The sequence below is a fragment of the Escherichia sp. WS1265 genome (assembly GCF_046487585.1).
GTDB classification, from domain to species: domain Bacteria; phylum Pseudomonadota; class Gammaproteobacteria; order Enterobacterales; family Enterobacteriaceae; genus Escherichia; species Escherichia coli.
In genome coordinates this window covers 56254-96867 of record NZ_JBJQJE010000021.1, presented here as the reverse complement: position 1 = coordinate 96867, position 40614 = coordinate 56254, and the positions used below count along the sequence as shown (strand labels likewise).

Below are 40614 nucleotides of genomic sequence, written 5' to 3'. Positions count from 1 at the left end.
ATCCGCCTGCCGGGTCAGCAGTATGATGAGGAGTCAGGCCTGTATTACAACCGCCACCGCTATTATGACCCGCTGCAGGGGCGGTATATCACTCAGGATCCGATTGGGCTGGAAGGCGGGTGGAATCAGTATGTATATGCTTCCATACATCCAACCTATTCTATTGATCCGCTGGGCTTAATTGATAAACCTGCTCCAGTATTCAATCGAGAACTAAATTCAGATGCGTATTATCTTGCCGTAAATAATTGCTATTCATATGCTCTAAATAGGTATGGAAATCCTGGGAGTAGGATTTTTGGCGGCGGAGGATTACAACCTGGAGAATTATCTGGAAAAGAGTTTTCTAAACTCACTTGTAGTAGTATTTTTGAAGCGTCAAAAAATGATGGTGCCAAGGATTTAGATAATGGGAGTTGTCCATCTGGTTACCATAAAGCTCAATTGTTTATTCGTCCTCACAATTTTATAGGAATGGGTGGGGATTATCACTGGTATCGTCAGGATGCAAATGGCGAATGGTCTGACAAACAAGGCGTGGGTGCAATTAGATTTAGAGGAAAAGATCCCCTCCCCCCAATAGATTATCCTGAAAAGTGTGGAACGATATGTTTACCAAACTAAGTATTGCCATTTTGTTAGCATTTTCTGCATATGTTCATGCGGAAACATCAGCTCCAATATTTTTTGAAGATGTTGGCAGTATAGACTCTTGGTTTTCAATTAAATACCAAAAATATGAAAACGTGAAGGATGAACAATACCCAGAAATTCTGATTTATTATGGTGTTAAAGGTTCAGGAATAAATAGAGTTGATGGGTGGTTTTTCTCATGTGCAAAGGCTGGGAGAACTTGTAGTCTAATTTTTATGGCTAACTTTGGTGAAAGCCGCTATTTTAAACCTGCAAAAATAGCTATGAATAAGAATAATTTGATTATAAGGACGAGTGATGTAGAAATAGCATTTAAGATAACGAAATAAATATTTGTTTTAACAGTGTTTATATTTTTTAAAAAGAGAAAATGGAGTGCGATTATTGGTTTGAAATACAATTAATAGTGAGGTAATTAAGCTTTGAGAATTGTTATTTTCTAAAAATAAAAAATGCAAAAAATGAATGCAGCTCGGAAAATAGTAGAATAATTCTCGCTCAGATGAAGTTGATAATATTTTTACCAACAAAATACTTCCCCGCAAAAACTCTGCCCCACAAAATTCATTTACCATCGTCTACACTTACTCCTGTAAACCGTTCAGGAGCAGTAATGAATCAGCAACGATTTGATGAAAGCACCCTAATCCGCATCTTCGCGATTTATGAGCTATATCGACTGAAAGAACATGGCTTAACGCGCGGGGCACTCAACGATTATCACAGCCGCTATAAACTCGTCTTTCTGGCCCATTCCCAGCCCGAGTACCGCAAACTTGGCCCGTTCGTGGCAGATATTCACCGGTGGCAAAATCTGGATGACTATTACAACCAGTACCGCCAACGCGTAATTGTTTTGCTTTCTCACCCTGCCAACCGGCGTGATCATACTAACGTTTTGATGCACGTTCAGGGATATTTTCGCCCACATATTGATTCCACAGAACGCCAGCAGCTGGCGGCGCTTATCGACAGTTATCGCCGTGGCGAGCAACAGCTTCTTGCGCCGCTGATGCGTATCAAACACTATATGGCGCTTTATCCTGACGCCTGGCTTTCAGGGCAGCGTTATTTCGAACTTTGGCCGCGTGTGATTAACTTGCGCCATTCAGGAGTTTTATGACTACTCATCTGGTCTGGTTTCGCCAGGATTTACGTCTGCACGATAATCTCGCGCTGGCTGCCGCCTGCCGCAATTCGTCTGCATGCGTGCTGGCGTTGTATATCGCTACACCACGCCAGTGGGCGGCGCATAATATGTCGCCGCGTCAGGCTGAATTTATCAATGCACAACTGAACGGGCTACAAATCGCGCTGGCGGAAAAAGGCATTCCTTTGCTGTTTCATGAAGTGGATGACTTTGCCGCCAGCGTCGAAATAGTTAAACAGGTGTGCGCGGAAAATCGTGTTACCCATCTGTTTTATAACTATCAGTATGAGGTGAATGAGCGGGCGCGGGATGTGCAGGTTGAGAGAACGCTGCGTAACGTGGTGTGTGAAGGATTTGACGACAGCGTGATCCTGCCGCCGGGGGCGGTGATGACTGGCAATCATGAGATGTACAAAGTCTTTACGCCGTTTAAAAACGCCTGGCTGAAACGGCTGCGAGAAGGGATGCCGGAGTGCGTCGCTGCGCCAAAAGTACGTAGTAGCGAATCGATAGATCCCGCGCCATCCATTACGCTGAATTATCCTCGTCAGCCTTTCGATACTGCGCATTTTCCGGTGGAAGAAAAAGCGGCGATTGCGCAATTACGCCAGTTTTGCCAGAACGGTGCCGGAGAGTATGAGCAACAACGAGATTTTCCGGCAGTTGAAGGTACCAGCCGTTTGTCCGCCAGCCTGGCAACGGGCGGGTTATCGCCTCGCCAGTGTCTGCATCGCCTGTTGGCGGAACAGCCGCAGGCGCTGGACGGTGGGGCCGGTAGTGTCTGGCTTAATGAGCTGATCTGGCGCGAGTTCTACCGCCATTTGATGACGTATTACCCCTCGTTGTGTAAACATCGTCCGTTTATTGTCTGGACGGATCGTGTGCAGTGGCAGCGCAATCCCGCCCATTTTAAAGCCTGGCAAGAAGGTAAAACGGGATACCCGATTGTTGATGCTGCCATGCGTCAGCTTAACAGCACTGGCTGGATGCATAACCGGCTACGGATGATTACAGCCAGTTTTTTGGTGAAAGATTTATTGATCGACTGGCGCGAAGGCGAGCGATATTTCATGTCGCAGCTGATTGATGGTGATTTGGCAGCCAATAACGGTGGCTGGCAGTGGGCCGCTTCAACCGGAACCGATGCAGCGCCGTATTTTCGTATTTTTAACCCGACAACCCAGGGCGAGAAATTTGACCGCGAAGGCGAGTTTATCCGCCGGTGGCTACCGGAACTGCGCGATGTACCAGGGAAAGCGGTGCATGAGCCGTGGAAGTGGGTGCAGAAAGCAGGTGTGACGCTGGATTATCCGCAACCGATAGTTGATCACAAAGAGGCAAGGCTGCGAACGCTGGCAGCGTACGAAGAAGCGAGGAAAGGAGCCTGATAAAACGCAGCGAGCGTTTTATCAGGTATGGTGCTGGCCTGTTAAGATTCCAGCGCCAGCGCGCGGTTTCTGAATTTCAGCGCCTGATACAGCCAAATCATCAACACCACTCCTACACACGCCAGTGCGCCCCAGGTAATTTGATCAAATACTTCAATATATGCATTGATGGAGTAGTTGATCGCCCCGGAAGCATCAAACGAAGCTTGCGATGTCTGATCGGCAATCACGCCAGCCAGATAGTTCGCAATCGCGCCGGAAAGCAGCATATAAATGCCAGTTAATACGCCAGTCACGCCAGGGATTTCAATGCGCGTAATCTGCGACATAGCAACCGGGTCGATAAACAGTTCCGCAAAGCCCATCACCGCCAGGCCTAACACCATTAGTGGCAGAGAAGAGTGACCATACATTGCGGACCAGCGGGCGCTTAAGGTCAGAATGCAGAATCCGGCGCTCATCAGGCCAAGGCCAAGAGCAAATTTTCCCCAGATGCGCACGGTACGATTACCCGCGACACTCTCTTTTACCACCCACGCCAGGAACACACCGCACAGCATAACTGCGAAGGCATTAATCGACTGGAACATAGCAGTCGGAACGGTATAACCAAACATATCGCGGTTAACGAAGCGGTCGATATAAAGGCTAATCGAGCTACCCCCCTGTTGTGCGAAGGCCCAGAACAACATACTGAAGAAGGTGAGCGTCACAATCAGCCCCAGCTCCTTACGCTGTTTCTGGTTTTCTGCTTTGCGATAAATTTTTGCCAATACACCCAGGCCAATAATAGTCGCGACAATTAAGGCGTATACCGACCACTCTTTCCAGAACAGTACGGTAATCAGCGCAGGCGTTGCCACCAGCAGAACCAGCAGCCATCCCCAGTTGGGCAGGAGAAAGTTTGTCGCACGCAGTACCTTTTTGTTAACGCCACGGGTATGTGTGAAATGACGATTGCCACATAAGAAGATAACCAGACCCGCGATCATGCCAACCGCCGCCAGACCAAAACCCATCGCCCAACTGTACTCTTCCTGGGCGTAGCCACAGGCGATAGGTGCGATAATAGACCCCACATTACCCGCCGCATACATCAGCGAGAAGCCGCCATCACGACGCGGATCGGTTGGCTCATACAGCTCGCCGAGCAGGCAACTGACGTTGGATTTAAACAGACCATAGCCACAAACGATAATCGCCAGGGACAGATAGAGGAATGACGGATGGATCTCACTGGCACCCAGCACCACATGACCGATCGCCATCAACAACGCCCCCAGCATCACCGCCATGCGATTACCGAGAACTTTATCCGCCAAAAAGCCACCGAGGATTGGCGTGACATACACCAGCGAACAGTAGGCGCTAAATAACTCGTAGGCGTGAGTATCGTTGTATTTTAGTTGATTGGTGAGATAGAGAATCAGCAGGGCACGCATGCCGTAAAAGCTAAAATATTCCCAGATTTGCAGCGCAACGACATAGTAAATAGCGCGCGGCTGTGATGCGTGTTTATTCATAATAATTCCACAATTGACTGCAACGTCACGTAATAGTTGCGCGGCGTGCTTGTGTTTCCTTAAAGTTAAAACTTTGATACAGATCTGATTATTTATGCAATATGCTGTCTGATTGCATAAATATACATTAGCTGAAGCGTGATGATATAAACAATTTGCGTCTTTTGGCGTCGGGTTTGTTTCTTAATATGTCAAAAGATTGGCTATCGACGAACAGGCGAGGTAACGCTATGTTAACGGTGTAGCTATCAGAATACGGAAGGCGCGAAGATGAAAAACACCGAACTGGAACAACTGATTAACGAAAAACTGAACAGCGCGGCGATTAGTGATTACGCGCCGAATGGTTTGCAGGTGGAAGGCAAAGAGACGGTGCAAAAAATTGTTACCGGTGTCACTGCCAGCCAGGCTTTGCTCGATGAGGCAGTGCGTCTGGGCGCGGATGCGGTCATTGTGCATCATGGCTACTTCTGGAAAGGCGAATCTCCGGTCATTCGCGGCATGAAGCGTAACCGTTTAAAAACGTTGCTGGCAAATGATATCAACCTGTATGGCTGGCATTTGCCGCTTGACGCACATCCTGAGCTGGGCAATAACGCACAGCTGGCGGCGTTACTGGGGATCACGGTCATGGGCGAAATTGAGCCGTTGGTGCCGTGGGGCGAACTGACCATGCCTGTGCCGGGACTGGAACTAGCCTCCTGGATTGAAGCGCGTCTGGGACGTAAGCCGTTATGGTGTGGCGATACCGGACCTGAGGTGGTCCAGCGCGTTGCCTGGTGCACGGGCGGCGGGCAAAGTTTTATCGATAGCGCCGCGCGTTTTGGCGTGGATGCTTTTATTACTGGCGAAGTTTCTGAACAGACCATTCATTCAGCCCGCGAGCAGGGATTGCATTTTTATGCTGCGGGTCACCATGCCACTGAACGTGGTGGTATTCGCGCGTTGAGCGAGTGGCTGAATGAAAATACCGATCTTGATGTGACCTTTATTGATATTCCTAATCCTGCATAACGAATAATCAGAGGGATCGAAAGTGCAACGAGCGCGTTGTTATCTGATAGGTGAAACGGCGGTAGTGCTGGAACTGGAACCGCCGGTGACGCTGGCTAGCCAGAGACGGATCTGGCGACTGGCACAGCGTCTGGTGGATATGCCGAATGTGGTTGAAGCCATTCCCGGCATGAACAATATCACGGTGATTTTGCGTAATCCTGAGTCGCTGGCGCTGGATGCCATAGAGCGTTTGCAACGCTGGTGGGAGGAGAGTGAGGCGCTGGAGCCGGAGTCTCGCTTTATTGAAATTCCGGTGGTTTACGGTGGTGCAGGCGGACCGGATTTAGCGGTGGTCGCGGCGCATTGTGGGTTGAGTGAGAAACAGGTTGTTGAATTGCACTCCTCCGTGGAATACGTGGTCTGGTTTTTAGGTTTTCAACCGGGCTTCCCGTATCTCGGGAGTTTGCCGGAACAACTACACACGCCACGGCGCGCTGAACCGCGCTTGCTCGTTCCGGCAGGTTCTGTCGGGATCGGCGGGCCGCAGACTGGTGTTTATCCGCTGGCAACGCCGGGTGGCTGGCAGTTGATTGGTCATACCTCACTCAGCCTGTTTGATCCGGCGCGTGACGAACCCATCTTATTACATCCGGGAGACAGCGTGCGCTTTGTACCGCAGAAGGAGGGAGTATGCTGAAGATTATTCGTGCGGGCATGTATACCACTGTGCAGGATGGCGGTCGTCACGGTTTTCGCCAGTCGGGTATCAGCCACTGCGGCGCACTGGATATGCCTGCGTTACGCATTGCTAACCTGCTGGTGGGTAATGACGCCAATGCCCCCGCGCTGGAGATAACGCTCGGTCAGTTAACGGTAGAGTTCGAAACTGATGGTTGGTTTGCCCTGACGGGGGCAGGTTGCGAAGCGCGGCTGGATGATAATGCCGTCTGGACTGGCTGGCGCTTGCCGATGAAAGCAGGCCAGCGTTTAACGCTTAAACGCCCGCAGCACGGGATGCGCAGTTATCTGGCGGTCGCGGGTGGTATTGATGTTCCGCCGGTAATGGGGTCATGCAGTACCGATCTCAAAGTGGGGATTGGTGGGCTGGAAGGCCGTTTACTGAAGGATGGTGACCGACTCCCGATGGGTAAATCGAAGCGTGATTTTATGGAAGCGCAGGGCGTTAAACAGTTGCTGTGGGGCAACCGCATTCGCGCCTTGCCGGGGCCGGAATATCATGAGTTCGATCGCGCCTCGCAGGATGCATTCTGGCGTTCGCCCTGGCAGCTTAGTCCGCAAAGTAACCGCATGGGCTATCGCTTACAGGGGCAAATTTTAAAACGCACCACCGATCGCGAACTGTTATCTCACGGTTTGTTGCCGGGTGTGGTGCAAGTGCCGCATAACGGTCAGCCGATTGTATTGATGAACGACGCACAGACCACCGGTGGTTATCCGCGTATTGCCTGTATCATTGAGGCTGATATGTACCATCTGGCGCAAATTCCGCTCGGTCAGCCGATTCATTTTGTCCAGTGTTCACTGGAAGAGGCACTGAAAGCGCGGCAAGATCAACAACGTTATTTCGAACAATTAGCGTGGCGGCTGCACAATGAAAATTGACCTTAACGCCGATCTGGGCGAAGGCTGTGCCAGCGACGCAGAGCTATTAACGCTGGTTTCATCTGCCAATATTGCCTGTGGATTTCATGCAGGCGATGCGCAAATCATGCAGGCTTGCGTGCGTGAAGCAATAAAAAATGGTGTCGCGATTGGCGCTCACCCGAGTTTTCCCGACCGGGAAAATTTTGGTCGCAGTGCCATGCAGCTGCCGCCAGAAACCGTTTACGCCCAGACGCTGTATCAAATTGGCGCGCTGGCAGCGATTACCCGTGCGCAAGGGGGCGTAATGCGTCATGTCAAACCGCACGGCATGTTATACAACCAGGCGGCGAAAGAGGCACAACTGGCAGACGCCATCGCCAGAGCGGTATACGCTTGCGATCCGTCATTGATTCTCGTCGGGCTGGCGGGAAGCGAGCTGATTCGTGCAGGCAAGCGATATGGTCTGATAACGCGCGAGGAAGTGTTTGCCGATCGCGGTTATCAGGCTGACGGCTCGCTGGTGCCGCGAAGCCAGCCAGGCGCGTTGATTGAAAACGAAGAACAGGCGCTGGCGCAAACGTTGGAGATGGTGCAACACGGCAGAGTCAAAAGTATCAACGGCGAATGGGCAACGGTCACGGCGCAAACGGTCTGCCTGCATGGCGATGGAGAACACGCACTGGCATTCGCCCGCCGACTACGCTTTACATTTGCCGAAAAGGGGATTGTTGTCGCAGCATAACCCCGCTTAATAAAGAATGAAAAAAGGATATCACCATGCCTGAAGGCCCGGAGATCCGCCGTGCAGCGGATAACCTGGAGGCGGCGATCAAAGGCAAACCACTAACTGATGTCTGGTTTGCCTTCCCGCAGTTAAAATCTTATCAATCACAACTTATCGGTCAACACGTTACCCATGTGGAAACGCGTGGTAAGGCGTTGTTAACTCATTTTTCCAACGAATTAACGCTCTACAGCCATAATCAGCTTTACGGCGTCTGGCGCGTGGTTGATACCGGCGAAGAGCCGCAGACTACGCGAGTATTGCGGGTAAAACTGCAAACGGTTGACAAAACCATTCTGCTTTATAGCGCCTCGGATATTGAGATGTTGAGGCCGGAACAACTGACCACGCATCCGTTTTTACAACGCGTTGGTCCCGATGTGCTGGATCCGAATCTGACGCCGGAGGTGGTAAAGGAACGGTTATTGTCGCCGCGCTTTCGTAACCGTCAGTTTGCTGGATTACTGCTCGATCAGGCGTTTCTGGCTGGGCTTGGCAATTATTTGCGGGTGGAGATCCTCTGGCAGGTTGGGTTGACTGGAAATCATAAAGCGAAAGATCTCAATGCGGCGCAACTGGATGCACTCGCACACGCGTTACTGGATATTCCTCGATTTTCCTACGCTACGCGGGGGCAGGTGGATGAGAATAAACATCATGGGGCGCTGTTTCGCTTTAAGGTTTTTCATCGTGATGGCGAACTGTGCGAACGCTGTGGCGGCATCATTGAGAAAACCACGCTGTCATCTCGCCCGTTTTACTGGTGCCCTGGCTGTCAGCACTAGGCCGACCGTTTCGGCGCATAGGTTGAAATAAACCGCGCAATGGCAGGTCCCGTCAGCAAAATACTGAACAGGCGCAGGGTTTGCATCGCCATAATGAGCGCCATATCGGCATTGCTCCCTGCGGCGATGACCGCCACGGTATCAAGCCCGCCGGGGCTGGTGGCGAGGTAGGCAGTCATAAAATCAATGTGCATAAACCGGGTCAGTCCCCACGCCATACCTGCACAAATAGCTAGCAGAGCAAAAATCGACAGCAAGATTTGTGGCAGCGGGCGCAATGCCCGCAGTAAGATTTGCTTATCGAAACCAAGACCAATCCGCCAGCCAATTGCCATATACGCCATCGCCAGCAGCCATTCTGGTAGTTCGATGGTGATGAGCTGACCAGACTGGAGCACTGCGCCCGCCAGCATCGGGATGAGCATCGTGCCGGAAGGAAGACGTAGCAAGCATCCCACCGTACCGGCAACGACCGCGAGCAAAATCGTAAGCAGGAGATTAATGCTCACTGGCGGGAACCAGACGATCTGCTGGTTAACCGCTTCAGCGTTATCGCCCAGCATCATGCGGGTGACCAGAACAGCGGCCCCCGCGACGAACAGCACTCGCAGATATTGCATAAACGCCACCAGGCGAATATCTGCGCCGTAATCTTGCGCCATAGCGACCATTGCCGCCGCGCCGCCAGGAGAAGAACCCCAGGCACCGGTATTTCCAGGCAGTGAGCTATAGCGCACCAATAACCAACCCACGATGGTGCTGGAAAGTAACGTCACCAGTAAAATAGCTAACACAATCGGCCAGTTCACCGCCAGCGTGGTCAGGATCGAACCGGTCAGGTTTTGCGCAATCATGCAGCCAAGAATGGCCTGCGCGGCGAGAAAAGCGGAGCGGGGGAGTTGCAGGGTAACCCCGCGCATACTGAAGATGATCCCGGCGATCATCGGCCCAAGTAATAGCGCCGCCGGGAGATGTAATCCGAGGAAGCCAATAGAAAGGAGAAATGAGAGCACACATAACATTCCCCACTGCAAAACTGGCATCCTTCGCTCCCTCATTATTTTTTCTTTGGTGTATCGATACAGCATAAAGAAAGCCGGGCCAGGAAAAAATAACAGCAATCAAGGAAAAGGGGAAAATCAGCAATTTTCTGAAAGAGAGGCCCTTTACTGACTGCAAAGGGCATCATGATAAATTAGTTATAGTTAATCTTAAAAAGCACCACTGTATCGAAGGGACCCGCTTCGATGGGGGTGCCGGGAATGGACGAAAGTTCAGCCGTATAGGTTTTTTCGTAGATCAACATATCGCTGGTGAAATCAGCATATTCGCTGTATTTGTTGAAAGTATAGGGTGAAGAATTTTCATCCAGCAAACGGAGCTTCAGTCCATTACCAATCAGCAGTGCTTTATCCTCTTCAATCAATGTTTCTTCGGTATAAAACGAAGAGCTGACCTTAAATCCGTCGGTGCACTGGTCATTTTGTGATTTTGTCGTCTTAATACTGAATGTTTTCGACATTGTGTGGCGGCGAATATCCAGCAGGTTAAATTTACCAAAATCAATCACCTGTGTTTCTGGTGAAATAGAAAAATTGACGCTGCAATCCAGTACACGAATGTTTTCCAGACCAGTAATATGGTATTTCAGGTTTTGGGCGGTAGGGTCTTCGTTAACGCTACCGGCACCATCAAATTGCACGACGATATAGTCGCTAAGCGTACTTTGATAATCATGCGGAGGCATTTCTCGTATTTTGACGTATAACCGCATGCGAGCGAGAAAGGTACGCGACATATGAATATTAGCGGGATCGCCCGAGCAAATTTTGTTCTGCCATCCCATCGCGATGATCTGCTCAGGGGTATAAATGTCAATGTTCTTACTGTCGATACACTGGTTAGTGTCGACGCGGCTTTTTCCCTGGTTGGCGTCATAATCAACGCCATTGTAAGTTACGCCGAGTTGATAATAGCGATCCTGCACCCCCGGGTAGGGGTTTACCCATGCGTAGACATGTTCGCTTTCAAAGTTGCCGTTGGTATTGTTGTCACAATAGACGGGAATTTTAATATCGTCAGATTCCCAGATCTTATCGCCGGGTTTGGCATTACCTGGCACAGCAAAGGGTTGAATCGCTTCCGATTTTTCTACCGTTCCGCCGGAAGTACCAAAATAGCAGTTCAGCGCTAGCGCAGACTTCAATGGCAGAAATAACAGACAGATGACGAGCAACAATCCTTTGCCAGTACTCATTTCTTCGCCTCCACTGCTTGTAAACGGCAATGTCCGTTGCAATTGAGCGTCGTCATGCGTAACGCGCCGTAATCATCCATATAACCGAGATAAAACTGACTGCCGCTATAACTTCCGGTGTTTGTAATTACTGTACTAAAAGGCGCAACTATCACGGTTTTGAAGCCCGGGAGAACACCTTGCTCATTTCGTCCCAGGTAGGCGATTGTCAGGTAATAGCCGGTCGGGTTTTTTAAGTTAAGTTGATTGCCCTGCTGGCTGACTTGTAACTGTAGCTCGACTTTTTCTCCTGCTTTCTTGCGTAACGCGGACGGTCTCCAGAACACCTTGATACGACTCTGGATAGCGACCTGCAGAACGGCATGGCCGCTGTTTTTTTCTGGGGAGGGAGGAATTTCACGCATATTGTAGAAAAATAGCGTTTCGCGATCGCCAGGTAATTTCGCGGTCGAGGCTTGCTTGACTATCCGCACCTGCGTTGTTGCTTTCGGTTCCAGACGTTGTATCGGTGGCAGGGCGACCAGAAGATCGTCGCTTTTCTCCCCTTTTTCATTTTCGAGCCAGGAATAAGCGAGGTAGGGGAGTTTATCGCTACGATTATCCACTCGCAGGCTGGTGGCTTTATCATTAGCGTTAAACACAATGCGAGTGCGATCGGGTTGTAGCGCAGCGTAGCTGCACAGACTGGCAATCAACAACAAAAGGGGAAGTCCTTTCATAAATGTCATTTTTCATTTCCTTAATTAATGACAAGGTAAAATCAGGCGATTTGCGGTGTCTTCCATATGTTCAGGAAGATGGATCGAGCAACGCTGGCTATCACCCCAGATCACGGTAAATTGTTGATTTTCAGCGACTCCACTTAACCAGGCGTGTCCTTCCTCGCCAACCATTCCCACGCTAATGCCGCTATCCTCCTGGCGGATATCCGCACCGAGGGGAGGGAACTGACCGCTGGCGTTGCGAATGATGACGTTAACGTCTTTACCGGAACGGGAAGCCAGCGATTTGTAACCTATCGCGCCTTCAATCCACGTTTCTTTGATAACGTTATCTGCCACTGTTACGCCGTCGGGTAAATCATTCATGTTCACCGCCACGGTGGAAGGCTGATAACTGGAAATCAACGGCACCACCGCAATGCCAAAATGGTTGGTGTAGTCGAGATTGCCCTGAACCGGAATATCTGCCACGCCATCGGTACTGACCATCAGACGTGGTTCATTGGTGGAGCTGCGACGATGGAACGCCGCACCATATTGAGTTGCCGTGAAAGAACCGCTCCAGCTGCTGCTGACGGAACTGTAATCATTGGCGGCATAGGTACCAGAAATATCCCACTCACCCGCTGAACTCAGGTGCTGATAGTTACCGCTCACCTGGGCTCCATTATCCGGACGGTCGGATTGCAGTCCGGTAGACATGCCCCAGCTATTACGTTCATCTAACGTATCATTCCACGACATGCGGTGCGTGGTGCTGTGACTACTGTTTTGCATGTCATAACCGACCCGCCCCCCGTTACCGAAGGGGAGCGAAATCGACAGGTAAATCTGATTGTCGCGATCTTTATCTTCGTAATGGGTTGTATTGAATGACGTCGAGATCGAGATATCTCTCCAGTTACCAATATCAACATTAAAACCCGCCGTGATGTTGGCGGTCGTGGAGGCGTCTGCATTCCACCAGGTTTGATGCAGCAGGTTGGCGTACAGATTGAGGTTCAGTGGGGTAATCGGTTGCCCCACAGATAAGCTGATCGTCTGTTTTTCGTCCTGCGCATCGTTGTCGTTGTATTTGTGATCCAGATAGTTGGCGTAGCTGTGAAAATGACGATCTGAGAAGCGATAAGCGGCGAGCGAAATCGTGCTGTTAGTGGCATCCACTTGTTTGCTGTAATTAAAGCGGTAACTTAAGCCCCGCTCGTCCTGCTGAGTATCAAACTGACTACTGGCCCAGGTGACATCAAACGACAATGCACCAAGCCAGAGCATATTTTGCCCGATACCCATTGCGGCAGAATGGTAGTCGTCACCCGAAATCAGCAGGCCGCCGTGCAGCGAGGTATTTGACAGCATCCCCCAGGAAACTTCATTGCTAAAAAAGGTTTCATTTTCAGTTTGATGTGACATGGAGGGCCGTGGCTGACCCGCGGTCAATTTATAGCGAACCTGTCCCTGGCGAGTCAGGAAGGGCGTCGATGCTGCCGAAACCTGGAAATTGTTCACCCGACCATCTTCTTCCGTCACTTTGACATCCAGCGTGCCCTGAACAGACTGATTGAGGTCATCAATAATAAACGGACCTGGTAGGACTTTTTTCTGGTAAATAACTCGCCCTGAGTGACTCACGGTGACGGTGGCGTTGGTTTGTGCAATGCCGCTGATTTGTGGGGCGTAGCCGCGTAGCTCCCACGGTAACATCCGATCGTCACTTGCCAGTGCCGCGCCGGTATAAGAAAAGCCGTCGAAAATATTGGAACTGAAATCCGTTTCACCAAGGGTTAATTTTGAACCTAATTGCGGTAATGGACGAAAAAGATAGGTGCGCGATATTCCGCCTGACTGGTCATGGTTATCTTCGCTATCGGTCTTATTAAGCTGGTAATCACTGCGTAAGCGCCATGCCCCGGCGTTAATTCCAGCGGTACCGTAGGCGTTCAGGTTAGTGCTGTTGCTACCATCCTGTGGGCGGTAGCTGCTAGCAAACAGGTTGTAGTCCATCAGGACGCCGGCGACACCTTCTTTCCATGTTGAGGGGGGAGTCCAGTTATCTGAGTGCCACGCCAGCCAGGCTTGTGGAATAGTGATATTCAGTTGCTGGCTAGCCTGATCAAAAATGAAGAGAATTTCAGGCCGGGAGCTAAAATCGACGCACTGGTTTAACCGTGGTAACGACTGACGAACTTCAGGTTTTAAACCAAATTTATCTACCAGTAAATCATTAATACACGGAATGGTTTGGTCACCGTTCTTTTTCCAGTCAATTTTTTGTCCGTTACTGATTTGGTTGTTATTTACTGCAACGCTAACAAAATATTCACCGGGAGCAATGCCCCCTTTTTCCTTTAATAATGAAATATCAATGCGATCTCGCATCGATTTATCGAGGACATTCAGGTTGAATTCGACCGCCAATGCGGAAGGTATCGCCATGACCAGGCAGGATATAAAAGAGAGTCGATAAATATTCACGGTGTCCATACCTGATAAATATTTGAAGAAAGGCGGCGATGACGCCGCCAAAGTGATACTTATTTATAATCCAGTACGTAGGTCGCATTCGCCGTAACTGCGCCTGGTGTTACGGGCGTAGCCTGATCAATTTGTTCCATCCACGCAAAGAAATTTAACGTTTGTTCGCTGGAGGTTGGTGCCAGGTCGATATCTGGAGTAGCGGTGCCTAAAACGATATTGCTTTGATCTTTATTCATTAAACGCACGCCGACACCGGTCGCTTCACCCGTGCTGGTGTTGTTGAGAATCGGATCTGCGCCGGTGGTTTTCGCTGAGCTGTCAAAGGTGACTGCAACTTTAGAAATCTTGCCGCCGGAACCGTTGTTGGAGTTTTCCAGATCGCAGTTGACTAAGCGCAGGTCGACAGCAACGGCATCGCTGTGATGCGACTGATTAATGTGGCTGGTGGTCACCTGACCGAGTTCAACCTCTTTATCAATATCATCCTGATGTATTTCACACGGTGCTTCAATAACTTCACCTTTAAAGTGAATTTCACCGGATCCTTCATCAGCCGCATAAACAGGTGCTGTGAATAGCAGAGATATGGCCAGTGCGGCCAATGTTTTTTGTCCTTTAAACATAGCTGAGTCCTTTAAATAATGAGATAGAGTGTTGCGAGGCAAGAATATATTAACTGACAGTTGAATGTATTTGGTTTTATTTAACAATATTAAAAATCTTGTTATATAAAGAATGGAATAATTGAGTGTATAAATTTATTGTTTAATGAGATGAAAGATGGGGTGGGATGGATATGCATAATTTTCATTGGGTTAACAATGCTACCGGCAGGAAAGTATAAAAATAAACTTATCATTCTGCTCAGTATGTGACTTGTCACATTTTTTCACCTTATTAATGGGTATTTGCATCTGGTTTAATTTTTACAATTTATTATGTTCAGCCATATAAAAAAGAACCCGCTCTATTAAAGGCGGGTCCGGAAAGTAAACGGCTTAGCAATCAACCATTAACGCTTGATATCGCTTTTAAAGTCGCGTTTTTCATATCCTGTATACAGTTGACGCGGACGGGCAATCTTCATACCGTCACTGTGCATTTCGCTCCAGTGGGCGATCCAGCCAACGGTACGTGCCATAGCGAAGATCACGGTGAACATAGAAGACGGAATACCCATCGCTTTCAGGATGATACCAGAGTAGAAATCGACGTTCGGGTAGAGTTTCTTCTCGATAAAGTACGGGTCGTTCAGCGCGATGTTTTCCAGCTCCATAGCCACTTCCAGCAGGTCATCTTTGGTACCCAGCTCTTTCAGCACTTCATGGCAGGTTTCACGCATTACGGTGGCGCGCGGGTCGTAATTTTTGTACACGCGGTGGCCGAAGCCCATCAGGCGGAAAGAGTCATTTTTGTCTTTCGCACGACGAACAAATTCCGGAATGTGTTTAACGGAGCTGATTTCTTCCAGCATTTTCAGCGCCGCTTCGTTAGCACCACCGTGCGCAGGTCCCCACAGTGAAGCAATACCTGCTGCGATACAGGCAAACGGGTTCGCCCCCGAAGAGCCAGCGGTACGCACGGTGGAGGTGGAGGCGTTCTGTTCATGGTCAGCGTGCAGGATCAAAATACGGTCCATAGCACGTTCCAGAATCGGATTAACTTCATACGGTTCGCACGGCGTGGAGAACATCATATTCAGGAAGTTACCTGCATAGGAGAGATCGTTGCGCGGGTAAACAAATGGCTGACCAATGGAATACTTGTAACACATCGCGGCCATGGTCGGCATTTTCGACAGCAGGCGGAACGCGGCAATTTCACGATGACGAGGATTGTTAACATCCAGCGAGTCGTGATAGAACGCCGCCAGCGCGCCGGTAATACCACACATGACTGCCATTGGATGCGAGTCGCGACGGAAAGCATGGAACAGACGGGTAATCTGCTCGTGGATCATGGTATGACGGGTCACCGTAGTTTTAAATTCGTCATACTGTTCCTGCGTCGGTTTTTCACCATTCAGCAGGATGTAACAAACTTCCAGGTAGTTAGAATCGGTCGCCAGCTGATCGATCGGGAAACCGCGGTGCAGCAAAATACCTTCATCACCATCAATAAAAGTAATTTTAGATTCGCAGGATGCGGTTGAAGTGAAGCCTGGGTCAAAGGTGAATACACCTTTTGAACCGAGAGTACGGATATCAATAACATCTTGACCCAGCGTGCCTTTCAGCACATCCAGTTCAACAGCTGTATCCCCGTTGAGGGTGAGTTTTGCTTTTGTATCAGCCATTTAAGGTCTCCTTAGCGCCTTATTGCGTAAGACTGCCGGAACTTAAATTTGCCTTCGCACATCAACCTGGCTTTACCCGTTTGTTATTTGGCTCGCCGCTCTGCGAAAGAGGGGAAAACCTGGGTACAGAGCTCTGGGCGCTTGCAGGTAAAGGATCCATTGATGACGAATAAATGGCGAATCAAGTACTTAGCAATCCGAATTATTAAACTTGTCTACCACTAATAACTGTCCCGAATGAATTGGTCAATACTTCCACACTGTTACATAAGTTAATCTTAGGTGAAATACCGACTTCATAACTTTTACGCATTATATGCTTTTCCTGGTAATGTTTGTAACAACTTTGTTGAATGATTGTCAAATTAGATGGTTAAAAATTAAATAAATGTTGTTATCGTGACCTGGATCACTGTTCAGGATAAAACCCGACAAACTATATGTAGGTTAATTGTAATGATTTTGTGAACGGCCTATACTGCCGCCAGGTCTCCGGAACACCCTGCAATCCCGAGCCACCCAGCGTTGTAACGTGTCGTTTTCGCATCTGGAAGCAGTGTTTTGCATGACGCGCAGTTATAGAAAGGACGCTGTCTGACCCGCAAGCAGACCGGAGGAAGGAAATCCCGACGTCTCCAGGTAACAGAAAGTTAACCTCTGTGCCCGTAGTCCCCAGGGAATAATAAGAACAGCATGTGGGCGTTATTCATGATAAGAAATGTGAAAAAACAAAGACCTGTTAATCTGGACCTACAGACCATCCGGTTCCCCATCACGGCGATAGCGTCCATTCTCCATCGCGTTTCCGGTGTGATCACCTTTGTTGCAGTGGGCATCCTGCTGTGGCTTCTGGGTACCAGCCTCTCTTCCCCTGAAGGTTTCGAGCAAGCTTCCGCGATTATGGGCAGCTTCTTCGTCAAATTTATCATGTGGGGCATCCTTACCGCTCTGGCGTATCACGTCGTCGTAGGTATTCGCCACATGATGATGGATTTTGGCTATCTGGAAGAAACATTCGAAGCGGGTAAACGCTCCGCCAAAATCTCCTTTGTTATTACTGTCGTGCTTTCACTTCTCGCAGGAGTCCTCGTATGGTAAGCAACGCCTCCGCATTAGGACGCAATGGCGTACATGATTTCATCCTCGTTCGCGCTACCGCTATCGTCCTGACGCTCTACATCATTTATATGGTCGGTTTTTTCGCTACCAGTGGCGAACTGACATATGAAGTCTGGATCGGTTTCTTCGCCTCTGCGTTCACCAAAGTGTTCACCCTGCTGGCGCTGTTTTCTATCTTGATCCATGCCTGGATCGGCATGTGGCAGGTGTTGACCGACTACGTTAAACCGCTGGCCTTGCGCCTGATGCTGCAACTGGTGATTGTCGTTGCTCTGGTGGTTTACGTGATTTATGGATTCGTTGTGGTGTGGGGTGTGTGATGAAATTGCCAGTCAGAGAATTTGATGCAGTTGTGATTGGTGCCGGCGGCGCAGGTATGCGCGCGGCGCTGCAAATTTCCCAGAGCGGTCAGACCTGTGCGCTGCTCTCTAAAGTCTTCCCGACCCGTTCCCATACCGTTTCTGCGCAAGGCGGCATTACCGTTGCGCTGGGTAATACCCATGAAGATAACTGGGAATGGCATATGTACGACACCGTAAAAGGTTCGGACTATATCGGTGACCAGGACGCGATTGAATATATGTGTAAAACCGGGCCGGAAGCGATTCTGGAACTGGAACATATGGGCCTGCCGTTCTCGCGTCTTGATGATGGTCGTATCTATCAACGTCCGTTTGGCGGTCAGTCGAAAAACTTCGGCGGCGAGCAGGCGGCACGTACTGCGGCGGCAGCTGACCGTACCGGTCACGCACTGTTGCACACCCTTTATCAGCAGAACCTGAAAAACCACACCACCATTTTCTCCGAGTGGTATGCGCTGGATCTGGTGAAAAACCAGGATGGCGCGGTGGTCGGTTGTACCGCACTGTGCATCGAAACTGGTGAAGTGGTTTACTTCAAAGCTCGCGCTACCGTGCTGGCGACTGGCGGGGCAGGGCGTATTTATCAGTCCACTACCAACGCCCACATTAACACTGGCGACGGCGTCGGCATGGCTATCCGTGCAGGCGTACCAGTGCAGGATATGGAAATGTGGCAGTTCCACCCGACTGGTATTGCCGGTGCGGGCGTACTGGTCACCGAAGGGTGCCGTGGTGAAGGCGGTTATCTGCTGAACAAACATGGCGAACGCTTTATGGAGCGTTATGCGCCGAACGCCAAAGACCTGGCGGGCCGTGACGTGGTGGCGCGTTCCATCATGATCGAAATCCGTGAAGGTCGCGGCTGTGATGGTCCGTGGGGGCCACACGCAAAACTGAAACTTGACCACCTGGGTAAAGAAGTTCTCGAATCCCGTCTGCCGGGTATTCTGGAACTCTCCCGTACCTTCGCTCACGTTGATCCGGTGAAAGAGCCGATTCCGGTTATCCCAACCTGTCACTACATGATGGGCGGTATTCCGACCAAAGTGACCGGTCAGGCGCTGACGGTGAACGAGAAAGGCGAAGATGTGGTTGTTCCGGGGCTGTTTGCCGTTGGTGAAATCGCTTGTGTATCGGTACACGGTGCTAACCGTCTGGGCGGCAACTCGCTGCTGGACCTGGTAGTATTTGGTCGTGCGGCAGGTCTGCATCTGCAAGAGTCTATCGCCGAGCAGGGCGCACTGCGCGATGCCAGCGAGTCTGATGTTGAAGCGTCTCTGGATCGCCTGAACCGCTGGAACAACAACCGTAACGGTGAAGATCCGGTGGCGATCCGTAAAGCACTGCAAGAATGTATGCAGCATAACTTCTCGGTCTTCCGTGAAGGTGATGCGATGGCGAAAGGGCTTGAGCAGTTGAAAGTTATCCGCGAGCGTCTGAAAAATGCCCGTCTGGATGATACTTCCAGCGAGTTCAACACCCAGCGCGTTGAGTGCCTGGAACTGGATAACCTGATGGAAACAGCGTATGCAACGGCTGTTTCTGCTAACTTCCGTACCGAAAGCCGTGGCGCGCATAGCCGCTTCGATTTCCCGGATCGTGATGATGAAAACTGGCTGTGCCACTCCCTGTATCTGCCAGAGTCGGAATCCATGACGCGCCGAAGCGTCAACATGGAACCGAAACTGCGCCCGGCATTCCCGCCGAAGATTCGTACTTACTAATGCGGAGACAGGAAAATGAGACTCGAGTTTTCAATTTATCGCTATAACCCGGATGTTGATGATGCTCCGCGTATGCAGGATTACACCCTGGAAGCGGATGAAGGTCGCGACATGATGCTGCTGGATGCGCTTATCCAGCTGAAAGAGAAAGATCCCAGCCTGTCGTTCCGCCGCTCCTGCCGTGAAGGTGTGTGCGGTTCCGACGGTCTGAACATGAACGGCAAGAATGGTCTGGCCTGTATTACCCCGATTTCGGCACTCAACCAGCCGGGCAAGAAGATTGTGATTCGCCCGCTGCCAGGTTTACCGGTGATCCGCGATTTGGTGGTAGACATGGGACAATTCTATGCGCAATATGAGAAAATTAAGCCTTACCTGTTGAATAATGGACAAAATCCGCCAGCTCGCGAGCATTTACAGATGCCAGAGCAGCGCGAAAAACTCGACGGGCTGTATGAATGTATTCTCTGCGCATGTTGTTCAACCTCTTGTCCGTCTTTCTGGTGGAATCCCGATAAGTTTATCGGCCCGGCAGGCTTGTTAGCGGCATATCGTTTCCTGATCGATAGCCGTGATACCGAGACTGACAGCCGCCTCGACGGTTTGAGCGATGCATTCAGTGTATTCCGCTGTCACAGCATCATGAACTGCGTCAGTGTATGTCCGAAGGGGCTGAACCCGACGCGCGCCATCGGCCATATCAAGTCGATGTTGTTGCAACGTAATGCGTAATTAAATGTTGATGCCGGGGTAATCCCCCGGCTATTCAGGAAATCTTTAAAAACTGCCCCTGACACTAAGACAGTTTTTAAAGGTTCCTTCGCGAGCCACTACGTAGACAAGAGCTCGCAAGTGAACCCCGGCACGCACATCACTGTGCGTGGTAGTATCCACGGCGAAGTAAGCATAAAAAAGATGCTTAAGGGATCACGATGCAGAACAGCGCTTTGAAAGCCTGGTTGGACTCTTCTTACCTCTCTGGCGCAAACCAGAGCTGGATAGAACAGCTCTATGAAGACTTCTTAACCGATCCTGACTCGGTTGACGCTAACTGGCGTTCGACGTTCCAGCAGTTACCTGGTACGGGAGTCAAACCGGATCAATTCCACTCTCAAACGCGTGAATATTTCCGCCGCCTGGCGAAAGACGCTTCACGTTACTCTTCAACGATCTCCGACCCTGACACCAATGTGAAGCAGGTTAAAGTCCTGCAGCTCATTAACGCATACCGCTTCCGTGGTCACCAGCATGCGAATCTCGATCCGCTGGGACTGTGGCAGCAAGATAAAGTGGCCGATCTGGATCCGTCTTTCCACGATCTGACCGAAGCAGACTTCCAGGAGACCTTCAACGTCGGTTCATTTGCCAGCGGCAAAGAAACCATGAAACTCGGCGAGCTGCTGGAAGCCCTCAAGCAAACCTACTGCGGCCCGATTGGTGCCGAGTATATGCACATCACCAGCACCGAAGAAAAACGCTGGATCCAACAGCGTATCGAGTCTGGTCGCGCGACTTTCAATAGCGAAGAGAAAAAACGCTTCTTAAGCGAACTGACCGCCGCTGAAGGCCTTGAACGTTACCTCGGCGCAAAATTCCCTGGCGCAAAACGCTTCTCGCTGGAAGGCGGTGACGCGTTAATCCCGATGCTTAAAGAGATGATCCGCCACGCTGGCAACAGCGGCACCCGCGAAGTGGTTCTCGGGATGGCGCACCGTGGTCGTCTGAACGTGCTGGTGAACGTGCTGGGTAAAAAACCGCAAGACTTGTTCGACGAGTTTGCCGGTAAACATAAAGAACACCTCGGCACGGGCGACGTGAAATACCACATGGGCTTCTCGTCTGACTTCCAGACCGATGGCGGCCTGGTGCACCTGGCGCTGGCGTTTAACCCGTCTCACCTTGAGATTGTCAGCCCGGTCGTTATCGGTTCTGTTCGTGCCCGTCTGGACAGACTCGATGAGCCGAGCAGCAACAAAGTGCTGCCAATCACCATCCACGGTGACGCCGCAGTGACCGGGCAGGGCGTGGTTCAGGAAACCCTGAACATGTCGAAAGCGCGTGGTTATGAAGTTGGCGGTACGGTACGTATCGTTATCAACAACCAGGTTGGCTTCACCACCTCTAACCCGCTGGATGCCCGTTCGACGCCGTACTGTACTGATATCGGTAAGATGGTTCAGGCACCGATTTTCCACGTTAACGCGGATGATCCTGAAGCCGTTGCCTTTGTGACCCGTCTGGCGCTCGATTTCCGTAACACCTTTAAACGTGATGTCTTCATCGACCTAGTGTGCTACCGCCGTCATGGCCATAACGAAGCCGACGAGCCGAGCGCAACCCAGCCGCTGATGTATCAGAAAATCAAAAAACATCCGACGCCGCGCAAAATCTACGCTGACAAGCTGGAGCAGGAAAAAGTCGCGACGCTGGAAGATGCCACCGAGATGGTTAACCTGTACCGCGATGCGCTGGATGCTGGCGATTGCGTGGTAGCAGAGTGGCGTCCGATGAACATGCACTCTTTCACCTGGTCACCGTACCTCAACCACGAATGGGACGAAGAGTACCCGAACAAAGTTGAGATGAAGCGCCTGCAGGAACTGGCTAAACGCATCAGCACGGTGCCGGAAGCAGTTGAAATGCAGTCTCGCGTTGCCAAGATTTATGGCGATCGCCAGGCGATGGCTGCCGGTGAGAAACTGTTCGACTGGGGCGGCGCGGAAAACCTCGCTTACGCCACGCTGGTTGATGAAGGCATTCCGGTTCGCCTGTCGGGTGAAGACTCCGGTCGCGGTACCTTCTTCCACCGCCACGCGGTGATCCACAACCAGTCTAACGGTTCCACTTACACGCCGCTGCAACACATCCATAACGGCCAGGGCGCGTTCCGTGTCTGGGACTCCGTACTGTCTGAAGAAGCAGTGCTGGCGTTTGAATACGGTTATGCCACCGCAGAACCACGCACTCTGACTATCTGGGAAGCACAGTTCGGTGACTTCGCTAACGGTGCTCAGGTGGTTATCGACCAGTTCATCTCCTCTGGCGAGCAGAAATGGGGCCGGATGTGTGGTCTGGTGATGTTGCTGCCGCACGGTTACGAAGGGCAGGGACCGGAGCACTCCTCCGCGCGTCTGGAACGTTATCTGCAACTTTGCGCTGAGCAAAACATGCAGGTGTGCGTACCGTCTACCCCGGCACAGGTTTACCACATGCTGCGTCGTCAGGCGCTGCGCGGGATGCGTCGTCCGCTGGTCGTGATGTCGCCGAAATCCCTGCTGCGTCATCCGCTGGCGGTTTCCAGCCTCGAAGAACTGGCGAACGGCACCTTCCTGCCAGCCATCGGTGAAATCGACGAGCTTGATCCGAAGGGCGTTAAGCGTGTAGTGATGTGTTCTGGTAAGGTTTATTACGACCTGCTGGAACAACGTCGTAAGAACAATCAACACGATGTCGCCATTGTGCGTATCGAGCAACTCTACCCGTTCCCGCATAAAGCGATGCAGGAAGTGTTGCAGCAGTTTGCTCACGTCAAGGATTTTGTCTGGTGCCAGGAAGAGCCGCTCAACCAGGGCGCATGGTACTGCAGCCAGCATCATTTCCGTGAAGTGATTCCGTTTGGGGCTTCTCTGCGTTATGCAGGCCGCCCGGCCTCCGCCTCTCCGGCGGTAGGGTATATGTCCGTTCACCAGAAACAGCAACAAGATCTGGTTAATGACGCGCTGAACGTCGAATAAATAAAGGATACACAATGAGTAGCGTAGATATTCTGGTCCCTGACCTGCCTGAATCCGTAGCCGATGCCACCGTCGCAACCTGGCATAAAAAACCCGGCGACGCAGTCGTACGTGATGAAGTGCTGGTAGAAATCGAAACTGACAAAGTGGTACTGGAAGTACCGGCATCAGCAGACGGCATTCTGGATGCGGTTCTGGAAGATGAAGGTACAACGGTAACGTCTCGTCAGATCCTTGGTCGCCTGCGTGAAGGCAACAGCGCGGGTAAAGAAACCAGCGCCAAATCTGAAGAGAAAGCGTCCACTCCGGCGCAACGCCAGCAGGCGTCTCTGGAAGAGCAAAACAACGATGCGTTAAGCCCGGCGATCCGCCGACTCTTGGCTGAACACAACCTCGACGCCAGCGCCATTAAAGGCACCGGTGTGGGTGGTCGTCTGACTCGTGAAGATGTGGAAAAACATCTGGCGAAAGCCCCGGCGAAAGAGTCTGCTCCGGCAGCGGCTGCTCCGGCGGCGCAACCGGCTCTGGCTGCACGTAGCGAAAAACGTGTCCCGATGACTCGCCTGCGTAAGCGTGTGGCAGAGCGTCTGCTGGAAGCGAAAAACTCCACCGCCATGCTGACCACGTTCAACGAAGTCAATATGAAGCCGATTATGGATCTGCGTAAGCAGTACGGTGAAGCGTTTGAAAAACGCCACGGCATCCGTCTGGGCTTTATGTCCTTCTACGTGAAAGCGGTGGTTGAAGCCCTGAAACGTTACCCGGAAGTGAATGCTTCTATCGACGGCGATGATGTGGTTTACCACAACTATTTCGACGTCAGCATGGCGGTTTCTACGCCGCGCGGCCTGGTGACGCCGGTACTGCGTGATGTCGATACCCTAGGCATGGCAGACATCGAGAAGAAAATCAAAGAGCTGGCAGTTAAAGGCCGTGACGGCAAGCTGACGGTTGAAGATCTGACCGGTGGTAACTTCACCATCACCAATGGTGGTGTGTTCGGTTCCCTGATGTCTACGCCGATCATCAACCCGCCGCAGAGCGCAATTCTGGGTATGCACGCTATCAAAGATCGTCCGATGGCGGTGAATGGTCAGGTTGAGATCCTGCCGATGATGTACCTGGCGCTGTCCTACGATCACCGTCTGATCGATGGTCGCGAATCCGTGGGCTTCCTGGTAACGATCAAAGAGTTGCTGGAAGATCCGACTCGTCTGCTGCTGGACGTGTAGTAGTTTAAGCTTCACCTGCACTGTAGACCGACGTGGATAGGGTGTCGGTCTACGGTTTAAAAGATAACGATTACTGAAGGATGGACAGAACACATGAACTTACATGAATATCAGGCAAAACAACTTTTTGCCCGCTATGGCTTACCAGCACCGGTGGGTTATGCCTGTACTACTCCGCGCGAAGCAGAAGAAGCCGCTTCAAAAATCGGTGCCGGTCCGTGGGTAGTGAAATGTCAGGTTCACGCTGGTGGCCGCGGTAAAGCGGGCGGTGTGAAAGTGGTAAACAGCAAAGAAGACATCCGTGCTTTTGCAGAAAACTGGCTGGGCAAGCGTCTGGTAACGTATCAAACAGATGCCAATGGCCAACCGGTTAACCAGATTCTGGTTGAAGCAGCGACCGATATCGCTAAAGAGCTGTATCTCGGTGCCGTTGTTGACCGTAGTTCCCGTCGTGTGGTCTTTATGGCCTCCACCGAAGGCGGCGTGGAAATCGAAAAAGTGGCGGAAGAAACTCCGCACCTGATCCATAAAGTTGCGCTTGATCCGCTGACTGGCCCGATGCCGTATCAGGGACGCGAGCTGGCGTTCAAACTGGGTCTGGAAGGTAAACTGGTTCAGCAGTTCACCAAAATCTTCATGGGCCTGGCGACCATTTTCCTGGAGCGCGACCTGGCGCTGATCGAAATCAACCCGCTGGTCATCACCAAACAGGGCGATCTGATTTGCCTCGACGGCAAACTGGGCGCTGATGGCAACGCACTGTTCCGCCAGCCTGATCTGCGCGAAATGCGTGACCAGTCGCAGGAAGATCCGCGTGAAGCACAGGCTGCACAGTGGGAACTGAACTACGTTGCGCTGGACGGTAACATCGGTTGTATGGTTAACGGCGCAGGTCTGGCGATGGGTACGATGGACATCGTTAAACTGCACGGCGGCGAACCAGCTAACTTCCTGGACGTTGGCGGCGGCGCAACCAAAGAACGTGTAACCGAAGCGTTCAAAATCATCCTCTCTGACGACAAAGTGAAAGCCGTTCTGGTTAACATCTTCGGCGGTATCGTTCGTTGCGACCTGATAGCTGACGGTATCATCGGCGCGGTAGCGGAAGTGGGTGTTAACGTACCGGTCGTGGTACGTCTGGAAGGTAACAACGCCGAACTCGGCGCGAAGAAACTGGCTGACAGCGGCCTGAATATTATTGCAGCAAAAGGTCTGACGGATGCAGCTCAGCAGGTTGTTGCCGCAGTGGAGGGGAAATAATGTCCATTTTAATTGATAAAAACACCAAGGTTATCTGCCAGGGCTTTACCGGTAGCCAGGGGACTTTCCACTCTGAACAAGCCATTGCATACGGCACTAAAATGGTTGGCGGTGTAACCCCAGGTAAAGGCGGCACCACCCACCTCGGCCTGCCGGTGTTCAACACCGTGCGTGAAGCTGTTGCTGCTACTGGCGCTACCGCTTCTGTTATCTACGTACCAGCACCGTTCTGCAAAGACTCCATTCTGGAAGCCATCGATGCAGGCATCAAACTGATTATCACCATCACTGAAGGCATCCCGACGCTGGATATGCTGACTGTGAAAGTGAAACTGGACGAAGCTGGCGTTCGTATGATCGGCCCGAACTGCCCAGGCGTTATCACTCCGGGTGAATGCAAAATCGGTATCCAGCCGGGTCACATTCACAAACCGGGTAAAGTGGGTATCGTTTCCCGTTCCGGTACACTGACCTATGAAGCGGTGAAACAGACCACGGATTACGGTTTCGGTCAGTCGACCTGTGTCGGTATCGGCGGTGACCCGATCCCTGGCTCTAACTTTATCGACATCCTCGAAATGTTCGAAAAAGATCCGCAGACCGAAGCGATCGTGATGATCGGTGAGATCGGCGGTAGCGCTGAAGAAGAAGCGGCTGCGTACATCAAAGAGCACGTTACCAAGCCTGTTGTGGGTTACATCGCTGGTGTGACTGCGCCGAAAGGCAAACGTATGGGCCACGCGGGTGCCATCATTGCCGGTGGGAAAGGGACTGCGGATGAGAAATTCGCTGCTCTGGAAGCCGCAGGCGTGAAAACCGTTCGCAGCCTGGCGGATATCGGTGAAGCACTGAAAACTGTTCTGAAATAAATATCTGTAATAAGAAATAGCCCTCGCCGCTTCCCTCTACAGGAATGGCGAAGGGTTGTCGGTTTCGACATGGTTGGCCATCGTATGATGGCCTTTTTTATGCCTTAAATGTTAACCACGGTCGAAATCTGACCGCTGGCTTGACTGCATGACCACAGCCACTGTGGATTGCCGCAACCGACCGCAAGCCACGAATAAGAACGACGACGAATTTCGAATCGTTACCTGATGCACTGGCTTCCCAGCGTTTGACCGTAGCGTTAAGTAAATCAACAAAAGCGATGTTCACCGCTTATCGTCAAGTCGTGCCATTTGTCAGCCAGGATCGGGTCTTTACCCCGGATATTGCAGCATCGCAAAAATTCTTAGAGGGATATGCTATAAATCAAAAATAAAATCTTTGTTGATTGTTTATCATAATATCCACAGATATGATAAATGATATCAATTTAATAATTTTCACTTAATGTGATTCCGGATAATTCGAAAGGCGCTGTGCTTTTCGGATTATTATTATCTGATTAAGATATTTGTCACGCCAGGCTTACTGGGTTATAAATGTCAATCATGATTCTTATAAATTATTTATTGCTGCTTTGGTTACCATTACTTCGTAATAAGTAATGTATTTTTGATGGTTTAAACTATTTTTAAGGGACGGCATTATGCGAGGAAAAATACCTAAAACGGAGCTGCTGGTGACTTTTGAGGTCGTCGCACGTCATGAAAGTTATACCAGAGCGGCAGAGGAGTTAGCGTTAACCCAAAGTGCAGTATTCAGACAAGTGAGTGCGCTGGAGGAATTTTTACATACTCCGTTATTTTCACACTCTAAAAAACGTATTTTTCTTAATGATGCAGGGAAGTATTACCTGGGGATAGTAAAAGAAACATTAAATAAGCTGGAACGCGATACCAATACCATTATGACCTGGCAGCCTACGGTTCAGGTTATTGAACTTGCCGTGAATCCTACGTTTAGTACCCACTGGTTAATCCCAAATTTACATGAATTCACAAAGTTACATCCCGATATTATTGTTAATATTCATTCTTTAGCTAATAACGGCGATTTTCTTAATCGGGAGTACGATGCTGTCATTATGCGCGAAAATTTTTGCGCGCCCTGGGCGGAAGTAGAATATCTCTTTGAAGAGGAGATTTTGCCGGTATGCAGCGGCAGTTTGCTTGCAATGTCCGATCAAAAACTGTCAGTGGCAGAACTGCTTACAGAGTTACCACTTCTGCATCAAAGTACCCGTATTACTGGCTGGGAAGAGTGGTTTGCCTTATCTGGCGTTAGCAGTCCGCTGGTCAACAACGGACCACGTTTCGATTTGCTTTCAATGCTGATTGCCGCCGTGCGCTCGAATCTCGGCGTGGCGCTGTTACCTCGTTTCGCTATTCAACATGATTTGGATAGTGGCGATATGGTGATCCCCTGTGATGTGCCTATTCGTACCGGTAATCGTTTTATTATGACGTGGCAGGAAGAGAAGTCTGACTCACCGCACTTGCAGCAATTTCGTGAATGGTTGCTGGCGAAATCGGTCGTACCGCAGGAGATGTAAAACCTGCGCCTGGCGGGATGCCAGACGCAGTTATTACCAGTCGATACCCGGCTGGGCCTGAATGCCGTTATCAAAAGCATGTTTGACGGGGCGGATTTCGCTTACCGTATCCGCCATTTTTAATATCTGACTGTGGCAACCGCGTCCGGTGACAATGACACTTTGTTGTGCCGGGCGGTTTTGCAGAGAAGCGATCACTTCTTCGGTGTCCAGATAATGGTAAGCCAGCATATAGGTCAGCTCATCAAGCACCACTAAGTCGTAACGCTTGTCAGCCAGCATCCGTTTGCTTTCCGACCAGACCTCTTTCGCCGCGTCGATATCCGCTTGCCGGTTCTGTGTCTCCCAGGTAAAACCGGTTCCCATAATATGAAACTCAACCCCCAGCGGCTGGAGAAGGTTGTATTCACCGTTGTCCCATTGCCCCTTGATGTACTGCGCAACCCCCACCGTTTTGCCATGACCCACCGCGCGCGTCACAGTACCAAACGCGGCAGTGGATTTCCCTTTGCCGTTGCCGGTGAAAACAATCAAGATCCCTTTTTTCTCTATCGCCGCCGCGACGCGCGTATCGACCTGTTCCTTCAATTTCTGCTGGCGCTGCACATGCCGTTCAGTTGAAATTCGCGCTTCCATTCATTTTCCTTAATGTCCCGCAGGGCAACTGGCGCAGCGGTGTTGCTGCTCAAACTGACTAAAGAAATTATTGCCTTTATCATCTACCAGGATGAATGCGGGTAAATTTTCCACTTCCATCATCCACACCGCTTCCATACCCAGCTCCGGGTATTCCAGGCAACGCAGACTTTTGACATATTCTTGCGCCAGTAACGCAGCTGCACCGCCAATACTTCCCAGATTGAAGCCGCCATGTTTGTGACAGGCATCGGTGACCTGCTGGCTGCGGTTACCTTTCGATAACATCACCAGACTGCCGCCAGCCGCCTGGAAGGTATCGACATAACCGTCCATTCGTCCACCCGTGGTTGGACCCAGTGAACCGCAGGCCATGTTCTCCGGTGTTTTCGCCGGGCCAGCGTAATAGACAATATGATGCTTCAGGTAATCCGGCATCGATTCGCCGCTATCCAGCCGCGCTTTTATTTTGGCATGGGCGATATCGCGCGCCACTACGATGGGACCACTTAACGACACGCGGGTGCCTACCGGTAATCTGGCGAGATCCTGCATCACGTCACGCAACGGACGGTTTAGATCCAGCTGTACATGTTGCGCGTGATTTTCTTCCCGCAGTGAGGCTGGAATATATTGCCCCGGATTGTGTTCGAGTTTTTCCAGCCAGATACCGTGTTTGTTAATTTTTGCTTTGATATTGCGATCGGCAGAACAGGAGAGCGCCATAGCTATCGGGCAAGAGCCACCGTGACGCGGCAGACGAATGACGCGAATATCATGAGCGAAATATTTACCCCCAAATTGCGCACCAATACCAAATTGCTGACTGGCGTTGAGCAACGCTTTTTCCAACTCAATATCACGGAATGCTTGTCCCTGCTCGTTTCCGCTGGTGGGCAAATTGTCGTAATATTTCGTTGAGGCCAGCTTGGCAACTTTTAAGGTTTGATCGGCTGAAAGCCCTCCGACGACAAAGGCGATGTGATAAGGCGGGCAGGCAGCGGTGCCCAGCGATTTCATTTTTTCGATTAAAAATGCGGTCAGTTTTTCTGGTTGCAATAGGGATTTTGTTTCCTGATAAAGCGCGGCTTTATTGGCAGAGCCCCCCCCTTTATTAATACAGAGAAAATGGTACTCATCACCAGCGACGGCGCTGATATCAATCTGCGCCGGTAGATTGGTTTGCGTATTGACTTCGGTATACATATCCAGTGGCGCATTTTGTGAAAAGCGCAGATTATTTTCCTGAAAAGTGGTGTAAATGCCTTTGCTTAAGGCTTCGGCGTCGTTACCTCCGGTCCATATCTGTTGCCCTTTACTGGCAACAATAGTTGCGGTGCCGGTATCCTGACAGTTGGGTAATACCCCTTTTGCTGAGACTTCAGCATTACGTAATAACTGCAACGCAACGTATTTATCATTACTGCTGGCCTGCGGATCGTTAAGAATGCTGGCGACCTGTTGCAAATGAGCGGAACGTAAGAAAAAAGAGGCTTCATAAAATGCCTGCCGGGCAAGCAGCGTTAATGCTTCAGGAGCGATTTTTATCACTTCTTCGCCGTCTAATTCCGTTACTGTAATATGTTGATCGCTAATTAATGTATATTCTGTACCGTCTTTATTTTGTAGATACGGTTCTTGCCAGATAAATGGTTTGGACATATTTCACTTTTCACCTTAAACGTTAGTGTTACTTAATTGCCGTCTAACTTCATGATCCGGCTTATAAAAATGCGTAGTCATTGGCTTCTGATTGCTTAAGATCCCCCTCAGGGCAGAGCAACGTTCGATTCATTGGGTTTTAATGCTTTACCCCGACAACCCTCGCCGAAATGTTCGCCTTCCCACCGACTCACCATCGCAGCGCCCATTGCGTTGCTCATGACGTTTGTCGCGGAACGCCCCATATCAAGGAACGGATCAACGCCCATCAGCAAGATCAGCCCCGCTTCCGGAATATTGAACTGGTTGAGCGTGGCGGCGATAACCACCATTGAGGCGCGTGGTACGCCAGCCATTCCTTTCGAGGTCAACATCAGGATCAACAGCATGGTGATTTGCTCACCGATGGATAAATGGATATTGCAGGCCTGGGCGATGAAAACTGTGGCGAAGGAGCAGTAGGCCATTGATCCAACGAGATTAAATGAGTAGCCAATGGGTAAGACAAAGCTGGCAATTTTGGGGGAAACGCCAAATTGCTCCAGTTTTTCAAGCGTTCCCGGAAAAGCAGCTTCAGAACTGGATGTGGTAAATGCCAGCAGGGCGGGTTCCGAAAGGGCACGGGTCAGGCGTCTGATGCAGGGGCCGACATAAACGATGGCCAGACCGATAAGCAGCACCCAAAGTAACAACATGGTGAAATAAAATTCACCCATAAAGATCCCGGCGCTCACCATAACTGCCAGTCCTCGTTCAGCAATCAATGCTGAAATAGCGGCGAATACGGTCAGGGGAGCGAAGAGCATGACGTAGCCAGTGAGCTTTAACATGGCATGTGCCAGCGAATCTAAGGCGTGAACGATGGCGCTGCCTTTCTCACCAATCGCCGTCAGGCTACAGCCGAGGAAAATTGAGAACACCACGATTTGCAAAATTTCATTGTGCGCCATGGCATCGACAATGCTGGTGGGGAAAGCATGCGAAATAAATACTTTTAGCGTAAAGGGTTCTGACGCGACCACTCCGGTGGTTTCGGCACCGTGTGCAACAAAATTAATTCCTGTGCCTGGCATGAAGAAATTTACCGTTATCAAGCCTAAGGCAATTGACAGCAATGAGGCGCAAATAAATAAAAAGAGTGTTTTAGAAAAAATACGACCAAGGGCTTTGGCATCGCCCATTTTAGCAATACCTACCACCAGGGTAGAGACCACTAACGGAGCGATAATCATTTTTATCAGTCGTAAGAAAATCGTCGTGAATATCGATATTTCTTGCGCATAGAGTTTTGCTGTTTCCGGTGAAGCAGTGTTATTGATCACTACGCCGATAATCATTCCAAGTACCAGCGCCAAAAGAATCATCGTGGTTAAACTTATTTTCTTCATTTTTTCCTCCATCAGGTGCACGGCGATAAATCAGAATCAGGAGAAGTAGATGCCCGAATAAAAATTCAGGCATCTACCTGCTATTACAACCTTACAAATAGCTGAAGTGTTGAACTGCAATAAGTGACGGGATGTCAGTTGGCTAAAAGTGTTCGGATTTTTACAAATCGAAACTCATATTTAATAAAGGTGCATGTTGCTGTGCACCATAGACATCATTGTCACCTACATTCCCGGAGATAATATCTCGTGGCATGACGATTTTTACTGCGTTAGAAGGATCAAACCAGACAATACGATGAATAAAGTCAGGTTCAACATGATATAAGCGCGCGATCAGTTCTGGGGTTAATTGCCCTGATGATTTAACTCGCTCATAGTTTTCTTTGGTTTTAAATAAAATATCTAAAACCAGTTCGTAAGGTCCGGCATTTTTCGAACGAATGACTTGCGCCAGTGAGACAATTGACTGTTTCATGCCTGAACTCCTTCTGGCGTCACCTGTTCAATATGGAAATCAAAACGCAGAGCGTCGTTGGCTTCAATCAGGTGATATATGGAAAATTCGTATACCGGCCCGCCCTGAATATCAGAAGGGGAGAACGGGAATGCCAGGTTGCCTGCGGTAGCGATGCGGTTTTCATAGCCGTAGTGCAGCATAGTAGAGCGCACCAGCGAGCAAACGCTATTGGCAATATCCTGGGTCGGTGCAACTACATCAAGGACAATCCCCAGCTCATGCCCGGCAGTTTGCATCGGTTCATGGTCGCCCATCACCCCGTTTTTGCCGTACAGGTGGAAATTGATGCGAATGCTGTCATCGTCGAGCGACAGGTTACGCGAAACGCTGGTTTTGACTTCATCGATGATTTTATCGATCCCGGCGATCATGATCGGGTCGCGCGTTCCGGCGATGGTCAGACAGCGGAAGCCCACCCGTCGCGCACCTTCCAGTTTCAGGGCATACGGCGTTTCTTCATGCTTAGAACCGCTGACGTACACTTCGCCGTCATTGACCGCTTTAAATGTGCAGCCTTTCAGGTTCAACACGCCGCCAGGTCCTGGCAGGAAGTAGGGATCGGATTTCTCATACAGTGTGTGTGCAGCTGCTGACGTTTCGGTAAATTTACGCTTCGGATTAAATGTCTTCAGCGTAAAGCCGTTGTCATCAATGATGCCCATCGCACAGTCAGAGCCTGAGCCGGGCGTTGCGGCGATTGCCGCGCATTCAAGGATTTTCCCACAATGCAGCGCCAGACCTTCATCAAAGCCTTGCATGATCGGTAGCGCAGCAAAGCAGGCCGGGTCGTAAGCGCGCCCGCCCAGTACCACTTGCGCGCCTTCTTTCAGCGCCTGCTGGAAGGGTTCGATGCCCATTTGCGCGACGATATACGTACTTTCGTCAATCGCGTCGTGGGTTAACGGCGGGACAAAATCCAGCGCCGTGATTTTGCCGTTATCCAGCGCCTGGTGGACGATGGCTTTGTCAACGTCTGCCGGGATCAGCGCCATCGAGAACGAGAGGTGCTCTTCCCGGGCAATCTCATGAATTATTTCTCGGCACCACTCCAGGTGTGGAGCGGCACCAGAACCGCCGGCCGTTCCGATCACCACCGGTATATTATTTTGCACGCCTGCGGTGATCATATAGCGCAGATCGCGCTTGACCCCTGCGCGATCGGTAAACGGTTTGCCCGCCCCGAGGTAGTGGGGGCCAGGATCGGAAGAGCCAGCATCAACGGCGATCAGATCGGGCGATTCTGCCATCGCTTTGCGGAAGCTCTCCTCCGGGAATCCATACCCGAGGATTGCCGTAGGCGATAAGACTTTAAAAGAACGAGCCATTTGTTAATCCTTAGCCTGCAACAGCGCGATAGTACGATTCATTTCGTTGAAGACGATATCGAGGCCTTCGTCAAAGCCCATCCCTGGCTTTACCAGCATACGCATAGGGCGAGCGGCAAGGGCGATGTGGACACAGGTGCGGGCACTGACATCAGTTTCATTGCAGGTGCCGCCCTGGTACGCTTCCATGCTGTGGCTATTGCAGTAAAGAACCGCATCGACGATGTTGTGAATACTGCCCAGATCCGGGGTTTTGATTTGCACCATGTGACAACTGGCGGCATCAGTAAAATCAACAATATCCTGGTAGGTGTTACACCATTCATCGGCCACAATTTTCACGCCGGAACCGAGGCGCGTCAGCTCTTTGGTAATCGCGGTCAGCAGGCGAATTTGATCGGGCTTGTTATCGGCATCGACCGGACCTTCAATGTAGAGCGGCAGGCCTTGCGCTTCTTTTTCCAGGCTGGCGATGTATTGCGCACAGCGAAGCGGATCCATATCGAAGATCAGACCGATAGTGCCGTATACATCGATGTGCAGGGTAGGGTGGTAGCGTGCGCTGGTGCGCTTGCTCAGAATACGATCCGACAGCCAGCGGACATATTCGCGCAGTTTTTCACCTTTAAAGCCCAGTTTCTCTTCGACGTTATTAATCAGTGCATGGGGCAGCACGTCGATGCCCTTAAGGATCATCTTATCGACGGCGATATATCGATCGTCGCCGCTCTGACCAAATAATGGAATGGATTCCGCCACGCGTGGCAACTGCCATTCATCACAGACCACTTCAGTTTTCAGACGGCCGGTTGCCAGCGCGGTAGCATCAAGCAGCGCCTGTGATAATCCGTAGCGCACGGCGGTATGCAGCAAGTTGCCGTCAATACGCAATTTGTCGAAGAAACGGGCATTCGGCAGGAAAGCATCTACATCGCGGCCTACCAGTAATGGCTTGATATGGTCGTTGAGGAACGGAATAAAGTGCTCTGCGAGGAACAGTGGATCGCGACCACCTGCCCCGGAATACTGTACGGCAGCACAGTCACCTACGGCGACCGCGCCGTTTTCCAGAATCAACTGTACCGATACGCACTCCCCGGCCTGACGTACGGCGTTAAACCCCTGTGTTACTGGCTCCCCGGTATAAAAAAAGCCGTCGTGACCCGCTCCGTTTTTTATCGCCTGCTGGTCATCGAAATAGAATGAGGAGTAGCCAGCGGTGAACAGGGCCTGTTTTATTTTCATTATGGTCTTCCTATTAATTTACTGTGGGATACAGCATTGATGTCATCTACAACCATCTGGAATGTCGGTTGGCGTCCTTCAAAGCGTGCGCGTTCCGCAACGTAATCGTGGTGGAGGTCGAGAATATCTTTTGGCAATGGAACGGCTCCGGCTTCCAGTACGCGTATCGCGCCGGTGTTGTCACGGACCGGAAGAATTTTGCCCGCGTTGCAGGCGGCTGGCGCAAACGGCACATCCAGTACGCCCGCTTCAAATGCCAGCACCGTACCGCGCGCAATATCACCATTACCCAGTTCGAACACTTTATTCAGTACCGCGCGAACCTCGCTCTTAATCAGTTCAATTTCCAGTTCAACCGCAGGGCACGGCGGGAATTTCTGCTCGTTGACCATGTTGAGCATCTGGCGGGAGGCTTTCAGCCCCTGAATGTTGGCAGCGGCAGTCGGGATGCCCCAGGCTTCGTGCGGACTTTTGGTGATGACTTTGGTGGCACCAGACATCCCCGCGACGGCTGCACCCCAGGAGATAATGGCGAACGCTTTCGATTCGTCTTCCGGAAAGCCGCCCATCCACTGGTGAAACACGGTACTTAATTCATAGTCGGTATAGCCATAGCTCTGAAAGTATTCGTGTGCAAGTTCACGCAGAGACTGGATCGCCGCGACATCCTGCGTCAGGCTGCCGACCTGTCCATAACCAACGGTGATAGATTTCACACCCTGTTCCAGCGCCAGTAATCCTTCGATTATCGCGATAGAGTGCGAGATAAACGGCGGGATCAGCGTACCCGTTAGTGGGCCAAACGGTTCGCGGTTGATGCGGATCCCGTGTTCTTCATACATCCCCATTAAACGATCGCAGTACTGCCAGTCGCGGATCGATTTTTCCAGCGTTACGCGCTTGGCATACGGAATATTGTAGGAAATGCCGCCGCCTTCATAACTGGTAAAGCCGCTGGCCATCGAGATTTCAGCCAGCAGACGCGCATCTGGCGTGCCGTGGCGGATCTGTAGCGGTTTTTGCAAAGTTTCGGTGAGGCGACGGCAAGCTGCGACGCCGTGGTTAACTACCGGTAAACCGTTCAGTTTAGAGGTTCCGGCTTCGATGGATTTTTTAATCCCTACAGCCGCTTCTTCGTACCGATTCAGACGGGTATATGCATCGATGGTGCTCGGCAGCAGATCGCACTCTTCTTGTAGTGTTTTCAGTAGTTCGATGTGTTCGTCCATCAGCGCCACGCCTGCGCGCGGTTGGCTAAGAGTTTTACCTTCCTTGTCTGCTTTCAGCAGGGCAAGAGAGAAGCGTTTATGCTCAGGAATGGTTTGTTGGTATTTAACGCCATCTTCAAAGTTTTCAACATCCTTGCCGGTTTCCCAGGTTTTCAGTACCTGTTGCCGCTCGGTCATGAATTCGTCATGGGTTAATTTCTTATTTCGAAGTTCCATTGATTGCAGCCTTAATTGTTATAGGGTTAAGCATTGAATACTGGTGCGCGCGGCGGCCAGTGGATCGACTCTGGCGACGTTTGCCAGCAGTGGTAATAGCCCCCGGGAATCGCGGTAATATTCAAATTCGGTCGGTAAGAGAATGCGTTTACCGTCGTCGTTTAACTCGCGGTATTTCAACCAGTGATGCATATCGAACTGACTGGCACGCGAGAGCCATCCGCCGGAACCAACGACTTTACGCACGGTTGTCAGGTCACGTCCCATCTGTAAATCGACATTGCCGACGCAGGTGCAGACCTCTTTTTTGGTGCCCGCATGTCTTTCGGTGGCATAACCCACACACAGTCCGGCCAGGACGGTATCGAAATATTTTTCTTCTGCATTCGCGGGTAAGTAGTCGGGATGAGCGACTAGATGGCGGAGGTAATGATAAAAAGCGTCCAGCTGTGCGGGTTGCTGAGCAAAATTCACATTGACTAACTCTTTCGCACTTTCACCAACCACCATTGCCGAGACGCGCATTCCCAGATCGCCTTCCACCGTCCGTTTCACGAAGGGTTCCGGTACGCCGTGTAAAACGGTGTCGGGCGAGAGCGTGTTGGCACAGGCGGAATAGACATCGGTGGTTGCGCCACCCATGTCGATCAGCATGAACTCTTTCCAGCTGTGATCGACGTTACTGATTGCCTTAACCAGTTCAAAGACCGTCCATGGTGTCGGCATTGGTTCTTCGCCTGTTTTATCAACAATGACATCCAACCCTTTCCCTTTAACGATGCGTTTAAGGAATATGTCGCAGATAGCCTGGCGTGCAGCTAAAGGGTTCGGATGGTCAAGATCGGGCAGAACGTTGTCGACGATGGTCAGGTCTTTATGCCCGAGGATCTCCTGCACCTCGTCCTGAATATCCCGGTTTCCGGCATAAATAATGGCGCAGTCGAGTTTGGATTCTGCCAACACACGGGCGTTATTCAGTCCGTAGCTTTCTTCTCCGCCATCGGTGCCGCCGGTGAACAAGAGAATATCGGGCTGCGTTTCTTCCAGTGCCTGGATATCACGGCGGTTCAGCTTGTAGGCGTAATATTGCGCAATTTTAGCACCCGCAGAGTGAGCGGTTACTTTCGCGGTTTCCAGGGTGATAGAAGGCACCAATCCCATTGCGGCAACCGCCAGCCCACCTTTGGCAGAGGAGGAATACTTCAATGCAACCTCACCACTGTTTAACAGGGGGAGGGCATTATCTACGTTTAACACCTGGTCCAGGCTGGAGAAAAACCCCTTCGCCAGATGATGGGTGGTGGTTGGGGTCAGAACGTGGTTAACCAACGTTAACGCGTCCCCCTCCCGGGTGAAGAGGGCTGCTTTGGTCCACGTCGAACCAATATCGACAGAGACGATTTGCATCAGATTGCCTCTTCAAGAATGCGAGTATCAACGTCATGACGTTGGTTGATATCGTGGGCCATCAGCTGACAAACATCTTCTAAGTCATGACTTGGGGAAAAGACGCGATCAAATCCCATCTCTTTGAACTTGGTTTCCACGTCAGCGAAGTCATGTTTTCCGACCACCAGGTTACCGCCCACATAGAGCAGGATGTTACCCAGCCCACGCTCGATGCAGCGTTCGCGCATGCCCAGACAATCGATATCGCCATGCCCATAGATAGAGGAGACGACAATCGCGTCAGCACCAGTTTCAATGGCAGCATCAATATATTCGTCCTGGCTGACCATTACGCCCAGATTAATAACTCTGAAGTCATGGTTGCTAAAAACGCGGTCCAGAACTTTATTGCCTACTGCATGGCAGTCCGCGCCAATAACGCCAATCACAAGTGTTGCTTTCTTCATGGGTAATCCTTTGTAAGACAGAGAGTAAAATAAGTTACACACGTCGTATTTATGGCCGCTCATAACGGCACAGGTTTAATATCACAGGAGTGTCTTTATCTGACCGTAATGTTGCAATTGATCTATTTTCAAAATGTCTTTCGGGAAATGATTGTTTAAAGTGTGTTTTCAAATTCTCATTTTAATTCAGTGTGTTATGTCAACTAATGTCATGAATGTTAAATTTTTAAAATTAACTTGATTTGATGTATTGAGATAATTGTGATCAACTTCTAATTTGCATTTTTGTGACGTGGCTTTAGCCATGAGTAAATACATTTCATAAAAGTTAAGTCGAATTTCACTGCAATTCATCTCTGCTTAATGTAAAAATAATGTTGAAAATAACAAATAATTAATGATTCATGCGAATTATGACCTTTGTTAGCTCTTTTGATTTTTCGTAAAAAAGAAAAGTACATGAAGGTGCTACCAGTACGAGTAACGTTAATCAAAAGTTTTATTACGTCTGGCAATAACGCAGGCCATTTTTCGCGACAGGAGGGATTTAATCAGTATAATCCTCATACAATAGGTCAGGATTTACTGAACCGTTAACGGGGATTTGGTGTTGAAATTTAGAAATGGCGGAGTCAATTAATGAAGACAATATCGGAAAAATGACAGTGTCAGAATTAATTTCAATTAATCCTTCTCGTTGTTGACCAAAAAAGATATTTATCTTGATTTCATTTGTACTACGGCAATCAATATGCAGTAATTTTTGATCGCTGAGATTTTCTGTTTCATAAATGTTTTTGGCGATAGTCGGATGTATTGATGCCAGACATCTGCTCAGATAAGCCAGATCCTTTAGGGAACACCCCGCTGAGTAGAGGATGTCAGAGAATTTTTGTGTGTCAACTGTTGTCTCTGAAGCGTATGTTGCATTGACAGGAAGGGTGTTGAAAGAGATTTGAGATGGGATCATTATTTAAATCTTTCCGTGAGTAATAAAAATTAATCCCCGGGCATTGTTTAGCAATATTTGCCACAGGGAATATATAAAAATTAAAGTATTTGATTGGCATCGGTTAACTGATCAATAACCAGTGCCAGATTGGTAAACATTTTGAAAAAGCGATACTGGCTCGGAATATCTCTTTCAAAGACGAAACATTCAATGTCATTGTTTGAAAAATAAAGGACTAGTGTTGCTGATTCGTCAGGAAAAATATGGAAATATATCTGGTTACCAGAAGGAGGATAGTCCAGATGAAGGGTATCTTTGCCCGTCACATACCTGTTGTGGTCGTGGATGCTGCGCTCACACTTCATCAGAGGTGTCATGATACTCATGTATTCATCTGATGTTAATATATTAAAATCACCATCCATTTTAAAGAAACGATAAAGTAACAGTACATCCTCTTGCGTAACCGGTTCGTTTGTTTTTAGAGGGAAATAAGTGGGAACCAGAAGATGAGGTTCTAATCTATTTTGTTGAGCGCTATAACTAAATTTGAACATAAATTCCGGATCGCTCATTAATTGAGCGACATAATTATGCCTGGCTTCAAAAATTTTAACTTTTATCAGGTTAAATAAGTCTGTTTCGTCATCCTGTATTAAAAGACATTGGCCATAGCAGCCAGGCTTTTTTTCATTATAAGCAGAAACGGTTATTCTGTCAGGAGTGTCAACGTTATATCCAAAAGCCAGATAGTGACCTTCCTCATCGAGATTTGTTTCCAGGTTATTTAAATTCATCACATGAAGTGTTTGCAATGCTGATTCAATGAGCTGTTGACTCTCTGAGGTAAATGTTTCGCGCTGCGTTGTATAAAGTGTATCGATTCCAACGACTATCCGATGTGGGTCAAGGATGGCGGCAATCATCTTTATTACCTGCACAGTCATGGGTGATGTCATTGATTCTTTATCTGTTTTTAGAGGATCATTAGATGGCCAACCTGAGAAGCGATTGACAGCAGAACTGATATTATCAGGACTCATAGCAGCAACCTCATTGTAATCAAGCGAGGCGCTGAG

The 40614-nt window shown here is 50.1% G+C and carries 37 protein-coding genes; 18 read left to right on the top strand and 19 right to left on the bottom strand.

Features of this window, described 5'->3' with window-relative positions:
- The 4 genes from ACJHX3_RS19500 to phrB form a co-directional block, all read left to right on the top strand.
- Positions 1 to 624: RHS repeat-associated core domain-containing protein (locus tag ACJHX3_RS19500; protein ID WP_175098455.1), on the top strand; the 624-nt coding region annotated here is incomplete at its 5' end.
- Positions 609 to 983 carry a hypothetical protein gene (locus tag ACJHX3_RS19495; protein WP_000494465.1) on the top strand — a complete coding sequence of 125 codons (375 nt, stop codon included), beginning with the start codon at positions 609 to 611 and terminating at the stop codon, positions 981 to 983. The genes ACJHX3_RS19500 and ACJHX3_RS19495, both read left to right, overlap by 16 nt.
- Before the next feature lie 284 nt (positions 984 to 1267).
- Positions 1268 to 1777, top strand: a complete 510-nt coding sequence (locus ACJHX3_RS19490; protein WP_001076020.1) for a YbgA family protein — start codon at positions 1268 to 1270, stop codon at positions 1775 to 1777.
- Entirely contained in the window at positions 1774 to 3192 is a 1419-nt protein-coding gene (phrB, locus tag ACJHX3_RS19485) for a deoxyribodipyrimidine photo-lyase (RefSeq protein WP_094308381.1), read from the top strand. The genes ACJHX3_RS19490 and phrB overlap by 4 nt, the downstream gene beginning before the upstream one ends.
- Before the next feature lie 41 nt (positions 3193 to 3233).
- Here phrB and dtpD read toward each other — a convergent pair whose 3' ends face one another.
- The gene (gene dtpD, locus ACJHX3_RS19480; RefSeq protein WP_001032697.1) at positions 3234 to 4715 is read right to left on the bottom strand and encodes a dipeptide permease DtpD; all 1482 of its coding nucleotides are present in this window, start codon (positions 4713 to 4715) and stop codon (positions 3234 to 3236) included.
- Between the two features lie 270 nt (positions 4716 to 4985).
- On the opposite strand from dtpD, the gene ybgI reads away from it, so the two are divergent.
- The 5 genes from ybgI to nei are packed head-to-tail and all read left to right on the top strand — an operon-like array spanning position 4986 to position 8885.
- The gene (ybgI, locus tag ACJHX3_RS19475; RefSeq protein WP_000798871.1) at positions 4986 to 5729 is read left to right on the top strand and encodes a radiation resistance protein YbgI; all 744 of its coding nucleotides are present in this window, start codon (positions 4986 to 4988) and stop codon (positions 5727 to 5729) included.
- A 22-nt stretch (positions 5730 to 5751) separates the two neighbouring features.
- On the top strand, positions 5752 to 6408 hold the full coding sequence (pxpB, locus tag ACJHX3_RS19470) for a 5-oxoprolinase subunit PxpB (protein WP_094321995.1): 657 nt from the start codon (positions 5752 to 5754) through the stop codon (positions 6406 to 6408).
- Complete coding sequence (gene pxpC, locus ACJHX3_RS19465) at positions 6402 to 7334, top strand: 5-oxoprolinase subunit PxpC (RefSeq protein WP_000912727.1); 933 nt, start codon at positions 6402 to 6404, stop codon at positions 7332 to 7334. Before pxpB ends, pxpC begins: the two co-directional genes overlap by 7 nt.
- A complete protein-coding gene (pxpA, locus tag ACJHX3_RS19460) occupies positions 7324 to 8058 on the top strand; it encodes a 5-oxoprolinase subunit PxpA (protein WP_024044168.1) in 735 nt (244 codons plus the stop codon). Before pxpC ends, pxpA begins: the two co-directional genes overlap by 11 nt.
- A gap of 35 nt (positions 8059 to 8093) precedes the next feature.
- Complete coding sequence (nei, locus tag ACJHX3_RS19455) at positions 8094 to 8885, top strand: endonuclease VIII (protein ID WP_024044167.1); 792 nt, start codon at positions 8094 to 8096, stop codon at positions 8883 to 8885.
- Here nei and ACJHX3_RS19450 read toward each other — a convergent pair.
- The 7 genes from ACJHX3_RS19450 to ACJHX3_RS19420 form a co-directional block, all read right to left on the bottom strand.
- Positions 8882 to 9928, bottom strand: coding sequence for an AbrB family transcriptional regulator (locus ACJHX3_RS19450; RefSeq protein WP_024044166.1), 1047 nt, complete (start codon positions 9926 to 9928; stop codon positions 8882 to 8884). The genes nei and ACJHX3_RS19450 overlap by 4 nt on opposite strands.
- A 152-nt stretch (positions 9929 to 10080) precedes the next feature.
- On the bottom strand, positions 10081 to 11142 hold the full coding sequence (locus ACJHX3_RS19445; RefSeq protein ID WP_024044165.1) for a fimbrial protein: 1062 nt from the start codon (positions 11140 to 11142) through the stop codon (positions 10081 to 10083).
- A complete protein-coding gene (locus ACJHX3_RS19440; protein ID WP_024044164.1) occupies positions 11139 to 11870 on the bottom strand; it encodes a molecular chaperone in 732 nt (243 codons plus the stop codon). Before ACJHX3_RS19440 ends, ACJHX3_RS19445 begins: the two co-directional genes overlap by 4 nt.
- Positions 11871 to 11885: 15 nt before the next feature.
- Complete coding sequence (locus ACJHX3_RS19435; protein ID WP_072146591.1) at positions 11886 to 14345, bottom strand: fimbria/pilus outer membrane usher protein; 2460 nt, start codon at positions 14343 to 14345, stop codon at positions 11886 to 11888.
- Positions 14346 to 14395: 50 nt separating this feature from the next.
- The gene (locus tag ACJHX3_RS19430; RefSeq protein ID WP_001558845.1) at positions 14396 to 14962 is read right to left on the bottom strand and encodes a fimbrial protein; all 567 of its coding nucleotides are present in this window, start codon (positions 14960 to 14962) and stop codon (positions 14396 to 14398) included.
- A 389-nt stretch (positions 14963 to 15351) separates the two neighbouring features.
- A complete protein-coding gene (gltA, locus tag ACJHX3_RS19425) occupies positions 15352 to 16635 on the bottom strand; it encodes a citrate synthase (RefSeq protein ID WP_000785834.1) in 1284 nt (427 codons plus the stop codon).
- Positions 16636 to 16840: 205 nt separating this feature from the next.
- Positions 16841 to 16948, bottom strand: coding sequence for a hypothetical protein (locus ACJHX3_RS19420; RefSeq protein ID WP_001305582.1), 108 nt, complete (start codon positions 16946 to 16948; stop codon positions 16841 to 16843).
- A 380-nt stretch (positions 16949 to 17328) separates the two neighbouring features.
- On the opposite strand from ACJHX3_RS19420, the gene sdhC reads away from it, so the two are divergent.
- From sdhC to ACJHX3_RS19375, 9 genes are all read left to right on the top strand, one after another.
- Positions 17329 to 17733, top strand: coding sequence for a succinate dehydrogenase cytochrome b556 subunit (gene sdhC, locus ACJHX3_RS19415; protein WP_000263347.1), 405 nt, complete (start codon positions 17329 to 17331; stop codon positions 17731 to 17733).
- Positions 17727 to 18074 (top strand): succinate dehydrogenase membrane anchor subunit, encoded by a 348-nt coding sequence (gene sdhD, locus ACJHX3_RS19410; protein ID WP_000254365.1) that lies wholly within the window; start codon positions 17727 to 17729, stop codon positions 18072 to 18074. Before sdhC ends, sdhD begins: the two co-directional genes overlap by 7 nt.
- Positions 18074 to 19840 (top strand): succinate dehydrogenase flavoprotein subunit, encoded by a 1767-nt coding sequence (sdhA, locus tag ACJHX3_RS19405; protein WP_000775540.1) that lies wholly within the window; start codon positions 18074 to 18076, stop codon positions 19838 to 19840. The genes sdhD and sdhA overlap by 1 nt, the downstream gene beginning before the upstream one ends.
- Before the next feature lie 15 nt (positions 19841 to 19855).
- On the top strand, positions 19856 to 20572 hold the full coding sequence (gene sdhB / locus ACJHX3_RS19400; protein ID WP_001235254.1) for a succinate dehydrogenase iron-sulfur subunit SdhB: 717 nt from the start codon (positions 19856 to 19858) through the stop codon (positions 20570 to 20572).
- Between the two features lie 200 nt (positions 20573 to 20772).
- On the top strand, positions 20773 to 23574 hold the full coding sequence (gene sucA, locus ACJHX3_RS19395; RefSeq protein ID WP_001181473.1) for a 2-oxoglutarate dehydrogenase E1 component: 2802 nt from the start codon (positions 20773 to 20775) through the stop codon (positions 23572 to 23574).
- Between the two features lie 14 nt (positions 23575 to 23588).
- Positions 23589 to 24806: a 2-oxoglutarate dehydrogenase complex dihydrolipoyllysine-residue succinyltransferase gene (gene odhB, locus ACJHX3_RS19390; protein WP_000099823.1), complete on the top strand. Its 1218-nt coding sequence runs from the start codon at positions 23589 to 23591 to the stop codon at positions 24804 to 24806.
- Between the two features lie 93 nt (positions 24807 to 24899).
- Positions 24900 to 26066 carry an ADP-forming succinate--CoA ligase subunit beta gene (sucC, locus tag ACJHX3_RS19385; protein ID WP_001048602.1) on the top strand — a complete coding sequence of 389 codons (1167 nt, stop codon included), beginning with the start codon at positions 24900 to 24902 and terminating at the stop codon, positions 26064 to 26066.
- Positions 26066 to 26935, top strand: a complete 870-nt coding sequence (sucD, locus tag ACJHX3_RS19380; protein ID WP_000025458.1) for a succinate--CoA ligase subunit alpha — start codon at positions 26066 to 26068, stop codon at positions 26933 to 26935. Before sucC ends, sucD begins: the two co-directional genes overlap by 1 nt.
- Positions 26936 to 27600: 665 nt before the next feature.
- The gene (locus ACJHX3_RS19375; RefSeq protein ID WP_001214260.1) at positions 27601 to 28506 is read left to right on the top strand and encodes a LysR substrate-binding domain-containing protein; all 906 of its coding nucleotides are present in this window, start codon (positions 27601 to 27603) and stop codon (positions 28504 to 28506) included.
- 33 nt (positions 28507 to 28539) lie between these two features.
- Here the strand turns inward: ACJHX3_RS19375 and cobO are convergent, their stop codons facing one another.
- The 11 genes from cobO to ACJHX3_RS19320 form a co-directional block, all read right to left on the bottom strand.
- The gene (cobO, locus tag ACJHX3_RS19370; RefSeq protein ID WP_000388207.1) at positions 28540 to 29142 is read right to left on the bottom strand and encodes a cob(I)yrinic acid a,c-diamide adenosyltransferase; all 603 of its coding nucleotides are present in this window, start codon (positions 29140 to 29142) and stop codon (positions 28540 to 28542) included.
- Between the two features lie 9 nt (positions 29143 to 29151).
- Complete coding sequence (locus ACJHX3_RS19365) at positions 29152 to 30804, bottom strand: class I fumarate hydratase (protein WP_000042493.1); 1653 nt, start codon at positions 30802 to 30804, stop codon at positions 29152 to 29154.
- A 107-nt stretch (positions 30805 to 30911) separates the two neighbouring features.
- Complete coding sequence (locus tag ACJHX3_RS19360) at positions 30912 to 32192, bottom strand: dicarboxylate/amino acid:cation symporter (RefSeq protein WP_024044162.1); 1281 nt, start codon at positions 32190 to 32192, stop codon at positions 30912 to 30914.
- 160 nt (positions 32193 to 32352) lie between these two features.
- Positions 32353 to 32670: a DUF4387 domain-containing protein gene (locus tag ACJHX3_RS19355; RefSeq protein ID WP_000813947.1), complete on the bottom strand. Its 318-nt coding sequence runs from the start codon at positions 32668 to 32670 to the stop codon at positions 32353 to 32355.
- Positions 32667 to 34037, bottom strand: coding sequence for an acyclic terpene utilization AtuA family protein (locus tag ACJHX3_RS19350; protein WP_000124262.1), 1371 nt, complete (start codon positions 34035 to 34037; stop codon positions 32667 to 32669). Before ACJHX3_RS19350 ends, ACJHX3_RS19355 begins: the two co-directional genes overlap by 4 nt.
- A gap of 3 nt (positions 34038 to 34040) precedes the next feature.
- Positions 34041 to 35282, bottom strand: a complete 1242-nt coding sequence (locus ACJHX3_RS19345) for a methylaspartate ammonia-lyase (protein WP_094321996.1) — start codon at positions 35280 to 35282, stop codon at positions 34041 to 34043.
- Positions 35282 to 36727, bottom strand: a complete 1446-nt coding sequence (locus ACJHX3_RS19340; RefSeq protein WP_000423321.1) for a methylaspartate mutase subunit E — start codon at positions 36725 to 36727, stop codon at positions 35282 to 35284. Before ACJHX3_RS19340 ends, ACJHX3_RS19345 begins: the two co-directional genes overlap by 1 nt.
- A gap of 18 nt (positions 36728 to 36745) precedes the next feature.
- Positions 36746 to 38134, bottom strand: a complete 1389-nt coding sequence (gene glmL, locus ACJHX3_RS19335) for a methylaspartate mutase accessory protein GlmL (RefSeq protein ID WP_001167709.1) — start codon at positions 38132 to 38134, stop codon at positions 36746 to 36748.
- Entirely contained in the window at positions 38134 to 38583 is a 450-nt protein-coding gene (gene glmS, locus ACJHX3_RS19330) for a methylaspartate mutase subunit S (RefSeq protein ID WP_000710393.1), read from the bottom strand. The genes glmL and glmS overlap by 1 nt, the downstream gene beginning before the upstream one ends.
- A gap of 547 nt (positions 38584 to 39130) precedes the next feature.
- Entirely contained in the window at positions 39131 to 39553 is a 423-nt protein-coding gene (locus tag ACJHX3_RS19325) for a hypothetical protein (protein ID WP_000613113.1), read from the bottom strand.
- Between the two features lie 80 nt (positions 39554 to 39633).
- Entirely contained in the window at positions 39634 to 40578 is a 945-nt protein-coding gene (locus ACJHX3_RS19320) for a hypothetical protein (protein ID WP_001599571.1), read from the bottom strand.
- Positions 40579 to 40614: the final 36 nt, after the last annotated feature.

Coding starts and splice junctions, on each gene's coding strand:
- sdhA (WP_000775540.1), top strand. CDS start 18,074: ATGAAATTGCCAGTCAGAGAATTTGATGCAGTTGTGATTGGTGCCGGC.
- ACJHX3_RS19365 (WP_000042493.1), bottom strand. CDS start 30,804: ATGTCCAAACCATTTATCTGGCAAGAACCGTATCTACAAAATAAAGAC.
- ACJHX3_RS19440 (WP_024044164.1), bottom strand. CDS start 11,870: ATGACATTTATGAAAGGACTTCCCCTTTTGTTGTTGATTGCCAGTCTG.
- pxpC (WP_000912727.1), top strand. CDS start 6,402: ATGCTGAAGATTATTCGTGCGGGCATGTATACCACTGTGCAGGATGGC.
- ACJHX3_RS19495 (WP_000494465.1), top strand. CDS start 609: ATGTTTACCAAACTAAGTATTGCCATTTTGTTAGCATTTTCTGCATAT.
- dtpD (WP_001032697.1), bottom strand. CDS start 4,715: ATGAATAAACACGCATCACAGCCGCGCGCTATTTACTATGTCGTTGCG.
- gltA (WP_000785834.1), bottom strand. CDS start 16,635: ATGGCTGATACAAAAGCAAAACTCACCCTCAACGGGGATACAGCTGTT.
- sdhB (WP_001235254.1), top strand. CDS start 19,856: ATGAGACTCGAGTTTTCAATTTATCGCTATAACCCGGATGTTGATGAT.
- sucD (WP_000025458.1), top strand. CDS start 26,066: ATGTCCATTTTAATTGATAAAAACACCAAGGTTATCTGCCAGGGCTTT.
- ACJHX3_RS19445 (WP_024044165.1), bottom strand. CDS start 11,142: ATGAGTACTGGCAAAGGATTGTTGCTCGTCATCTGTCTGTTATTTCTG.
- glmL (WP_001167709.1), bottom strand. CDS start 38,134: ATGCAAATCGTCTCTGTCGATATTGGTTCGACGTGGACCAAAGCAGCC.
- ACJHX3_RS19420 (WP_001305582.1), bottom strand. CDS start 16,948: ATGCGTAAAAGTTATGAAGTCGGTATTTCACCTAAGATTAACTTATGT.
- nei (WP_024044167.1), top strand. CDS start 8,094: ATGCCTGAAGGCCCGGAGATCCGCCGTGCAGCGGATAACCTGGAGGCG.
- ACJHX3_RS19450 (WP_024044166.1), bottom strand. CDS start 9,928: ATGCCAGTTTTGCAGTGGGGAATGTTATGTGTGCTCTCATTTCTCCTT.
- odhB (WP_000099823.1), top strand. CDS start 23,589: ATGAGTAGCGTAGATATTCTGGTCCCTGACCTGCCTGAATCCGTAGCC.
- ACJHX3_RS19375 (WP_001214260.1), top strand. CDS start 27,601: ATGCGAGGAAAAATACCTAAAACGGAGCTGCTGGTGACTTTTGAGGTC.
- sucC (WP_001048602.1), top strand. CDS start 24,900: ATGAACTTACATGAATATCAGGCAAAACAACTTTTTGCCCGCTATGGC.
- pxpA (WP_024044168.1), top strand. CDS start 7,324: ATGAAAATTGACCTTAACGCCGATCTGGGCGAAGGCTGTGCCAGCGAC.
- phrB (WP_094308381.1), top strand. CDS start 1,774: ATGACTACTCATCTGGTCTGGTTTCGCCAGGATTTACGTCTGCACGAT.
- ACJHX3_RS19490 (WP_001076020.1), top strand. CDS start 1,268: ATGAATCAGCAACGATTTGATGAAAGCACCCTAATCCGCATCTTCGCG.
- ACJHX3_RS19320 (WP_001599571.1), bottom strand. CDS start 40,578: ATGAGTCCTGATAATATCAGTTCTGCTGTCAATCGCTTCTCAGGTTGG.
- ACJHX3_RS19435 (WP_072146591.1), bottom strand. CDS start 14,345: ATGGACACCGTGAATATTTATCGACTCTCTTTTATATCCTGCCTGGTC.
- sdhC (WP_000263347.1), top strand. CDS start 17,329: ATGTGGGCGTTATTCATGATAAGAAATGTGAAAAAACAAAGACCTGTT.
- ACJHX3_RS19340 (WP_000423321.1), bottom strand. CDS start 36,727: ATGGAACTTCGAAATAAGAAATTAACCCATGACGAATTCATGACCGAG.
- ACJHX3_RS19345 (WP_094321996.1), bottom strand. CDS start 35,282: ATGAAAATAAAACAGGCCCTGTTCACCGCTGGCTACTCCTCATTCTAT.
- sucA (WP_001181473.1), top strand. CDS start 20,773: ATGCAGAACAGCGCTTTGAAAGCCTGGTTGGACTCTTCTTACCTCTCT.
- cobO (WP_000388207.1), bottom strand. CDS start 29,142: ATGGAAGCGCGAATTTCAACTGAACGGCATGTGCAGCGCCAGCAGAAA.
- sdhD (WP_000254365.1), top strand. CDS start 17,727: ATGGTAAGCAACGCCTCCGCATTAGGACGCAATGGCGTACATGATTTC.
- glmS (WP_000710393.1), bottom strand. CDS start 38,583: ATGAAGAAAGCAACACTTGTGATTGGCGTTATTGGCGCGGACTGCCAT.
- ACJHX3_RS19325 (WP_000613113.1), bottom strand. CDS start 39,553: ATGATCCCATCTCAAATCTCTTTCAACACCCTTCCTGTCAATGCAACA.
- ybgI (WP_000798871.1), top strand. CDS start 4,986: ATGAAAAACACCGAACTGGAACAACTGATTAACGAAAAACTGAACAGC.
- ACJHX3_RS19430 (WP_001558845.1), bottom strand. CDS start 14,962: ATGTTTAAAGGACAAAAAACATTGGCCGCACTGGCCATATCTCTGCTA.
- ACJHX3_RS19360 (WP_024044162.1), bottom strand. CDS start 32,192: ATGAAGAAAATAAGTTTAACCACGATGATTCTTTTGGCGCTGGTACTT.
- ACJHX3_RS19355 (WP_000813947.1), bottom strand. CDS start 32,670: ATGAAACAGTCAATTGTCTCACTGGCGCAAGTCATTCGTTCGAAAAAT.
- ACJHX3_RS19350 (WP_000124262.1), bottom strand. CDS start 34,037: ATGGCTCGTTCTTTTAAAGTCTTATCGCCTACGGCAATCCTCGGGTAT.